General features: G+C 60.0%; 49 protein-coding genes, 1 tRNA gene and 1 pseudogene. 17 read left to right on the top strand and 34 right to left on the bottom strand.

Annotation, left to right across the window (positions count from 1 at the left end; all coding sequences use genetic code 11):
- Positions 1-717: 717 nt before the first annotated feature.
- Positions 718-1,005, top strand: a complete 288-nt coding sequence (locus VF285_RS12315; protein ID WP_346952922.1) for a helix-turn-helix transcriptional regulator — start codon at positions 718-720, stop codon at positions 1,003-1,005.
- Positions 1,006-1,039: 34 nt separating this feature from the next.
- On the opposite strand, the pseudogene VF285_RS12310 reads toward VF285_RS12315, so the two are convergent.
- Together VF285_RS12310 and guaA are read right to left on the bottom strand one after the other, a co-directional pair.
- Positions 1,040-2,252 (bottom strand): annotated as a pseudogene (locus VF285_RS12310) (tyrosine-type recombinase/integrase).
- 351 nt (positions 2,253-2,603) lie between these two features.
- Positions 2,604-4,190 (bottom strand): glutamine-hydrolyzing GMP synthase, encoded by a 1,587-nt coding sequence (gene guaA / locus VF285_RS12305; protein ID WP_346952928.1) that lies wholly within the window; start codon positions 4,188-4,190, stop codon positions 2,604-2,606.
- A 133-nt stretch (positions 4,191-4,323) separates the two neighbouring features.
- Between guaA and VF285_RS12300 the strand changes: the two genes are divergently transcribed.
- Both VF285_RS12300 and VF285_RS12295 read left to right on the top strand, forming a co-directional pair.
- Positions 4,324-5,502 (top strand): YbfB/YjiJ family MFS transporter, encoded by a 1,179-nt coding sequence (locus VF285_RS12300; protein ID WP_346952921.1) that lies wholly within the window; start codon positions 4,324-4,326, stop codon positions 5,500-5,502.
- Positions 5,499-6,218, top strand: a complete 720-nt coding sequence (locus VF285_RS12295) for an alpha/beta fold hydrolase (protein WP_346952920.1) — start codon at positions 5,499-5,501, stop codon at positions 6,216-6,218. Before VF285_RS12300 ends, VF285_RS12295 begins: the two co-directional genes overlap by 4 nt.
- Before the next feature lie 6 nt (positions 6,219-6,224).
- Here VF285_RS12295 and guaB read toward each other — a convergent pair whose 3' ends face one another.
- The 13 genes from guaB to VF285_RS12230 all read right to left on the bottom strand — a co-directional run bounded on the left by guaB (position 6,225) and on the right by VF285_RS12230 (position 25,126).
- Entirely contained in the window at positions 6,225-7,685 is a 1,461-nt protein-coding gene (guaB, locus tag VF285_RS12290) for an IMP dehydrogenase (protein ID WP_346952919.1), read from the bottom strand.
- Between the two features lie 131 nt (positions 7,686-7,816).
- Positions 7,817-11,872 carry a phosphoribosylformylglycinamidine synthase gene (purL, locus tag VF285_RS12285; RefSeq protein WP_346952918.1) on the bottom strand — a complete coding sequence of 1,352 codons (4,056 nt, stop codon included), beginning with the start codon at positions 11,870-11,872 and terminating at the stop codon, positions 7,817-7,819.
- Positions 11,873-12,028: 156 nt separating this feature from the next.
- Positions 12,029-12,580, bottom strand: a complete 552-nt coding sequence (greB, locus tag VF285_RS12280; RefSeq protein WP_346952917.1) for a transcription elongation factor GreB — start codon at positions 12,578-12,580, stop codon at positions 12,029-12,031.
- A gap of 47 nt (positions 12,581-12,627) precedes the next feature.
- Positions 12,628-13,479: a PHP domain-containing protein gene (locus VF285_RS12275; protein WP_346952916.1), complete on the bottom strand. Its 852-nt coding sequence runs from the start codon at positions 13,477-13,479 to the stop codon at positions 12,628-12,630.
- A 20-nt stretch (positions 13,480-13,499) separates the two neighbouring features.
- Positions 13,500-14,456: an alpha/beta hydrolase gene (locus VF285_RS12270; RefSeq protein ID WP_346952915.1), complete on the bottom strand. Its 957-nt coding sequence runs from the start codon at positions 14,454-14,456 to the stop codon at positions 13,500-13,502.
- 58 nt (positions 14,457-14,514) lie between these two features.
- Positions 14,515-15,933: a dihydrolipoyl dehydrogenase gene (gene lpdA / locus VF285_RS12265; RefSeq protein ID WP_346952914.1), complete on the bottom strand. Its 1,419-nt coding sequence runs from the start codon at positions 15,931-15,933 to the stop codon at positions 14,515-14,517.
- A gap of 2 nt (positions 15,934-15,935) precedes the next feature.
- Positions 15,936-17,300 carry a dihydrolipoamide acetyltransferase family protein gene (locus VF285_RS12260; RefSeq protein WP_346952927.1) on the bottom strand — a complete coding sequence of 455 codons (1,365 nt, stop codon included), beginning with the start codon at positions 17,298-17,300 and terminating at the stop codon, positions 15,936-15,938.
- Positions 17,300-18,343, bottom strand: coding sequence for an alpha-ketoacid dehydrogenase subunit beta (locus tag VF285_RS12255; protein ID WP_414648143.1), 1,044 nt, complete (start codon positions 18,341-18,343; stop codon positions 17,300-17,302). The genes VF285_RS12260 and VF285_RS12255 overlap by 1 nt, the downstream gene beginning before the upstream one ends.
- Positions 18,340-19,572 carry a 3-methyl-2-oxobutanoate dehydrogenase (2-methylpropanoyl-transferring) subunit alpha gene (locus VF285_RS12250; protein WP_346952912.1) on the bottom strand — a complete coding sequence of 411 codons (1,233 nt, stop codon included), beginning with the start codon at positions 19,570-19,572 and terminating at the stop codon, positions 18,340-18,342. Before VF285_RS12250 ends, VF285_RS12255 begins: the two co-directional genes overlap by 4 nt.
- A gap of 116 nt (positions 19,573-19,688) precedes the next feature.
- On the bottom strand, positions 19,689-22,214 hold the full coding sequence (locus tag VF285_RS12245) for a DNA internalization-related competence protein ComEC/Rec2 (protein ID WP_346952911.1): 2,526 nt from the start codon (positions 22,212-22,214) through the stop codon (positions 19,689-19,691).
- 116 nt (positions 22,215-22,330) lie between these two features.
- Positions 22,331-23,158 (bottom strand): TatD family hydrolase, encoded by an 828-nt coding sequence (locus tag VF285_RS12240; protein WP_346952910.1) that lies wholly within the window; start codon positions 23,156-23,158, stop codon positions 22,331-22,333.
- Between the two features lie 11 nt (positions 23,159-23,169).
- On the bottom strand, positions 23,170-23,862 hold the full coding sequence (locus VF285_RS12235) for an ABC transporter ATP-binding protein (protein ID WP_346952909.1): 693 nt from the start codon (positions 23,860-23,862) through the stop codon (positions 23,170-23,172).
- Entirely contained in the window at positions 23,855-25,126 is a 1,272-nt protein-coding gene (locus VF285_RS12230; protein WP_346952908.1) for a lipoprotein-releasing ABC transporter permease subunit, read from the bottom strand. Before VF285_RS12230 ends, VF285_RS12235 begins: the two co-directional genes overlap by 8 nt.
- A gap of 41 nt (positions 25,127-25,167) precedes the next feature.
- On the opposite strand from VF285_RS12230, the gene VF285_RS12225 reads away from it, so the two are divergent.
- Together VF285_RS12225 and recJ are read left to right on the top strand one after the other, a co-directional pair.
- Complete coding sequence (locus VF285_RS12225; protein WP_346952907.1) at positions 25,168-26,079, top strand: hypothetical protein; 912 nt, start codon at positions 25,168-25,170, stop codon at positions 26,077-26,079.
- Positions 26,064-27,818, top strand: a complete 1,755-nt coding sequence (recJ, locus tag VF285_RS12220; protein ID WP_414648142.1) for a single-stranded-DNA-specific exonuclease RecJ — start codon at positions 26,064-26,066, stop codon at positions 27,816-27,818. The genes VF285_RS12225 and recJ overlap by 16 nt, the downstream gene beginning before the upstream one ends.
- On the opposite strand, the gene VF285_RS12215 is transcribed toward recJ, so the two are convergent.
- A complete protein-coding gene (locus VF285_RS12215) occupies positions 27,736-28,650 on the bottom strand; it encodes a DMT family transporter (RefSeq protein WP_346952905.1) in 915 nt (304 codons plus the stop codon). The genes recJ and VF285_RS12215 overlap by 83 nt on opposite strands.
- Before the next feature lie 402 nt (positions 28,651-29,052).
- Here VF285_RS12215 and infA point away from each other — a divergent pair, with 402 nt between their 5' ends.
- Entirely contained in the window at positions 29,053-29,316 is a 264-nt protein-coding gene (infA, locus tag VF285_RS12210; protein WP_346952904.1) for a translation initiation factor IF-1, read from the top strand.
- Between the two features lie 7 nt (positions 29,317-29,323).
- Here the strand turns inward: infA and VF285_RS12205 are convergent, their stop codons facing one another.
- The 4 genes from VF285_RS12205 to VF285_RS12190 form a co-directional block, all read right to left on the bottom strand.
- Positions 29,324-30,121, bottom strand: coding sequence for a transporter substrate-binding domain-containing protein (locus VF285_RS12205; RefSeq protein ID WP_346952903.1), 798 nt, complete (start codon positions 30,119-30,121; stop codon positions 29,324-29,326).
- A 40-nt stretch (positions 30,122-30,161) separates the two neighbouring features.
- Positions 30,162-30,890 (bottom strand): ABC transporter permease, encoded by a 729-nt coding sequence (locus VF285_RS12200; protein WP_414648145.1) that lies wholly within the window; start codon positions 30,888-30,890, stop codon positions 30,162-30,164.
- Between the two features lie 156 nt (positions 30,891-31,046).
- The gene (locus VF285_RS12195; protein WP_346952901.1) at positions 31,047-32,042 is read right to left on the bottom strand and encodes an ABC transporter substrate-binding protein; all 996 of its coding nucleotides are present in this window, start codon (positions 32,040-32,042) and stop codon (positions 31,047-31,049) included.
- The gene (locus VF285_RS12190; RefSeq protein WP_346952900.1) at positions 32,039-32,815 is read right to left on the bottom strand and encodes an ABC transporter ATP-binding protein; all 777 of its coding nucleotides are present in this window, start codon (positions 32,813-32,815) and stop codon (positions 32,039-32,041) included. The genes VF285_RS12195 and VF285_RS12190 overlap by 4 nt, the downstream gene beginning before the upstream one ends.
- Positions 32,816-33,149: 334 nt before the next feature.
- Here VF285_RS12190 and VF285_RS12185 point away from each other — a divergent pair, with 334 nt between their 5' ends.
- From VF285_RS12185 to lysS, 3 genes are all read left to right on the top strand, one after another.
- Positions 33,150-35,099, top strand: coding sequence for a chloride channel protein (locus VF285_RS12185; protein ID WP_346952899.1), 1,950 nt, complete (start codon positions 33,150-33,152; stop codon positions 35,097-35,099).
- A 95-nt stretch (positions 35,100-35,194) separates the two neighbouring features.
- A protein-coding gene (gene prfB / locus VF285_RS12180; RefSeq protein WP_346952898.1) for a peptide chain release factor 2 occupies positions 35,195-36,299 on the top strand; the annotation gives its coding sequence in 2 pieces (ribosomal slippage) (positions 35,195-35,275 and positions 35,277-36,299; 1,104 coding nt in all).
- A gap of 26 nt (positions 36,300-36,325) precedes the next feature.
- Positions 36,326-37,843, top strand: coding sequence for a lysine--tRNA ligase (lysS, locus tag VF285_RS12175; protein ID WP_346952897.1), 1,518 nt, complete (start codon positions 36,326-36,328; stop codon positions 37,841-37,843).
- Positions 37,844-37,958: 115 nt separating this feature from the next.
- Here the strand turns inward: lysS and iscA are convergent, their stop codons facing one another.
- The 6 genes from iscA to uvrB all read right to left on the bottom strand — a co-directional run bounded on the left by iscA (position 37,959) and on the right by uvrB (position 43,296).
- Positions 37,959-38,282: an iron-sulfur cluster assembly protein IscA gene (gene iscA, locus VF285_RS12170; RefSeq protein WP_346952896.1), complete on the bottom strand. Its 324-nt coding sequence runs from the start codon at positions 38,280-38,282 to the stop codon at positions 37,959-37,961.
- 4 nt (positions 38,283-38,286) lie between these two features.
- Complete coding sequence (locus VF285_RS12165) at positions 38,287-38,694, bottom strand: iron-sulfur cluster assembly scaffold protein (protein WP_346952895.1); 408 nt, start codon at positions 38,692-38,694, stop codon at positions 38,287-38,289.
- Positions 38,694-39,902, bottom strand: coding sequence for an IscS subfamily cysteine desulfurase (locus tag VF285_RS12160; RefSeq protein ID WP_346952894.1), 1,209 nt, complete (start codon positions 39,900-39,902; stop codon positions 38,694-38,696). The genes VF285_RS12165 and VF285_RS12160 overlap by 1 nt, the downstream gene beginning before the upstream one ends.
- Positions 39,903-39,911: 9 nt before the next feature.
- A complete protein-coding gene (gene iscR / locus VF285_RS12155; protein WP_346952893.1) occupies positions 39,912-40,433 on the bottom strand; it encodes a Fe-S cluster assembly transcriptional regulator IscR in 522 nt (173 codons plus the stop codon).
- Positions 40,434-40,691: 258 nt separating this feature from the next.
- The gene (locus VF285_RS12150; protein WP_346952926.1) at positions 40,692-41,183 is read right to left on the bottom strand and encodes a low molecular weight protein-tyrosine-phosphatase; all 492 of its coding nucleotides are present in this window, start codon (positions 41,181-41,183) and stop codon (positions 40,692-40,694) included.
- Positions 41,184-41,271: 88 nt separating this feature from the next.
- Positions 41,272-43,296 (bottom strand): excinuclease ABC subunit UvrB, encoded by a 2,025-nt coding sequence (gene uvrB, locus VF285_RS12145; RefSeq protein WP_346952892.1) that lies wholly within the window; start codon positions 43,294-43,296, stop codon positions 41,272-41,274.
- 114 nt (positions 43,297-43,410) lie between these two features.
- On the opposite strand from uvrB, the gene VF285_RS12140 reads away from it, so the two are divergent.
- Both VF285_RS12140 and lexA read left to right on the top strand, forming a co-directional pair.
- Positions 43,411-44,616 carry an amino acid aminotransferase gene (locus VF285_RS12140; RefSeq protein ID WP_346952891.1) on the top strand — a complete coding sequence of 402 codons (1,206 nt, stop codon included), beginning with the start codon at positions 43,411-43,413 and terminating at the stop codon, positions 44,614-44,616.
- A 127-nt stretch (positions 44,617-44,743) separates the two neighbouring features.
- The gene (gene lexA, locus VF285_RS12135) at positions 44,744-45,421 is read left to right on the top strand and encodes a transcriptional repressor LexA (protein WP_346952925.1); all 678 of its coding nucleotides are present in this window, start codon (positions 44,744-44,746) and stop codon (positions 45,419-45,421) included.
- A gap of 114 nt (positions 45,422-45,535) precedes the next feature.
- On the opposite strand, the gene lon is transcribed toward lexA, so the two are convergent.
- The 4 genes from lon to tig all read right to left on the bottom strand — a co-directional run bounded on the left by lon (position 45,536) and on the right by tig (position 51,425).
- Entirely contained in the window at positions 45,536-48,004 is a 2,469-nt protein-coding gene (gene lon / locus VF285_RS12130; protein ID WP_346952890.1) for an endopeptidase La, read from the bottom strand.
- Positions 48,005-48,147: 143 nt separating this feature from the next.
- Complete coding sequence (gene clpX, locus VF285_RS12125) at positions 48,148-49,443, bottom strand: ATP-dependent Clp protease ATP-binding subunit ClpX (protein ID WP_346952889.1); 1,296 nt, start codon at positions 49,441-49,443, stop codon at positions 48,148-48,150.
- A 10-nt stretch (positions 49,444-49,453) separates the two neighbouring features.
- On the bottom strand, positions 49,454-50,113 hold the full coding sequence (gene clpP, locus VF285_RS12120) for an ATP-dependent Clp endopeptidase proteolytic subunit ClpP (protein WP_346952888.1): 660 nt from the start codon (positions 50,111-50,113) through the stop codon (positions 49,454-49,456).
- Between the two features lies 1 nt (position 50,114).
- A complete protein-coding gene (tig, locus tag VF285_RS12115) occupies positions 50,115-51,425 on the bottom strand; it encodes a trigger factor (protein WP_346952887.1) in 1,311 nt (436 codons plus the stop codon).
- Positions 51,426-51,662: 237 nt separating this feature from the next.
- Here tig and VF285_RS12110 point away from each other — a divergent pair.
- Both VF285_RS12110 and VF285_RS12105 read left to right on the top strand, forming a co-directional pair.
- Positions 51,663-51,747, top strand: a tRNA-Leu gene (locus VF285_RS12110).
- 122 nt (positions 51,748-51,869) lie between these two features.
- Positions 51,870-51,974, top strand: coding sequence for a type IV secretion system DNA-binding domain-containing protein (locus VF285_RS12105; RefSeq protein ID WP_414648141.1), 105 nt, complete (start codon positions 51,870-51,872; stop codon positions 51,972-51,974).
- Positions 51,975-51,997: 23 nt separating this feature from the next.
- Here the strand turns inward: VF285_RS12105 and VF285_RS12100 are convergent, their stop codons facing one another.
- The 3 genes from VF285_RS12100 to VF285_RS12090 all read right to left on the bottom strand — a co-directional run bounded on the left by VF285_RS12100 (position 51,998) and on the right by VF285_RS12090 (position 53,378).
- Positions 51,998-52,222 (bottom strand): hypothetical protein, encoded by a 225-nt coding sequence (locus VF285_RS12100; RefSeq protein ID WP_346952886.1) that lies wholly within the window; start codon positions 52,220-52,222, stop codon positions 51,998-52,000.
- Between the two features lie 17 nt (positions 52,223-52,239).
- Positions 52,240-53,028: an NADP-dependent oxidoreductase gene (locus VF285_RS12095; protein WP_346952885.1), complete on the bottom strand. Its 789-nt coding sequence runs from the start codon at positions 53,026-53,028 to the stop codon at positions 52,240-52,242.
- A 110-nt stretch (positions 53,029-53,138) separates the two neighbouring features.
- Entirely contained in the window at positions 53,139-53,378 is a 240-nt protein-coding gene (locus tag VF285_RS12090) for a hypothetical protein (RefSeq protein ID WP_346952884.1), read from the bottom strand.
- An 82-nt stretch (positions 53,379-53,460) separates the two neighbouring features.
- Between VF285_RS12090 and VF285_RS12085 the strand changes: the two genes are divergently transcribed.
- Positions 53,461-53,598, top strand: a complete 138-nt coding sequence (locus VF285_RS12085) for a hypothetical protein (RefSeq protein WP_346952883.1) — start codon at positions 53,461-53,463, stop codon at positions 53,596-53,598.
- Between the two features lie 371 nt (positions 53,599-53,969).
- On the opposite strand, the gene VF285_RS12080 is transcribed toward VF285_RS12085, so the two are convergent.
- A complete protein-coding gene (locus VF285_RS12080) occupies positions 53,970-54,881 on the bottom strand; it encodes a LysR family transcriptional regulator (RefSeq protein WP_346952923.1) in 912 nt (303 codons plus the stop codon).
- A 107-nt stretch (positions 54,882-54,988) separates the two neighbouring features.
- Here VF285_RS12080 and VF285_RS12075 point away from each other — a divergent pair, with 107 nt between their 5' ends.
- The 3 genes from VF285_RS12075 to VF285_RS12065 all read left to right on the top strand — a co-directional run.
- The gene (locus VF285_RS12075; protein WP_346952882.1) at positions 54,989-56,098 is read left to right on the top strand and encodes a tartrate dehydrogenase; all 1,110 of its coding nucleotides are present in this window, start codon (positions 54,989-54,991) and stop codon (positions 56,096-56,098) included.
- A 51-nt stretch (positions 56,099-56,149) separates the two neighbouring features.
- A complete protein-coding gene (locus VF285_RS12070) occupies positions 56,150-57,478 on the top strand; it encodes an MFS transporter (RefSeq protein WP_346952881.1) in 1,329 nt (442 codons plus the stop codon).
- A 7-nt stretch (positions 57,479-57,485) separates the two neighbouring features.
- Positions 57,486-57,671, top strand: a 186-nt coding sequence (locus tag VF285_RS12065; protein ID WP_346952880.1) for a DUF4147 domain-containing protein, incomplete at its 3' end; no start/stop codon positions are given.

The following is a 57,671-nucleotide window of genomic DNA, read 5'->3' as shown; positions in this document are numbered from 1 at the left end:
ATCATGTGGATTTTATAAGATAAATTACTCATATAGGCATCATCGGATATGAAACCTTTGTGTCGGCTTCCGGCCTCTGAGCCTGGCTTTAGGCCACAAAATTGCAACCAAAAATCAGGCTACAACGCACAATACTGAAACAAAGCTGAATCATTATGCAGGGACTATCCCCTAGTGCAGTGTCAGACTGTCCACCCCGGGCCTCGCGTTCCACGCAGTCACAAGCAAAAACAAATTTTCAGGCTACAGCGGGCATCCTCCAGAAGGAATCAGCTAATCTTAATGATTCCCCAGTAAAGCTTGAAATTGCTTGTAAAAACAACCAACTAATTTCCTATTGACAATGAATATCATGTTGGTAATATGAGCTGGTCTGCTCACACCGGACCCGCTCTTTAACAAAAAACAAGCGATGAATACTGTGCCCTGCCCGATTACGCGGCATGCGATTGCGCAGCAACCTGTAACGCATCGGGGTTGGAGCAAAACCGGTGAAATCCGCTTCATGCCGTCGGCCCCTCGCGTGGGGTATCCAACGACAGCGTGCAGCGGGGACTCCCCCCTTCGCAGGAAGCGCCTGGTTCGCCGCAATGGCGTCCAACATCGAGGATGGCGACGTAATCCAAGAACAGAATCCCTGACCTGCTGGCATGCCAGCAGGTCACTTCCGTATTCGGGCACATCATGTTGAATATGCCCGCAGAAAGAGGTAATCGCATGAACGAACCAAGCCGGTCGGAAACCGACCTTTTCCCCCACCCTGCCCCCGCCGCCAACATCGTCGCCATCACCCGCAAGGAACTTCTCAGCAAGGTTCCGCTGTCTGATCGCACCATCTTCGATATGGAAAAGCGCGGCGAATTCCCGCAGCGCTTCTGCCTGTCCAACCGCGTCGTCGCCTGGGACCTGGCCGAGGTCAACGCCTGGCTGGAATCCCGCAAAAGCACGCGCAACCACCAGATGGACGCGGCCTTGTCGGCACCCCTGCATCGCACGGGCACCTAGTCCAGCCAGGCCGTGCAAGATCCGGCCGGTGCGCCTATGCACCCGCCGGATTCTGCGTCCAGCCATCGATCATATTGGCCCAGTCTTGCAGCATCTCGCGCCGTCCTTCGGCGTACTCAGCTTTGTTGTAGACGCTACGCACACCGCGCTGCTCGTGGGCCAGGCATTTTTCGATCCAGTCGGAGTTATACCCAGCCTCGTTCAGCAGTGTGCTGGCCGTGCGCCGGAAATCATGGGGCGAAAACTGCGGCAGATCCTGGCCGTCGGCCTGTGCCGATGTCCACACCAGTTTGGTCACCTGGTTCAAGGTGGCCTTGCTCATGCACACATCCGGGTCATAGCGGCCTGGCAGCACCCAGCGAGACCCGCCCGCGCAGACTTTCATGGCCATCAGGATGTCCAGCGTCTGGCTGCTCAGATAGACATTATGCGGGTTGCGCCGTTTCATGCGCTCCGCCGGGATGGTCCACAGGGCATCCGTAAAGTTGATTTCACCCCAGGTGGCCTCGATCAGTTCGGATTTGCGCACCATAGTCAGCAACAGCAGCTTGACCGCCAGACGGATCACCGGCGTGGTCGCCACCCGATTCAGATACTGGTACAGCAGCCGGATTTCATCCGGCCCCAGGGATCGCTCTCGCGCCTTGAACCGCGCGATCGATGACGGCGGCACACCATCGGCCGGGTTGCTGCCTTTATAGCCTCTGGCTGATGCCCAGCGAAACACCAGCATGACGATTTCCCGTGCCAGCACGGCCGTCGCGGGCGCGCCCCGCTGCAGGATCGCATCCGCGCGACTGCGTACATCTTCTTCGGTGATCTCGTGCAGCAGCCGATTGGCAAAGTATGGCTTCAGGTCGCGCTCGTACAGCGACTTTCGCATGTCGCGGGTGGATTCAGCCATGTCGTGCCCCCGCAGCCAGTCCTGCGCCCAGGCCCCAAACCGTTTTTCACCCCGCAGCTTGTCTTTGCTGCGGGCTTTTTCCTGGGCAGGCGATACGCCAGCCGCAATTTTCTGCTTAGCCTCGCGCAGCAGGTTCCGGGCCTCGGCCAGGGTGACACCACCCACGCCATAGCGGCCTAAGGTCAGCGTTTCGCTGGGTCATTACACGGCCGTTCAGCCGGTAGTTGTAGCGAAAGGAAATCGCACCGGTCACGCTCACCGCCACATACAGCCCGTCGCGATCCGCCACCTTGTACTGTTTATCACGCGGCATGAAATTGCGGAGCATGGTATCCGTGAGCATGTCTTTCCTTTTTTGAATCAATGGCTTGCTGTAGGTATAGCGATCTTTGGATGGTATTGAAGCGCAGCACCAATACCATCTTTTGACCGCGCCATTGATTCATAAAAAAATGATTTAAATCAGATAGATAATGGATTCCAATACCATCTGAACATCAATCATCAATAGATGGTACCGGGTGCCGCGCCACCATAACGCAGCGTCGATACCCTCAAAAATACCATCCGGAAAACATGCTTGGGCCTGCCAGCACTTGCCAGCCAAAACCAGAAAAAGAAATGGAGAGCCGCTAAAACAGGGGCTCTCCATCGTTCTGATGCCAGCTATCGCATCAGCCTGCTAGGCGGGAAATCATTCCCACTCAATCGTAGCAGGCGGTTTACTCGACACGTCATACGTCACGCGATTGATCCCCCTCACCTCATTGATGATCCGCGACGACACTTTCTTGAGCAGCGAATACGGCAGTTCAGCCCAATCGGCAGTCATGAAGTCAGTTGTTTGTACCGCTCGCAACGCCACGACATAATCGTAGGTGCGGCCGTCGCCCATGACCCCCACAGACTTCACCGGCAAAAACACAGCGAACGCCTGCGACGTCAGGTCATACCAGGATTTGCCGGACTCGGCATCTACGGTGTTGCGCAGCTCCTGAATGAAGATATCGTCAGCACGGCGCAGCAGGTCTGCGTATTCTTGCTTGACTTCGCCCAGGATGCGCACGCCCAGGCCGGGACCCGGAAATGGATGGCGAAACACCATGGCAGGTGGCAACCCCAGGGCCAGGCCCAGCTTGCGGACTTCGTCCTTGAAGAGCTCCCGCAGGGGCTCCAACAGCTTCAGATTCAGGGTGTCTGGCAACCCACCCACGTTGTGGTGCGATTTGATGGCCACCGCCTTGCCGGTCTTGGAGGCAGCAGACTCGATCACGTCCGGGTAGATGGTGCCTTGTGCCAGCCAACGGGCCGATTTGAGCTTTGCAGACTCGGCTTGAAAGACTTCGACGAACTCGCGTCCAATGATCTTGCGTTTGGACTCTGGGTCCGAGACGCCGGCGAGTTTTCCCATGAACTGGGCACTGGCATCCACATGGATGACGCGAATGCCCAGGTTGGATGACATGGTCTCCATGACTTGCCGTGCTTCGTTCAAGCGCAGCAGCCCATGGTCGACAAATACGCAGGTGAGCCGGTCGCCGATGGCCTTATGGATAAGTGCCGCCGCTACGGATGAATCCACCCCACCTGACAAGCCCAGGATGACTTCATCTGAACCCACTTGCGCACGAATGCGGGCTACAGCTTCGCTGACGTAGTCGGGCATGTTCCAGTCGCGCTCGCAGCCACAGATGTCGGTCACGAAGCGCTGCAAAATGGCTTCACCCTGCACGGTATGAGTGACTTCCGGGTGGAATTGCAAGGCATAGAAGCCCCGCGCTTCATCGGCCATGCCGGCGAATTCGCAGGTAGGGGTCGACGCCATGCGCTTGAAGCCCGGCGGCAACGCCGTGACACGGTCTCCATGGCTCATCCAGACTTTGAGCATGCCGTATCCTTCAGACGTCTCAAAATCTTGAAGTCCGGCCAGCAAGCGCGTATGGCCGTGGGCGCGCACTTCGGCATACCCGAATTCGCGATGGTCTGAAAACTCGACTTTTCCACCCAGTTGCAAGGCCATGGATTGCATGCCATAACAGATGCCCAGCACGGGGACACCGGCCGTAAAGACGGCAGGCGGCACTTTGGGGGATTCGTCTGCATATGCAGAAGCATGGCTACCCGACAAAATGATGCCTTTCAAGCCCTGTTGTGCCTGGATGAAGGCATCATCCACGTCGCCGGGTTGAATCTCGCAGTACACCCCCGCGTCGCGCACGCGACGGGCAATGAGCTGAGTAACCTGGGAGCCGTAATCCAGGATGAGGATGCACTGATGCATGATGGGTCGAAGACTGGGGGAAATGGTCAAGGCGTAATGGTAACTCATGGGGCCGCCCAAAATGCGCACCTTCCTGCGTTGGCGGCCCGGCTGCAGCGCAGTAAAGTAGGGATCTCAAAAAAGCCGCCATTGCATGACTCTTACTCGTCCCCTGATCCCGCTCCCCCTTGCCGGCCTGCTGGCGCTGGCCGTCGCCATGGGCATCGGCCGTTTCGCGTTCACGCCCGTGCTGCCCATGATGCAGGCTGACCAAGGCCTCACGCTGGCGCAGGGGGGATGGCTCGCCAGCGCCAATTATCTTGGGTACCTGCTGGGAGCGCTCATCGTGACTCACCTGAGCTGGCCGCCGGCAGCGCTCCTGCGGCGAGGCCTCTGGCTGGTGGTGGTGGCGACAGTTGCCATGGGCCTGGACGACCATTGGCTGGGCTGGCTCGTCTGGAGGCTGCTGGCGGGAATCGCGAGCGCGCTGGTACTGATTGGCACAGCTGCATTGTGCATTGCTCGTCTCAATGCGCGAGGGCAGTCGGAAAAAAGCGGCATAGTGTTTGCGGGCGTGGGGTGCGGCATCGCATTCGCCGGAATCGCCTGCATGGGAATGGCGTTGATCGGCACTCCTTCCCCTCAGGCCTGGCTCTGGCTGGGGCTGGCGGCATTTCTGGGGCTGGTGGGCGCCACTACGCTCTGGAGCCCCTCCAAGGACGAGGTTGCCGCTGCGCCTGTGAACCCTCAATCACCGCCCTCGGATACTGGTTCACTGGACGAAGCTGCGACCGCTCCCCTGCACTGGGGGCTGATCTGGTGCTATGGCGTGTATGGATTCGGGTATATCTTGCCGGCGACTTTCTTGCCAGCCCAGGCGCGGCTGTTGGTGCCGGATCCACTGCTCTTCAGCCTGGCGTGGCCTGTCTTCGGCGTCACTGGTGCGCTCTCGACCCTGCTCGCCAGCCGGCTGGCGCGACACTACAGCCGTCCGCAGCTGTGGGCAGGCGCTCAGGTGATCATGGCGGTCGGGGTCTTCCTGCCCGTCGTCTGGCACTCTCTGGGGGCCATCCTGATCGCAGCGTGCTGCGTGGGTGGTACTTTCATGGTCATCACCATGGTGGGCCTGCAAGAGGCCCAGCATCGCGTGGGCATCGCCGGAGCCAAGCGGCAGATGGCCGCGATGACAGCCTCCTTCGCGCTTGGCCAGCTCATCGGCCCCTTGTTTTTCAGCTTGACACATATCTGGCTCGGCGCCCCATTGGGATTCGCGCTGATTCTGGGCGCCCTCGGCTTGCTGGCCGGCGCGCTCCCCATTCTGAGACTGCGATGACTCACACTCCCTGTACTTACGTCCTCGTCCACGGCGCCTGGCATGGCGGCTGGTGCTGGTCGCGTGTCGCCGAGCGTCTGCGCTCTGCGGGCCATCGGGTGTTCGCGCCCACATTGACGGGCTTGGGCGAGCGCAGCCACTTGCTGTCATCCAGCATCAATCTGGACACCTTCATCCAGGACATCCACAACGTGCTGATCTGGGAAGACCTGCACGACGTCGTGCTGGTAGGCCACAGCTTTGGCGGCCTGGTGATTTCCGGTGTCGCCGATCAGTTGGCCAACCGCATCCAGCGACTGGTTTATCTGGATGCATTCCTGCTGCCGCCCGGAATTTCGACCTTTGATTCTTTGCCGCCTGAAACCGTCGCCAAGATCGAGCAACGTGCTACTGCAACGGGCGGGATCCTGCCACCTCGCCCCACCACGCTGGGGCTCGAGGCCGAAGAAGATATCCGTTTTGTGCAAGACCGGCTCACTCCGCACCCGATCGGCAGCTACCGCCAGGCCTTGTCGCTGGAACACTATCTGGGCAACGGCCTGCCAATCACGCACATCCGCTGCACGCAACCGGCCTTCCCGGCCGTTGCAGCCGGACAGGCATGGGCAAAGGGTATGTATAAGTCGAAATGGCGTTGGGCAGAGCTGCCTTGCAGCCACGACGCAATGGTGGTGGCGCCCGACCTGGTGGCTCAGGCGTTGATCACCAACGCCTGAGGCCTGTCAATCCGCCCGGTAGTTGGGCGCTTCTTTGGTGATCTGCACGTCGTGCACGTGTGATTCGCGCACACCCGCCGCCGTGATCTCGACGAATTCAGCCTTGTCGTGCAGATCCCGAATCGTGGCGCAGCCACAATACCCCATGGAAGCCCGAATGCCGCCAATGAGCTGGAAGATGATGGCAATCACGCTGCCCTTGTATGGCACGCGTGCCTCGATTCCCTCAGGCACCAGCTTGTCGACGTTGTTGTTCGGGTCCTGAAAATAGCGATCTGCAGAGCCTGCTGCCATGGCGCCCAGGCTACCCATGCCACGATACGACTTGTACGAACGCCCCTGAAACAGCACGACTTCGCCGGGCGCTTCTTCGGTGCCGGCAAACATGCTGCCCATCATGCAGGTGGACGCCCCAGCGGCCAACGCCTTGGACACGTCGCCAGAATAGCGAATACCGCCATCGGCGATGAACGGTACGCCCGTGCCCTTGAGCGCATCGGCGACGTCGGAAATGGCAGTCATTTGCGGTACGCCGACCCCCGCTACAATGCGCGTCGTGCAAATGGAGCCCGGCCCAATCCCGACCTTGACTGCGTCTGCACCAGCCTCGACCAGAGCACGCGCTGCGGCCGCAGTGGCGATGTTGCCGCCGATCACCTGAATGTGCGGGTAATGCTTCTTGACCCAGCTCACGCGGTCGATAACACCCTGAGAATGTCCGTGCGCCGTGTCGACGACGATGACGTCCACACCTGCTGCCGCCAATTTCTCGACGCGCTCTTCGGTGCCTTCACCCACGCCGACCGCCGCACCCACGCGCAATTGGCCCTGTGCATCTTTGGAAGCCAAGGGGTGCTCGGTGTTCTTGACGATGTCCTTGACGGTAGCCAGGCCGCGAAGCTGGAACTTGTCATTGACGATCAGCACGCGTTCGAGACGATGTTGATGCATCAGGGCTTGGGCTTCTTCGAGCGTGGCACCCTCGTGCAAAGTGATCAGGCGCTCTTGCGGCGTCATGATCTCGCGCAAGGAGTCGTCGAGACGACTTTCAAAGCGTAGATCGCGGTTGGTGACGATCCCGACCAGCTTGCCAGCCTCGACCACGGGCAGGCCCGAGATGCCGTGCTGACGCTGCAGTGCAATGGCGTCACGCACCTTCATGGTGGGCGTCACCGTGACAGGATCGATGACGATGCCAAACTCGTGGCGTTTGACGCGGGCTACTTCACGAGCCTGCTCGTCAGCCGTCAGATTTTTGTGAATGATGCCAATGCCGCCTTCCTGTGCCATGGCGATCGCCAGGCGCGATTCGGTCACGGTATCCATGGCTGCAGACACCAGCGGAATATTCAGCTGGATGCCGCGAGTCAGCTGCGTGGTGAGCTGCGCATCGCGCGGAAGAATTTTGGAATAAGCGGGAACCAGCAAGACGTCGTCGAACGTCAGCGCTTTTTTGATGAGCCGCATAAACGGTTGTGCTCCGGGCAAAACAAGATTATACGGTGGTGGTTACCCTAATACCAAGCCCGTCACGCTAGACAGCCTGCACAGAGAGGTCGGTACGGTACAGCCTGTGCCGCACCGCACCCGAACTTCTGCTAGCCCAGCCAGACGCGCGCATTGCGGAACATGCGCATCCAGGGCGTGTAGCCACCATGCGTGCCCTCGCCTGCCCCCGAATCTGCGGTACCCCAGCGCTCGGGATGCCATGACATGGCCACGTTGCGGGTGACCCGTTCCGGGTGAGGCATCATGGCTGTGAATCGCCCATCGGCCGTAGTCACCGCAGTCAGGCCTTCAGGGCTGCCGTTGGGATTGGCAGGGTACGCCTCAGTGCGCTGCCCTTGATTGTCGACGAACGCCATGGCCGCCTGCACGCGCTCCGCATCACCTTGCCGGCTGAAATTGGCGAAGCCTTCGCCATGCGCCACGGCAATGGGTACCCTGGCCCCCGCCATGCCGGCCAACAGGATGGAAGGCGAATCGAGCACCTCGACCAGTGACAAGCGGGACTCGTATTGTTCAGACTGGTTACGCGTGAAGCGCGGCCAATGCTGGGCCCCCGGAATCATGTCGGCGAGCGCTGCCATCATCTGGCAGCCGTTGCACACCCCCAGGGCAAATACGTCAGATCGCGCAAAAAAAGCTGAAAATTGATCGGACAGTTGGCTGTTGAAGCGAATCGTGCGTGCCCAGCCCTCACCAGCGCCCAGGACGTCGCCGTAACTGAATCCCCCTACAGCAACCAGGCCTTGCACGCCCTGCAGCTGCGTGCGTCCGGACAGCAGGTCTGTCATGTGCACGTCAACGGCTTCGAAACCCGCGACATCGAAGGCCCAGGCCATCTCCACCTGGCTATTGCAGCCCTGCTCACGCAGGATGGCGATTTGGGGGCGCTTGCCGCTGGCAATGAAGGGCGCTGCCACGTCTTCCTGAGGATCAAACGCCACTTGCGCTGAAAGCCCAGGGTCATCGGCTGCCTGCCACAGCGCATGTTCGGCTTCGGCACACTCGGGGCGATCGCGACGCACACGAATGCGGCGCGTCGTTTCGCTCCACACTTGCCCCAGTTCGGCAATCGCGCGATGGTAAATGATGGAACCATCCACAAACACCTGAAATTCTTTCTGTGTGTTGAGCATGCCCACCACGTGCGAACATGTGGACAGCCCAGCCTGGCGCAATACATGCAGCACTTCGTCTCGCCGTGCACGCGGAACTTGCAGCAGCCAACCAGCTTCTTCGTTGAAAAGCGCCGACAGACTGCGCTCGCGGTGCTGAATGGCCACCTGATCCATATGGATCTTATAGTCGCCCGCATCAGCGGTGTGGGGATCAAAGGTGAGCATGTCCAGATTCAGAGACACCCCTACTCGACCTGCGAAAGCCATCTCGGCAGCTGCCGCCAGTAGTCCACCATCCGAACGATCATGGCAAGCGAGAATCCAGCCGCGAGTAGCCAGGTCACGCACGGCCAGAAAAGCGGTCTGCAGCAGCGTGGCATCGTGCATGTCGGGGGTCTCGGTGCCTATGGAACCAAAAACCTGCCCCAAAACAGAGCCGCCCAGGCGATGATGCCCTTCTCCCAGATCGATGAGCAGCAACACGGTATCGCCCGCATCCGAGCGCAGTTGCGGCGTCAGCGTCTCGCGTACGTCGGCCACTGGGGCAAACGCCGTCACGACCAGCGACACCGGCGAAACCACCTGTTGCTCGCCTTCTGTGTCTTGCCAAGCCGTACGCATCGACAATGAATCCTTGCCGACCGGAATCGACAGCCCTAGAGATTCGCACCAGTCGCCGACAGCCGACACGGTATCGAAGAGCGCGGCATCCTGCCCCGGCGCGCCGCAAGCCGCCATCCAGTTGGCAGAAAGCTTGATGTCTTCCAGGCGGGTCACCCCCGCGCTCGCCAGATTGGTGAGAGCCTCAGTGACGGCCATACGCCCCGAAGCGGCAGGATTCAGAATGGCGATAGGCGAGCGCTCGCCAATCGCCATGGCCTCGCCGGCCACCCCCTCGTAATCCCGCAGAGTCACGGCACAATCAGAGACCGGAACTTGCCAGGGGCCCACCATTTGATCGCGGGCCGTCAGACCACCTACCGTACGGTCGCCCAAGGTGATCAAAAATGATTTGTTGGCCACCGTAGGGTGACGCAAGACGCGATCGATGGCCTCGGGTAATTCGATACTCAGAAGGTCGATGGCCTGCCCTTGAACGGCCAAGTGGCTGGCCTGCCGCTGCATGCGTGGCGGCTTCCCAAGGATGACCTCCAGCGGCACATCGACGGGCCGTAGCGCCGAAAGTTCCGAGTCATCTGCTGACGCTTCCGGAGTATCCAGGCCGGGTAGTCCCTCCCCCATGGTCACGCGCAGATGTCGTTCTTCGGTTGCCACGCCTACCACGGCATACGGGCAACGTTCCCGGTCTGCAATCGCAGCGAAACGCGGCAGATCAGTCGGCAAGATGGCCAGCACGTAACGTTCCTGGGACTCATTGCTCCAGATTTCAGCCGGCGACATTCCGGACGTTTCAAGAGGGACACGCTGCAGTTCAAAGTCGGCCCCACGCCCGGCATCATTGACCAATTCGGGGAAGGCATTGGACAAACCGCCCGCGCCCACGTCGTGGATAGCCAAAATCGGGTTGGTCTCACCCTGTTGCCAGCACCGATCGATGACCTCCTGGGCCCGCCGCTGCATCTCAGGATTGCCGCGCTGCACGGAGTCGAAATCAAGCTCGGCCTGATTGGCGCCGGCCCCCAGGCTGGAGGCCGCGCCACCGCCCATACCGATCCGCATGCCGGGCCCGCCCAGCTGCACCAGCAAGGCTCCGGGCGGCAAAGGGTCCTTGTGCGTCAGCCGAGCATCGATTTGTCCCAGGCCACCCGCCAGCATGATGGGCTTGTGATAGCCCCAGCGCACGCCGTCGATCGTCTGCTCGAAGCTGCGAAAATACCCCAGCAGATTGGGGCGACCAAATTCGTTGTTGAACGCTGCAGCCCCCACGGGACCGTCGATCATGATGTCCAATGGTGTGGCAATGCGATCCGGGCTGCTGAAAGCTTCTTCCCAAGGCTCTGGGGCATCCTCCACCCGCAGGTGAGAGACGGTGAACCCCGCCAGACCAGCTTTGGGCTTGGAGCCCCGCCCTGTGGCACCTTCGTCGCGAATTTCTCCTCCTGAGCCGGTCGCCGCCCCCGGAAACGGCGCAATGGCCGTGGGGTGGTTGTGCGTCTCGACCTTCATGAGCGTGTGCATGAGCTGCCGGTCATGATGGTAGATTGCTGCACCGCCCGCCGCATGGAAGACATCGGCAGGGCCGCCCTCCATGACCGCTGCGTTGTCCGAGTAGGCCACCACAGTGCCTTCCGGCTGAGCCGCGTGCGTGGCCCGTATCATGTCGAACAAGGTGTGTGCCTGCGCCGCGCCGTCCACCGTCCAATGCGCGTTGAAAATCTTGTGACGACAGTGTTCGCTGTTGGCCTGCGCAAACATCATGAGCTCTACGTCAGTGGGATCACGCCCCAGGTCCCCGTAGGCGCGCAGCAGGTAGTCGATTTCATCCGCCGACAAGGCCAGGCCCAGGCGCTCGTTGCAGGCCTGCAGGGCCGAGCGTCCTTGCGTACTCACCGGAACCGCCTGCACAGGCTGACCGCGTAGCGTCGCAAACAAGGACTGGCCATCGAAATCGGCTGCTGCCACGGTTTGCGTCATGCGATCGTGAACCAGAGCAGACACGGCGGCCAGCTGTGCTCCATCCAGGGCTCGCGTACCCAGAAGCTTTCGCTCCGGAACCACGGTGTACCGGACAGCGCGTTCGATGCGAACGACCGAAGACAGGCCGCAATGACGAGCAATATCGGTGGCCTTGCTGGCCCAGGGAGAGACGGTGCCGGGTCGAGGAATCACCAGGAAAGAAGCCGCATGCCGGTCAGACGAAATCTGCAGCTGGGGCTCCCCATCGTCCAGCAATGCCAGCAGCTTCTCATGTTCTGCGGGTGAAAGCGGGGCCTGGGTGCCCACGAAATAGCAGCTTGCAGCCTGCAGATCGGACACCGGCACCTGCTGTTGCACCAAGGTGTGCAGCAGACGTTCACGGCGGAAATCGGACAGTGCAGAAGAACCGGGGATGAGCAGGACAGTGGTCACGGCGAGGCAAGCCTGGAAGAAGCGGTTTGAAAGCTGACTATTTTAGCCGTGAACCCACCTGCGAAACGGCCAATGCCCGTAGAGCCAGTATGCCGTTTGCGAACAACTGCGTCTCAAACCATTGCCCATGCACCGGTGATGCTCAACCAAGAGAGCTCAACTCGGGTAGCTGACTTCGAGAATATCCAGTTCTTCGATACCGGCAGGAGTGCGCAGGCTTACCGTATCGCCTTCGTGAGCCTTGATCAACGCCCGGGCCACCGGTGAGATCCAGCTGATACGCCCCGATAACGGCTCGGCCTCATCAACCCCGACGATGGTGACTTTGAATTCTTCGCCTTGGCTATCGCAATAGCGGACGGTTGCGCCGAAAAACACCTGGTCGCGATTGGGTTGCAGCGCCGGGTCTACCACCTCGGCGCTTGCCAGCCGGCGAGTGATGAAACGCATGCGCCGATCGATTTCTCGGAGGCGCTTCTTGCCGTAGATGTAGTCACCGTTTTCTGAACGATCACCATTGGAGGCGGCCCAGGACACCACGGAGACGACCTCCGGACGTTCCACATTCATGAGGTGCATGAGTTCATCGTTCATCGCCCGATACCCTTGCACCGTCATGTAGTTCTTGGTTCCCGACGGCAGCGCCTTGGCCGGTTCCAGGTCCTCGTCGTCATCCTCGTCCGACTCTTTGACGAAAGCCTTGTTCATTGCATGCTCCACGACTCCGCTCAGCAAGGCGAAGCAAAATTTGAAGGTCAGTGCCCGGGCTCGACAATCCAGTCACGCCAGACAGGCACCAGATCATACGGGAGGTCGGGCAGCAGGCCCAGGTCGACTCGCCCCATGCCGGGGGCGTGAAAATCCGAACCGCGGGAGGCCTCGAACCCGTATTCGCGCGCCACCCGTGCGTACTGCCGGTATTGATCCGGCGTATGGCTGCCGGTCACGACCTCGATGGCCTGTCCGCCCAAGGCCTTGAAATCGGAAAAGAGCGCCTTGCGCCGTGCAGGCTTATAAGGGTAACGGCCCGGATGCGCGATCACCGCCTTGCCACCTGCCGAGAGAATCCAGCCCACAGCCTCTTCGAGCGTCGCCCCTTGCATGGGCACGCACGCACGCTTGCCATCGCCAAGATAGCGTTCGAATGCCTGCTGGAACGTGTCGCAGACCCCTTGCTGAATCAGGTAGCGCGCAAAATGCACGCGACCGATCAGGTGTGGGTTGCCAGCCAGACTGAGCGCCCCGTCGAAGGCCCCCTCGACGCCGCAGTCCTGCAAGCGATCGCCCATTTGTCGTGCGCGCTCGAACCGTGTCTGCCGAATTTGTGCAAGCCCGACTTGCAGGGTCGTATCAGCCGGATTGAAGTTCAAGCCCACGATATGGACGGTGACCCCGGAATACAAGACCGAGATTTCAACCCCCGGGATGAAGCCTAGATCGAGCTCCCGAGCGGCCTCGGCAGCTTCTTGCAACCCCGAGAGCGCATCGTGGTCGCTCAGTGCCCACCAATCCACGCCCCGGGCCTTGGCCCGTTCTGCCACCGCGGCAGGACGAAGGCTTCCATCGGACTGCGTCGAGTGGCTATGCAAATCCACGTTCAGGACCATGACAAACCACCCACACGCCGTCAGGCAGACAAGAGAAAATCACGCACGGCAGCAATCTGATCAGCGCTTCTCAGCGTGGGGGCATGGCCCACGCCGGCAAACTGCAACCCTCGGGCACGCGGATTGCGCGCCAGCATCTGTTCCAGGGTAGCAGCCGACAGAATGTCGGATTGCTGCCCTCGCAGAATCAAGGCTGACACCGGCAAGTGATCCCACGCCTGCCACAACATCTGCTCGGCGGCCACCAAGGTCTCGGGAGTCTGTGCTCCAAAGGGCTGTGCCATTCTCAGGTCGTAGTGCTTGATCCACTGACCATTTTGCTCGTGAACGGCAAAGCGCGTCAGGTCTTCCCATGTGGCGGCGTCATGGGGGCCGAACCCCATGGATCTCGAGTGAACGTAATCGACGGCCTCTTGAAAACTGCCAAAGCGCCTGTCTTCACCGACATACGTGGCAATGCGTGCCAGGCCGTCGGCATCCAGCGCCGGGCCAATGTCGTTGAACACCATGCGGCCCAAAGGAACGTCTGGCGCGCTGCCCAACCCCCAGGCACCCCGCGCGGGCCGTGTCGCCGGGGACGCGATCAGGGCACCTGCAAGCGCCAGACCAATCAACCCACCCATGGAGGTACCCACCCAGTTCAGTGTCGCAGGCCGAAGACGGGCGATGAGCGTGACCATGTCGGCCACATACTGTGGAACCACATAGCCTGCCGGGTCGGCGAGCCAATCAGACCGGCCTCGTCCGACCACATCGGGGCAGACGACCCGAAAATCCCTCTGCAGGACGCGCGCAAGCTGGTCGAAGTCGCGGCCGGTGCGCGTCAAGCCATGCACGCACAGGAGGACTTTGTCATTGTCGGGATCACCCCATTCCCAGTACGCCATGCGATGAAAACCCGCGAGGCTGGCGCAGGCGACGTAATCCAGGCGGGGCAGCGCCTCGGGCGACGCAGACCGAAAGGCAGCAGCAGACATGGCACACCTTGGCAGAAGATCTCGATCTACCGATTGTAGCCGCCTGTAGCCGCCGCCTTCAGATGTGGATCGCTTCGCCCAGTGCTCGCAGTGCCGCTTCTTGGACAGCTTCACCCAAGGTGGGGTGGGCGTGGATCGTGTGACCTACGTCTTCGAGGCAAGCGGACATTTCCAGCGATTGTCCAAAGGCTGCCGCAAGTTCGGACACCCCTCGGCCGACAGCCTGCCATCCTACGATAAGGTGTGAGTCACGCCGAGCGACTACCCTGACGAAGCCGTCGGTGGACTCCAGCGTCATGGCACGGCCATTGGCCGCCAAGGGGAAAACGCCTTCGAGGACCTCGACCCCCGACGCTCCTGCCTGTGCAGGGCTCAAGCCTGCCGTCACCACCTCGGGATCGGTGAAGCACACCGCCGGAATGGCTTGGGGCAGGAAGCGCCGGGTTTGCCCTGCGACTTGCTCGGCCACGCATTCACCCTGCGCCATGGCGCGATGCGCCAGCATGGGCTCACCCGTCAAGTCCCCAATCGCCCACACGCCGTTCATGGACGTGCGGCAACGGTCATCTACCTGCACCGCCAACCCGTTCATGTCCAGTACCAGAGAGCTCAAGCCGAAGCCCCGACTGCGTGGTTTGCGCCCTACGGCCACCAGAATCTGTTCGGCAGCCAGCACTTTTTCGTCGGCTTTGGGCGGCTGAATCCGAATGCCCTGCCCGCCTTCTGACAGCCCCAGCACGTGAGTCTGCAAATGCAACCCCACCCCAAGCGATTTCAAGGACGCCAGCACTGGACGGGTAAGATCAGCATCGTAAGCGGGCAAGATGCGGTCACGTGCTTCGACCACGTCGACCTTCACCCCCAGCTTGCGATACACGGTCCCGAGTTCGAGACCGATATACCCTGCCCCCACAATTGCAAGAGATTTGGGAAGCCGTGCCGGCGACAGCGCCTCGGTGGAGGAAATCACCTTGCCGCCAAAAGGCATGAACGGCAGAGCCACAGGCTCAGACCCTGTGGCAAGCAGCAAGTGTTCGCATCGAATCCGTTGCGGCGCCCCTGCTCGGCCTTTGGCCCCTACGGGACTGACATCCACCGTCTTGCCGTCGACGATGCGGGCCCAGCCTTGCACGACCGTGACCTGATGACGCTTGAGCAAGGTGGCTACACCGCCTGTCAGGCGTCGCACGATAGCGTCTTTCCAGGACAATGTCTGAGCCAGGTCAAGCTCCGGCGCTTGAGCCCGAATGCCCAAGGGCGAATCGCCGGCAGCGTATTTTTGAAGAGCGTGAAATTGCTCCGCTACGTGGATCATCGCCTTGGAAGGGATGCAGCCAATGTTCAGGCAAGTTCCCCCCAAGGCCTCCCCTTCGACCAGGACCGTGGGCACTCCCAGCTGGGCCGCACGGATGGCCGCCACATACCCTCCGGGGCCGCCACCAATGATCAACAACGTGGTATTCAATGGGCTGGCCATGCTTACTCCACAAACAAGAGTGCCGGGCATTCCAGATACCGGCGAATGCATTGGATGAATTCGGCGGCATCCATACCGTCGACCACGCGGTGATCGAAGGAAGAAGACAGGTTCATGAGCTTGCGCGCCACGACCCGGCCCTCTTGGAAGACGGGCCGCTCGACCACACGGTTGATCCCCACGATGGCCACCTCGGGCCAGTTGATGACCGGCGTGGAGACAATGCCGCCCAGCGGCCCCAGGCTCGTCACCGTGATCGTGGAACCCGTGAGTTCGTCGCGAGCTGCCTTGCCTTCACGCGCTGCTTCGGCCAACCTTGCAACCTCGGCCGCGCACGACCAGAGGTCCAGCGTTTCGGCGTGATGCACCACTGGCACCATGAGCCCGCCTGGTGTCTGCGCCGCAACCCCCAAATGCACGGCGCCATATTGAGTCACGACGCCAGCATCGTCGTCGAAACGCGCATTGATCTGCGGAAATTCGCGTAGCGCCAATACAATGGCACGAATCAGCAGCGGCAGCAGCGTCAACTTGCCGCGCCGCTCGCTGAAGCGAGCATTCAAGCGGGCTCGCAATGATTCGAGCTCGGTGACATCGACCTCTTCGACGTAGGTAAAGTGCGGAATGCGACGCTTGGATTCCTGCATCTTCTGCGCGATCTTGCGTCGCAAGCCGATGACAGGCACTTCGGTTTCTTCATCGTGCGCGTCATAGAGCGACGCGGTAGTCCTGTGCACGGTCTCATTGCGGCCACGGGCCAGCCAGGCATCGAGGTCGCCGTGCGTGATCCGGCCGGCGGGTCCGCTGCCAGGGACGAACTGCAAGGTGACACCCAGATCCCAGGCACGACGCCGTACCGCAGGAGAAGCCAGCGGACGCTGCCCTTCGAGGCGTGCGGGAACGTGTGCAGGCACAGGAGCTTGTAGCGGGCCCCTGGCTGAACGTGGGGAGGCAGAAACCACGGGTTTTTGGACGACGGCGCCCGCGGCAAGGGTCGACGCAGGTACGGCAACAGTCGGTTCCTTGGGAGCCGGCGCTTCTTCGTGGGGAACTTGCGCCTGCATGGACGTCGAGACCGCCACACGCGATGCTGGAACCGCCGTCATGTGCTCTTCGTTGCCATCACCGTCGACCTCGATCCGTATAAGCTCGGAGCCCACGGCCATTACGTCGCCGGCTTCGCCCCCAAGGGACACGACCTTGCCGTGCACAGGGGACGGCACCTGAACCGTCGCCTTATCGGTCATCACGTCGGCGAGCACTTGATCTTCTACAACAGTGTCACCTGCCTGAACATGCCATTCGGCCAACTCGACTTCTGCAATGCCTTCACCGATATCCGGCATTTTGATGATGTGAATACCCATCATGCCTCCCGAAATGCGCGCTTGAATGCTTCGGCCACCCGTTTGGGACCGGGGAAATAGGCCCATTCATGCGAATGGGGATAGGGCGTATCCCATCCGGTAATGCGCTCGATCGGCGCCTCGAGGTAGTAGAAGCAATGTTCCTGGACCAGTGCAGCCAGCTCGGCCCCAAACCCGCTGGTGCGGGTGGCTTCGTGGAGAACCACGCAGCGACCCGTCTTGCGCACGGAGTTCAGGATGGTGTCCAGGTCCAGCGGCCACAGGCTGCGCAGGTCGATGATGTCGGCGTCGATGGCGGCCTCTCGTGCGGCAACTTCGGCGACGTAGACCATGGTGCCATACGTAAGTACGGTGAGGTCTTTGCCTTCGCGATACAGCTTGGCCGAATCCAGCGGCACACTGTAATAACCCTCGGGGACGTTGCCCAGCGGATGCTTGGACCACGGCACCACCGGCTGATCGTGATGGCCGTCGAAAGGCCCGTTGTACAGACGTTTGGGCTCCAGAAAAATGACGGGGTCATCGCATTCGATGGCGCTGATCAGCAGGCCTTTTGCATCGTATGGATTTGACGGCATGATGGTGCGCAGACCTGCACAATGCGTGAAGAGCGCTTCCGGGCTCTGGCTGTGCGTCTGTCCCCCGAAGATCCCTCCCCCGCAAGGCATGCGGATGGTCAAGGGCGCGGTAAATCCTCCCGCCGACCGATAGCGCAGGCGCGCTGCCTCTGAATAAATTTGATCGGCGGCCGGGTAGAAATAATCGGCGAACTGGATTTCGACTACCGGGCGCAGACCATACGCACCCATCCCGATTGCGGCCGCCACGATGCCGCTTTCGGAAATGGGGGTGTCGAACACGCGCGATTCACCGTACTTGGTCTGCAGGCCCTCGGTACACCGGAACACGCCGCCGAAATATCCCACGTCTTCGCCGAAAATGACGACATTGTCGTCACGCTCGAGCATGATGTCCATGGCTGATCGCAGCGCCTGGATCATGGTCATGGGGTGTGTCTTGAGTTCTTTTTCTGCCATGGTCATACCCCCAGTTCTTGACGCTGATGCCGCAAATGCACGGGCATTTCTTTGAACACGTCTTCGAACATGGTCGCCACACTGCTGGTGCGCCCTGTCGCCAGCGTGCCATGCGCCTCGGCTTTTTTCTGGGCAGCCACGATTTCGGCCTCGCAGGCTTTCTGTACCTGATGATGCTCGTCGTCGGACCAGATGCCACGCCGTATCATGTATTGCTTCAGGCGAGTGACCGGATCGCCTAAGGGAAACCGCGACCAGTCATCAGCCGGCCGATATTTGGAAGGATCGTCGGAGGTGGAATGCGGCCCTCCCCGGTAGCTCACCCATTCGATGAGGGTGGGGCCAAAGTTGTTGCGGGCGCGCTCGGCGGCCCATCGAGACACGGCATATACCGTCAGGAAATCATTGCCGTCGGCGCGCAAGGACGCAACTCCCGAACCAATCCCCCGCGCAGCCAGCGTAATGCCTTCACCGCCGGCAACCCCTTGAAAGGTGGAGATAGCCCACTGATTGTTGATGACATTCAGGATGACCGGCGCCCGGTAGACGTGGGCAAAAAGCAGCGCCGTCTGGTAATCGGATTCAGCCGTGGCGCCATCGCCCACCCACGCGGCCGAAATACGCGTGTCACCCTTGATGGCCGAAGCCATGGCCCACCCTACCGCTTGAGGCATTTGCGTGCCGAGGTTCCCGGACAGGGTGAAAAAATCTTTTTCGGGTACTGAATACAGGACGGGAAGCTGCCGACCTTTGAGCGGATCTTTGTCGTTCGAAAAGATCTGGCACATCATGTCGAACAGCGGGTAATCGCGCACCACCAGCAGACCCTGCTGGCGATACGACGGGAAGTGCATGTCGCCCGGCTGCATCGCGAGCGACTGTCCGATGCAAATTGCTTCTTCGCCCAGGCACTGCATATAAAAAGATGTTTTTTTCTGACGCTGCGCAATGACCATGCGCGCATCGAGAATGCGCGTCTTGATCATGGCCTGCATGCCCTTGCGCAGGATTTCGTCAGTGGGCAGTGCGTCGGCCCACGGGCCAACGGCATTGCTTTCGTCGTCGAGCACACGAATCAGGCCCAAGGCCAGGTCTCGAGTATCGTAAGGCGAGATATCAATGGGGGGTTTTCGGGCCTCGCCTGCCGGCTGCAGGCGCAGATAGGAAAAATCGGTTTCCTGTCCAGGACGTCCCGAGGGTTCAGGGACGTAGAACTTCAGTGGTGTCTGTGTCATGGTCGAAAAAATCTCGTGGATCTTTTACACACCCCATAGGGGGAACAGCTTTCGTCTTGTGGACGGCTGCCGCATCATCGCCGATCCCGCCAGGTGGCGCAAGATCGCGTTAACCACTACGGGCGCCGTCCATGCCAATACCGGCGTGACGACTCAAGAACACTGTACATCGTCAGCCCCTTCGCGCGCGACTGGGCATTTACCCCGCCTTGCCAATCCGTACGCCAGATAGCCGCCCCCGCCCGCTCCCAGCGGCTCAGCACCGCCTCATTGGGATGGCCATGACGATTCCAGCGGCCCACCTGCATGATCACATGGCGGGCCGCAACGGCATTCACGAAGGCTGCCGACGAGGAGGTGCGTGAGCCATGATGAGCGGCCACGACCACATCGACCGGCGTCAGTCCTCGCTCCACGAGCCGCGCTTCAGCGGCGGCTTCAATATCGCCGGTCAGCAGCACGCTGTGGTGGGCTCCCCTCACGCGCAGCACACAGCTCGCATTGTTGGCCTGCCGAGAAGGGCGGACGGCCTGAACATCCAGTGGCCACAGAAACTCGAAACTGACCCCATCGATCCGCCAGTGGCTACCCGCCACGCAAGGGCTCATGGCCAGCGCAGAAGGGGTGTCGGGAGCCTCGAGTTGGCGCGACTCCCGAGCCGACCAGTGCACAAGATCGAATGAACTGAAAGTCTGTTCCACCTGCGCTCCGGCCAGGACACTACGCACGCCCCCGGCATGATCCAGATCCGCATGCGACACGACCAGGGCGTCGAGGCGCTGCAGGCCCAGGGCTCGCAACGCCGGGACGATGGTACGAGCTCCCTCGTCGGAGTCGCGCGCATGGCGGGCCCCCGCATCGAACAACACGGCATGCCGCGATGTACGGACCAGCAAGGCGCTGCCCTGCCCGACATCCAGCGCGTACAGATCCCATTCTCCTTCTGCAGGGGTCGCAGGACGCCAGAATGCCATGGGCAACAGGGCGAGCCAGGCCCATGCGCGGTAACGCAGGCAGGTACGTGCTGGCCCTGAGTGTTGCCCCCCCCGCCTCGGCCAGAGAGCGACTCCTGCGCCCACGCACGCCAGCAAGTACAGCCACGCCGGCCCTGCAGGAACCGAAATCGTGGGCAAGCTGGCAAGCCATTCGGTAGGCTGCATCATCCATGTCAAGGCCGTATGGGCGACCGTGGCCAGCCCCGTCGCCACGGCGTGCAATCCAGGAACCAAGGCAGCAGCGGCCAGCAGCAGAGAAATGGGGGTGACTACCATTTCGATCACGGGAATACCGTAGGCATTGGCAAAGGGAGAAACCAGAGAAATCTCGTGAAAGAGCCACGCCAGGGCAGGTGCAAGCGCCCAGGTCACGCCCCATTGCAAGCGTGCCGCCAGCTTCAGGCCGTGCAAAATGCGCGTGAATCGTCCCACCGCTGCGGCGGGCTCCGTTGCCGTCGGGCGTATCGCAGAACCGTCAATGCCCACCGCAAGCAGGACTGCCACTGCCATGAACGAAAGCCAGAAACCGCTTGCCAGGACAGCCCACGGGTCGAGGGCGAGCACCACGACCGCTGCCAACGACAACACCCGCGAGCCAGTCAGCCGCAGCTGCAGCGCCTGCGCTCCCGCAACGACCGCCAGCATCATGAAGGTTCGCTGAGCAGGGACTTCCCAACCGGCCAGCAGGCAGTACAACCAGGCCACCACGAGTGCTGCACAGGCGGCAGCTCTACGCACGGGCCAACGCTCCACCAGGGAGCGCCCTTTCCAGCGCAATCGGCGCCACGCTGCTGCCATGCACAAGGCCCCCAGGCCGGCAAGCATGGTGATGTGAGAGCCGGAGATCGAAACCAGATGCGTGAGCCCCGAGCGGTTGAAGACCTGCCAATCGGCGTCATCGACTCCATCCTGATCGCCAATGGCGAGCGCTCGCAGGACGGCACCATAACGCAGTCCCTCAAGATAAGGGGCCATGGCCACACGCACCTCGTGACGAGCGCGCTCGGCCACGATAGACAGGCTGTGCCACGGCTGTATTTCCAGAAGTTCGGGTTGGCCGCGCACCGTCGCCTGCGCTCGAATCCCGGCGGCAAAGACGTGACGTTCGTAATCGAATGCATGCAAATTTTGAGCGGCCTGAACCGGACGCAGCACCAGCGCCATGCGCCAGACCTGGCCCGCATGCAGCGTCGGGAACGGCGGATTCGCTGCTCTGGCTTCGCTGTAGGGGCTGCGCCACCCCGAAGCAGGCCAGCTGACTCGAATGACATCAGGAACTCCCGAAGGATGAGCCTGCAAAACGCGCGCAACGAAACTCACTCGATCGGGTTGTAGCTTGGGCAGGCTCTCGATGCGCAGGACGACACGCGAGACGCGATCGACGTTGCCATCATCGAGCCCCTGTGCCAGTCGGTGCTGCGCGCACAGCACCGTCACGGCGAAGCCCGCGCAGGCTGCCATTGGAAGTCCCAATAACCATTGCCAGGCGACGTGCGGCCGTATCCTGGCACACCAGGAGCCTAGGGCACCGCATGCCACGACCACCAGCAGGCCCAAGCCCACCACCCATGGCGATGGCAACGACCGCAGATGATGGGCGGCCACGACGCCCAGAACGCCTGAGACCACCAGGCCCCGTCCGAGCATGGCTCCCCCTCAAACTCGAAAATTCAGGGTTCAAGGTAGCCCACGGTGGCAACCTGTGCGGCACAATCGGCCGATTTCAACCATCCGGAAATTCCCGCAACGGGGTCGTTGGCGACTCAGCTTGCCAAAGCCCGCGCCAGCCTGGGAAGTACCCGGAAGGCATTGTCTGAACACTGCTGTGCGACAGCTTCAGGCGGCACCTGGCGCAGCTGCGCCAGCGTACGCGCCACGCCGGCCACTTCGGCAGGCTCATTGCGCGCTGCACTCTTTTCCCCATTGGGCAGGCGTCCCAGCCAGGCGGGCGGGATATCGGGAGCGTCCGTCTCCAGCACCAACGCCGAAGCCGGCAAGGAACTGGCCAGGCGACGAATCTGCAGCGCACGGGCGAAGGTCATTGCCCCTCCTATGCCCAGCACGAAACCCAGCGAGAGAAACTGCTGTGCCTGCTGAAAACTGCCATTGAATGCATGAGCAATACCATGCACTCGAGGATGACGACGCAACTGCTTGAGCAGCTCATCCTGAGAGCGGCGCACGTGCAGCAGCACGGGCAAATCGTGGCGTTGTGCAAGCTCCAACTGCCGCCGATAGAAATAGGCCTGACGTTCGCGCAGTGCAGGCGTGTTGGCCGAGGGGACGAAATGGTCCAGACCAATTTCACCAATTGCCACCAGCTTGGGATCGTCGCGCCCCTGCGTCAGCAGCGTATCCAGTTCGTCCAGGTCGGATTCTTGCGCAGTGCCCGCGCAGAGTGGATGAATGCCTAGCGCATACGCAAGGCCCGGCGCAGAGTGGGCCAAAGTCCGGACGCTATGGAAATTTGCCCGGCAGATGGCGGGAATCACAATCCCCGTGACGCCCGCGGCAACGGCGCGAGCCACCACCGCGTCTCGATCATGGTCAAACTCGCTGGCATCCAAATGACAGTGAGTGTCCACGAGCATGGATCAGCTCCCTAAGAAAGCCGCCCTGCCAGCATGTGCAACTGCCGGTGGGCCAGGGCAGCCAGCGCCGGATCATGCGTGACAACGATGAACGCCGTCCCCAGAGTCTGATTGACCTTGGCAAGGAGCTCGAACATGATATTGGCCGTACTGCGATCCAGATTGCCGGTGGGCTCATCCGCCAGTACGCAGGCCGGTTGCGTGACCAGTGCCCGCGCCAACGCGACGCGTTGGCGTTCCCCTCCCGACAGTTGACCCGGGAAGTGGCTGGCGCGCGCACTGAGACCTACCTGGTCGAGTAGTGCAGCAGCCTGTTCACGCGCCTGGGGACGTGTCATCCTGCGAACAATCAGCGGCATGGCGACGTTGTCCAATGCCGAGAACTCGGGGAGCAGGTGATGAAACTGGTACACGAACCCCAATGCCCGATTGCGCAGGTGGCTACGCTTGCGCTCACCCAAGTTTTCTGTCGCCTCGCCGGCCACCCACAAGCGTCCACCATCGGGCTGGTCCAGCAAGCCGAGCACATGCAACAAGGTGCTTTTGCCCGATCCGGAGGCGCCCACGACGGCAACCATCTCGTGGGCTTGTACCGACAGGCTCACATCACGCAGGACTTCGACGCGTCCCGCACCCTCATCATAGGTCTTGACCAGATGGTCGGCCCGCAGGACGACATTGTTTTCGGGGATGTTCTCAGTCATGGCGCAACACTTGGGCGGGCTGCAGGCGCGACGCGCGCCAGCTTGGGTAGAGCGTTGCCAACAGGGACAGCACCAGTGAGGTCACGCCGATCGTGACGATGTCACCTACCTGGGGATTGGAAGGCAGCTCACTGATGAAATAGATCTGTTGCGGCAAGAAATGGACTCCAAACAGATGCTCGATCCACGGGACGATGACATCGACGTTATAGGCGGCAAGTGTGCCAAAAAACACGCCTGCTGCAGTGCCGACAACTCCAATGAGCGCACCCTGGACGAGAAAAATGCGGGCCACCTCGGCCGGTGTCGCCCCCAATGTGCGCAAAATGGCGATGTCCGACTGCTTGTCCTTGACTGCCATCACCAACGATGAAAGCAGGTTGAACGCAGCCACGGCTACGATCAGGGCCAGGATCAGGAACATCATGCGTTTTTCGGTTTGCACGGCTGCAAACCAGGTTCGATTGCTCTGCGTCCAGTCGCTCGCCTGCACTCCCTGAGGCATCAGGGCAAGCAGGTCGCGCGCCACCTGCGGGGCGCGCTGCATGTCGGCAATTCTCAGCCGTACGCCGCTGACGCCGCTATCGCGGAAGACCTTGGCGGCGTCCTCATCATCCACGAACACGAGCGATGCGTCGTATTCGTAGTAGCCAGTGGAGAAAATGCCCGTGATCGTGAATTGCCGCATCCTGGGAGCAAACCCTGCCGGCGAAATCGAACCCTGGGGCGCCAGAAGCAAGACGGTATCCCCCAGTTTGAGCCCCATGGAGAGCGCAATCTGGCTGCCAATGATCATGTGATACGACCCTGGCGTCAGGCTGGCCAGCTTGCCCGACTGCATTTGGCCTTTTATGTCGGAAACATGTGGCTCCAGTGCGGGGTCGATGCCCCGAACCTGGACCCCCGTCAAGCCCTGGCCTCGTGCCAGCATCCCTTGTGCTGCGACGAACGGGGCGGCGCCCCGTACTTCTTTGTCCCGACGCGCCGCATCAGCCAACTGGTGCCAATGGGCAAGCACCTCCAGGTGATCCATGCCGGGGACATAGAGTTCGATATGAGGAAGGACCGAGAGCATCCGGTCGCGCACTTGCGTCTGGAAGCCGTTCATCACCGACAGCACGATGATCAAGGCCGCGACACCCAGTGCAATTCCCGCCATGGAGCTTGCCGCCACGAAGGACACGAAACGGTCCCCTCTCCGCCCACCGCGCCCCGTTCGTGCAAGCCCTGCGTATCGGGCGCCTATCCACCATTCATATGCCATGAAAACTCGTTGCCCTTTCCGATTGACTCTACAATCCCGCCATGCACATCGTACTTCCGGGCGCTCTGCCCGATCCCGAGGTAGCGGCCGACCTGGCACCACACCTCACCCAACACGCCCCGACCTTGGCCCAGTGGTTCCTTTACGGAGCCGTCCAGGAAACAGCCAGCGCCGCGGCGCAGACGTGGTGCACCCCGGTTGAGCACTGGATGCTGGGCGCACGCGGCTTCACCCCCTCACAAGCGGAGCATATTAGCGCAGGTCTGGGACCACTGCGTGCCCAGGCCAGTGACGACGACCCGGTCTGGTTGGCCGAACTCATTCACATGTCGCCGTCACGCGACGGCGCAGCGCTACTGACAGCCGATACTCTGAACATCACCACTGAACACTCGGAGGCGCTGCTGGCCAGTGCGCAGGAATTCGCACAGGATGCGGATCTGCACTTCAGTCTCGAAAGCCCCACTACGTGGCGAGTACACGGAGCAGCCCTCCAGGGGCTCGCGTGCGCCAGCCCGGCGCTGGTCGCGGTGTCGTCCGTCAATGACTGGTGGCCTCAAGAAGCAGCGGCCCGCCCCTGGCGGCGCTTGATCAACACACTGCAAATGGCGTGGTACGAGCACCCGGTCAACCAGACGCGAGCGCAGGAAGGGCTTGCCCCGATCAACAGCCTGTGGCTCTACGGGGGCGCACGGCCAAGCCAGCTGCAACACCCCCTGCCCCAGGACCTGCAACTCGAGCCCGCGTTGTCGTCCTACGCAACGCGTCAGGACTGGGGGGGCTGGCTGCAGGCACTGGCCGCCCTCGAACAAGAGTGTTTCGCGCCACTGGCAAAAAACCCACCCACTTTGATACTGACTGGCCGAGACCGATTCCTGTCCGTGACAGTACCCGCCCGCTGGTGGCAGCGGCTCAAAGCCAGAGACTGGAGACGCTGGTGGTGCAACCGCTGATCCGGCCCCGTGCACGCGAACCGCTCGCGGCAGAAGCGCTCATCGCCTCCGGGGTTCATCCCCTGCTTGCGCGGCTGTGGGCCGCACGCGGCCTGAAACAAACCAGCGATACGAGCTGGGGGGCTCTGATTCCACCCACTTCGATGAGCCACATCGAAGAAGCGGCCGCTTTGCTCGCAGACGCAATTACCCGCCGGCTGCGCTTGCTGATCGTCGCCGACTACGACTGCGATGGCGCGACTGCGTGTGCCGTCGCAGTCCGAGGTCTGCGCGACATGGGCGCAACCGTTGATTTTCTGGTGCCGAATCGGTTCGAAACTGGGTATGGGTTGTCTCCTGCCGTCGTTGAACTGGCACTGCGCCACCCGTCCGGGCGGCCCGATCTGCTGATCACCGTCGATAACGGGATTGCCAGTGTTGCTGGGGTCGCTGCGGCCAACGCCGCCGGCATGGGCGTGCTGGTGACCGATCACCATTTGCCCGGAACCGATCTCCCCCAGGCGCTTGCCATCGTCAACCCCAACCAGAAAGGATGCACATTTCCGTCAAAAAACCTTGCGGGAGTCGGCGTGATCTTCTATGTGCTGCTCGCACTGCGAGCACAGCTACGCTCGCGGGGTGCATATGCGACCACACCAGAGCCCAGGCTCGATCGCTACGTGGATCTCGTAGCGTTGGGGACCGTGGCGGATGTGGTCCGGCTCGACGCCAATAACCGTGTATTGGTATCGCAAGGGCTCAAGCGCATCCGGCAAGGCCGAATGCAGGCGGGTGTCGCCGCACTCTTCAAGATTTCCGGGCGCGACCCTGGCTGTGCGAGCACGGCAGATCTGGGCTTTGCACTGGGTCCGCGCATCAACGCAGCCGGCCGCATGGCGGACATGAGCCTGGGCATCCACTGCCTGCTGGAAGACAACCTCGAAAAGGCCCTGGCCCTGGCGCAGGCGCTGGATGCCATCAACCGTGAACGACGCGACCGCGAAGCCAGCATGCGGGACGAGGCGCTTGCCCACCTGGATGCAGTGCAGCAGGCATTTTCGGCCAGTGTATGCGTGTGGCAGCCTGGCTGGCACCCTGGTGTCATCGGGCTCGTGGCCTCGCGTCTGAAGGAAACGTACTGGCGCCCCGCAATTGCCTTTGCGCCGGACGCTGACGGCACTCTGCGCGGGTCTGGACGGTCAATTCCGGACGTACACTTGCGCGATGTTCTCGATCTGGTCAGCAAGCGTCTGCCGGGGGCCATCCTGCAATTCGGTGGGCACGCGATGGCGGCAGGCCTGACCCTTCGGGCCAGCGCCTTCGACGATTTTTCGACTCAGTTCGACGCGGCGGTGCGTACCTTGAGTGGCCGCGAATCGTTCGAACCCATGCTCGACACAGACGGCTCGCTGGAGGCCCCTCTGGTCACAACCGAAATAGCCACGATGCTGGGGCAACAAATCTGGGGAGCGGGTTTCCCACCGCCTCTGTTTCAGGACTCATTCCGCGTCATTCATCAGCGGCTGCTGAAAGACCGCCATCTGAAGCTTTTTCTGGAACGCGACGGCCTGCGCATCGATGCCATCTGGTTCAATCACCCCGAGCCTGTCGCCGAGCAAATCGAAGCCGTCTACCATCTCGAAAGCAACACGTGGGGAGGGCGCACCACCGTGCAGCTCATGATCGAGCACGCGCAGGCCACGCGGCCAGCAGCAGACCTGCCAACGCCAACGCAAATGCCAGCGCGTGCTGCAAGCTGAAGGATTCACCCAAAAATGCAACCCCGGTACATGCGGACCCAACAGGAAGCATGACCGTAAAAACGCCGGCCCGCGAGGCGGGGACTCGGCGCAACCCCGTCATCCAGAGCCACATGGTCCACACGCTCGCTGACATGGCATAAAACACCAACAACAGCCAGCTGGATACGGAAACTGCTGCAAAATCGAAGTCACGTGCAATCCAGACGCCTGCCGGCAGCATCAGCACGAATCCCCACAGATTCACGAGTGCGCAGATCCGCTTGGACGACAGTACGGCCGTGAGCTGCTTGCCAATCACAACGTAGCAGCCCTCGCAAAGCACCGTCGCGCCCAGCAGCAGATAACCCAGCCAATTTCCGCTCGCGCCCGGCGAGGCGGGCCCGGCCAGCGCCAGCAAGGCAATCCCCAAGACCCCCAGCACGATGGCGACGATGACGCGAGGGCGAATGGATTCGTGAAGCAAGGCCCAGCTCAGAACAGCCACCATGGCAGGAATGGCTGACAGAATGACGCCAGCCGCCACAGCACCGCTGCGACTCACACCCAGAACCATGAAAATCGTAAAGAGAAAACTGCCGATGAAGGCGCTCAGGAACAAAAGGCCTCGAATGCGCCAGGACAGCACTGCCTCGCTCTTGGGCTTGCGCAGCCAGCGTAGTGTGGCCACGCCTGCAATGCCAAAGCGCAGCCATCCGAGCAAGAACACTGGAAGTGCGGCGTTGAGCGGTTTGCTCAGGGCCACGTAGGTTCCCACCCCGAACATGGCCACGGCCAGGTACCCGTATGACAACCACAGCGGTGGGTCGCTGGCACGCCAGGCGCGACTCACGAAACAAGACCTTGCCGCAGGGAGCCACGCCCGCCTCGAGCCTGTGCGCCATTACCCGAAATCACTCTGCTGCTCCCGTCGCCAAGCGTTCTTCTGTCAGAAGTGCATTTTAAATCTAAACGGAAACCATTATTGACATAATGTCATTCATCCAATATCATGAAGAGCTTGATGGTCAGCGGTTTTCAGCATTGATCTTCTTAGGTTCCCTCTCAGTTGATTTTTGATTTGCACCTCTGTGGCAAATTGATCATCCTGGGCACCAGATCAGTCACTGTGGGCTAACACCCACTGCCCTGGGGGTCACCCCACCTGAATTTCGATCAATTTCAGCCTCCGTTGCGCAAGGATCGCGCAATCGGTACGCGCCCGCTGACGTAGCTGGATAAACGGAGCACACTCATGGCTAAAGAAGAACTACTTGAAATGCACGGATCTGTCACAGAAGTGCTGCCTGATTCGCGCTTTCGCGTGACCCTCGACAATGGGCACCCAGTCATTGCCTATACGGGCGGAAAAATGCGCAAACACCATATCCGCATCCTGGCGGGCGATCAGGTCACGCTCGAAATGTCGCCATACGATCTGACCAAGGGCCGGATTACCTTTCGCCATCTCAATCGTCCTGCAGGCGGGACGACCAGTCCTACGTATCGCCGGCGCTGACGCGCATTCAGTGGCAGTCGGGAACAGCCTGGTCCAGATACACCTCGAAGGCAATGTCCCGCGCCTGCTGCTTTGCCAGGGCCTGCACTCTCGCAGGCCCTGTAGCTTGAATGACGAGCGCTTTTTCGCGAGCCGGCACACGGGTGCTCATCAGCACGACGAGATCATCATGCCGATACGGCCCAAGAGAGGCTGAAAATTTGTGCCACTCAGGGAATTTGAGCAGATTGCGCAGAAAGCTTTCATCCTGCACGGTGGCATCACACTGCCCTGTGCGCAACGCCAGAAGCGCATCGGTAGCAGAAGGATAGACCCGCTCCACTGCACCAAACCTGAGAGCCAGCTCGCCTTCGTAGCGACCGTCCACCGCAAGACAGACACCTCTCCCCTTCAGATCTGACCAGGCATGGATGGTCGTATCAGTTCGCATGATGGCCATGGGGCTTGCCGACCAGTTCAGAGTTGTACGGCTCAAGCCACTTGGCAATGATTGCGTCGCCGGGAGCACTCCCAGCCAGACGCCTTCCACCCCCGCCATCACACGACTGACCGCCGCAGACGCGGGGACTTGTTCCAACGGGTACCCAGAAGCGCTCGCCTGCATCAACAACGTTTCGATGCGTGCCGGAGTGCGCACCTTGGCACCCGCCACAGGAGCGACCGGAACCTGCTCGAGCCCCACTGCCAGACCCGTAGAGAGAGACACTATCTGAGCATGAGCCGATGCGAGGAGTGCCAGGCAGACGGCCAGGCCCCAGCCCCAACGCCACCCGTATCCCATTGCCGCATCCATCGGTCGGTTCATTCCGGCCCCTCCCCCGCCACAGGGTCACACGTACTCAGGGTCACACGTATTGATAGCGCAAGACCCTGCGCTTGATGTTTTCGAGCAAGACCTGATCGATCAAGGTTGCCAGGATGGCAATCGTGAGGATGTCTGCCATGACTCCTGTCATGTCGGCAGTCTCGCCGGCATAGGCTAATGAACGACCCAGCCCCTGGCCAAATCCAATGAGCATTTCAGCCGAGATCAGCGCACGCCAGGCATTGCCAAAGGCCAGCTGCGCGCCAGTGATCAGCTCGGGCATCACCGCGGGCAGATAGACGCGACGAATCATCTCCCAAGGGTTCGCGCCCATGACCCGTGCCGCCGACACGTGTGTTTGCAGCACGCTTTCTGTGGCGTTCATGACGGACAAAGCAGCCGGGAAGAACGCCGCCAGTGCAACCACGACGATCATGGGTACATTGCCAAACCCCATCAGTATCAGGAAAAGCGGCACCCATGCAATCGACGGAATCGATTGCAGCACGATGATTGCCGACTTGAGGACTTCGCGGAAAAACAGCAGCAAGCCTCCGGCAAGGCCGAAGCTGATGCCAAACAGCAGCGCAAATCCGTAACCCACGCCAAGGCGCCCCATGCTGCCCGCCAGGACGGAGCGAAACTGCGTCGTATGGATATCGTGCCAGATACGCGCAAGAACCTTGGGGACCCCGGGAAGAAGGAAATCGGGCAGGCTCAAGGCCGCCAGTTGCCAGAACAGCAGGATGGCAAGAATCGCCACCAACATGGCCAGCTTACGTGTGGCGGGAGAAAGTCTTTGTTTTTTACTCATGGTTCCCAACAAAACACCACCGGGTCAGCATCCCGTTTGGCCGACAAATACGCACATCAACCAAAAGAAACACCGACCCGGCCTGCTACGTGATCTTCACGCCGAAACAGTTCAGAGGTGACGGGCGTGCTGCCAATCGAGATCGACAATCTTGTTGACGTCGAAGGGCTTGCCGTCTTGTGTCTTGAGTGAACCCTGTGCCTGCATGATATTGGCAACTTCCTGCATGCGGGAAACGTCCTTGGGGGTCAGCGCGGCGCTGTAGGTCTGTGTCTTGATCGCATCCGCGATGATCTTGTCGCGCGGAACGTCGCCATGCTTGAGCGTCTTGAGCGTGGGTTCGGCAATGAAGTAACCCGAAATCAGCTTGGCGGCGTCATTAGGGTGCTGCTGCAACAGTTCAATAGCCTGCTGCTGGGCATCCAGAGACTTCCAGACCAGGTCTTTCTTGGCCTTGAGCGTGGCGGCCGAGGTGATGGTCACCATGCAAGGGAATGGCCAGACTTCGCCGATCTCGTAGATCTGTTTGACGGGTGCGATCTCCTGGACGATGCTTGCTTGTGGCTCAAACAAAAAGGCAGCATCGACCCGTTTGCCTACCAGCGACTGCACGGCTACCTGGGGGCTCACGCCCATGATGGTCAGATCGTCAGGCTTCAGGCCGGCGTCTTTGAGCACTACGCCCTTCAGAACCACATCGGCCGTGCTGCCCTCCTTCTGCGAGGCAAGGGTATGCCCTTTCAGATCGGACACCTTGTTGATGCCCGCGTCGTCGCGCACCACCAGCGCGTGGAACCCACGCTGGGCGCCACTGACGACCTTGAGATCCGCACCGCGAGAAGACCACGAGGCCGCGTTGGTAAAACCTAACACGCCCGTGTCAAGCTGCCCGCCAACGATGGCCTTGATGAGGTCCGTTCCCGATTTGAATTCGACCAGTTGAACATCCAGCCCCTGCTTTTCGTAGAACTTGCCTTCGTAGGCAGCGATAGCCTGCGCGTCATCCATGACCCGGATATAGCCCACCTTGAAGGGTTCAGCAGCCATGGCTTGGGTCGCCAAAGTGAGCGAGGCCAGAACGGGGACCAGAAAATGCTTCAGTTTCATGCTGCAAGTTCCTCGGCGAGAGATAGAGAGGGATGGGTGTCTTCAGTGACAATCCCGAGCAATTCAAGGATTTCTCGGCGAGTAGCAGAAAAATCAGACAAATCGTGGGTTTTGCCAGAAGCGGACAAACGGAATTCTTTCAGGACACGGGACGGACGGGCGCTGAACACCAAAATGCGATCAGCCAAGAAGAGCGCCTCGTCCACGTCGTGAGTCACCAGCAGCACCGTAGGGCGCGTTTCCTGAATCAGGTCGCGCAAGGCGTCTTGCAGCGTCATGCGCGTCAGCGCGTCCAGGGCACCGAAAGGTTCGTCCAGCAGAAGCACCTCCGGGTGTGTGACGAAGGCGCGCGCCAACGCACAACGCTGCCGCATGCCCCCCGAGACCTGATGCGGAAAGTAGTCTTCGAAGCCCTTGAGTTGAACCTTTTCGAGCCAAGCCACCGCCTGACTGCGTGCCTTGGACCGACTTATCTTCTGCAGCTCCAGCGCCATGGCCACGTTTTGCGACAGTGTCAGCCACGGATACAGGGCGTTTTCCTGAAACATGAGCATCCGGCTGGGATCAGGGCGGCTGACCGGCTTGCCATCCGCCAGAACCTGCCCTTTGCTGGGATGCTCAAGGCCAGCCGCAATATGCAGCAAGGTCGATTTTCCGCAGCCTGACGGCCCGACCAGCGCCACCAGTTCTCCGGCCTGCACGTCTCGCTGAAAATCCGCGACGACGGGCAAGTTGCCAAATTGCTTTTCAACATGCTGGAAAGATAAATTCATAGGCTGCGGCGCGCGGTGGCGAAGCCTCCAGAAATCAAAGGGACATGAGGCAATGTAACAAGAGCGCTTCATGATCAACAACGACATATTTTCGATTTTTATATTTCCAGTAGAAATAAAGAATGGCCCAAAACTTGCAAGTACCTGACTGCGCAGCCCGTTATCAAGGGTCCAAATCACTATAATGTGCGGCGGTGCCGCGCAACTTCCGTTGACTCCATCCGGCCGGGTCCAGACAAGAACATTTTGTGATCTGACTGCCACACTGTGTAACAGTAGATCTTTCACCTCTTCCGGACAGGCACGGCCTGCTCCCGGATCCTAGGATTCTTGAATGGCGAAACGCATTTCCTCCCGCCCGACACCCTCGGTCATCGAGTCGGGAAGCCCAGGTGCTGTCCCTATTGCGCCCGCACTGGACGCGACGCTGGACGAAGCGCGCGTCACCCGCAAATCGACTCTGCTCAATCACAGAACCCTCTGGATCGGGTTGCTGGCCGTCATCCTCGGCATCGCGGCGGCAGAGATCGCGCAGCTTTTGATGTTCATGATCAATATCATCACGGACATTACCTTTTATGGGCGCATCAGCGACGTGACGGAGACGACCCATGTCGGCTCATTCGTGCTGTCCCCAGCCAACAACCAGCTCGGGCTGTGGGTGATCCTGATGCCGGCCATCGGTGGTCTGATTGCCGGCGTCATGGCACGCTGGGGGTCTCGCGCCATCCAAGGGCACGGCATTCCCGAGGCCATGGAGCAAATCCTCCAGCATGACTCGAATATCCCGGCCCGCGTCACCTGGCTCAAACCGGTGTCGTCGGCCTTCGCCATCGGCACTGGCGGCCCTTTTGGCGCGGAAGGCCCCATCATTTCAACCGGTGGCGCGCTGGGCTCCGTGCTCGGGCAGCTGCTCTCGGTCACGGCGACCGAGCGCAAGACGCTCCTGGCGGCTGGCGCGGCGGCCGGCATGGCGGCCGTGTTCGGCGCCCCCCTGTCCTCTCTGGCGATGGCAGTCGAGTTGCTGCTTTTCGAGCTGCGCCCGCGTTCGCTGATTCCGGTCGCGCTGGCAGCCGTCGCGGCCACAGGGGTGCGCTATGCGACTTACGGTGCCGGTGCGGTCTTCTCCATGCCGGCAGTTCTCGAACCGGGTGGTTCGGCCCTTGTCAGCTACATCATCTTGGGAGCGATCGTCGGCGTACTCAGCGTCTGGGTCACCAAGGCGGTTTATGCCATCGAAGACGGATTTGCCAAGCTGCCCGTCCACTGGATGTGGTGGCCGGCTATCGGCGGGATCTTTGCAGGGGTGATCGGGTGGCTGGCACCGCGTACCATGGGCGTGGGCTACGATAATATCGACGCCATCGTGTCGGGCGATTTTGGCGTCCAGATGCTCATCACCATGTGCGTGCTGAAATTTGCCGCCTGGGCGATTGCCCTCGGCAGCGGCACATCAGGCGGCACATTGGCGCCGTTGTTCATCATCGGGGGCTCGTTCGGCGCCTTGCTCGGAATCGGCACGGAACATATCCTGCCCGTTCTTGGAATAGACCCACGGATCGCTGCGCTGGTGGGGATGGCGGCCATTTTCGCCGGATCGTCGCGCGCTTTGTTGACGGCCATTCTGTTTGCCTTTGAAACCACACGCCAGGCCCCTGTGCTTCTGCCCCTGCTGGGTGGCTGCACCGCGGCCTATATGGTGTCGGCGCTCATCATGCGCAACACCATCATGACAGAAAAGATCGTCCGCCGAGGCGTACTCGTGCCGCTGGAATACAGCGCCGACTTTCTGCAACGGATCACGGTTGGCCAAATCTACACGCGTGACGTGATATCACTCAAGGCGGGTGACACGCTTGGACAGGTTCGCCAATGGCTGGCAGAAGGCGGGCCGGATACGCGCCACCACGGCTACCCGGTGATGGACTCCAGCGGCGCGGTGACAGGTGTACTCACCATCCGGGAGCTCCTGAACCCGACCACAGATACCGCCACCCAGATCGGCGAGATGGTGCAACGGTCTCCGGTCGTGGTGGCCGAGGACTACCCGCTGCGCGAAGCGTCCGACATGATGGTGAACGCAGGCGTGGGGCGCCTGGTGGTCATGAGCCGCACACGGCCTCCGAAGCTGCTGGGCATGCTCACGCGCAGCGACATCATCAATGCCAACGTTTACCGCCTGGACGAGAACAGGGATGCGCGCCGCCAGCTTCGCGTCGACTTGCGCCGCCCCCTGCGGCCCTTGCGGCCCATCCGGCGGCGCAGGGCCCATCGCATGCGTTGAACGCATGCGGGATAAAATACGCGCATCACGCAATGAATCGCACACTCGAGAGGCACGGCCGCGTCGAGTTCACCTGAAACCTACCTTGGAACACCATGGAAGCCGAACACCAGAATCACATCCACGCCTGCATCGAAGACTACTTCGACCGTCAGGCCGCTCTTCGGAGGTATCTTTGACTACGATGTCAAAGCCGAACGCCTGCTCGTCGTCAACGCCGAACTCGAAAACCCCGATATCTGGAATGACCCCAAACACGCTCAAGACCTTGGGCGTGAAAAAAAGTCGCTCGAAAACGTTGTCCACACCCTCAGCGATCTGGAGCAAGGTCTAAACGACGCACGCGATCTCTTCGAACTGGCTCGTGCCGACGAAGACGACGCCACGCTTGCTTCCATCGAACACGACTGCGCCGATTTGGGTGAGCGCCTCGAAGCACTCGAGTTCCGCCGCATGTTCTCGAACCCGGCCGATCCGCTGAACTGCTTCATGGATATCCAGTCGGGTGCCGGCGGGACCGAAGCACAAGACTGGGCCTCAATGCTCTTGCGCCAATATCTGCATTACGGCGAACGCAAGGAATTCAAGACTGAAGTGCTTGAAGTCTCCGAAGGCGAGGTCGCCGGCATCAAGTCGGCCACGATCAAGTTCGAAGGCGAATACGCCTATGGCTTGCTGCGCACGGAAACCGGCGTTCACCGACTGGTGCGCAAAAGTCCGTTCGACTCCTCCAACGGGCGGCACACCTCGTTTGCCAGTGTATTCGTCTATCCCGAAATCGACGATTCGTTCGAGATCGAGATCAACCCGGCAGATCTGCGCATCGACACCTACCGCGCAAGCGGCGCGGGCGGCCAGCACATCAACAAGACTGATTCAGCCGTGCGGATTACGCACCAGCCCACGGGAATCGTCGTGCAGTGTCAGAACGACCGATCGCAGCACCGCAACCGCGCCGAGGCCATGCAAATGCTGAAATCGCGCTTGTACGAACTCGAAATGCGCAAGCGCATGGCCGAACAGCAAAAGCTCGAGGACTCCAAGAGCGACGTGGGCTGGGGACATCAGATCCGCTCCTATGTGCTCGACCAGAGCCGCATCAAGGACCTGCGCACCGGGGTCGAAATCTCCAATACCCAAAAAGTCCTCGACGGTGACCTCGACGCCTTCATCACTGCAAGCCTGAAGCAGACCGATTGACCGCCTTGTCCCCTGAATCCAACGACATGACTGACCAAAACGAAACCCAAGCCACGGACGAAAACCGCCTGATCGCAGAACGACGCAGCAAACTGGCCGCCTTGCGTACCTCCGGACCGGCATACCCCAACGACTTCCACCCGGACACCCACGCCGCAACGCTGCACCAGGACTGCGAAGGGATGGACGACGAGACGCTACTGGCCGGCCATCGCCAAGCGCGGGTGGCAGGCCGCATGATGCTCAAGCGAGTCATGGGCAAAGCCAGTTTTGCCACGTTGCAGGACACCACGGGTCGCATCCAGCTCTACCTGGACCGCAGCATCCTGGGCGACGACACCTATGCCGCCTTCAAATCCTGGGACATTGGCGACATTCTTGGGGCCGAAGGGGAGGTCTTTCGCACCCACAAGGGCGAGCTCTCGCTGCGTGTCCAGTCACTGCGCCTGCTTTCGAAATCCCTGCGTCCGCTGCCCGACAAATTTCACGGGATGGCCGACCAGGAACTGCGATACCGGCGACGTTATGTCGATCTGATCATGTCAGACGACACGCGGCGTACATTTCTTGCGCGCAGCCAGATCGTCGCCGCGATACGGCAAATCATGTCAGATGCCAATTTTCTCGAAGTGGAAACGCCCATGCTGCACCCGATTCCTGGAGGTGCCTCGGCCAAACCGTTCATCACGCATCACAACGCGCTGGACATGGACATGTATCTGCGCATCGCTCCCGAGCTTTATCTGAAGCGCCTGATCGTCGGCGGCTTCGAGCGGGTGTTCGAAATCAACCGCAACTTTCGCAATGAAGGCGTCAGCCCGCGGCACAATCCAGAATTCACCATGATGGAGTTCTATGCAGCCTACACGGACTACCGCTGGCTCATGGACTACACCGAGGCGCTCATCCGCGATACGGCACTCAACGTATGCGGCACCACAGACTTGACGTATCAAGGAAAGCCTCTGGATCTAAGCCGAGCCTTCGATCGCCTCACCATCACGCAGGCCATCCGCAAATACGCGCCGTCCTATGCCGACGAGCAACTCGAAGACGCCGGGTACCTGCGCACCGAGCTGCGCCGCCTGGGTGCCGAGGTGGATGGCCCGGTTCTGGCGCACGCAGGCCTGGGAGCGCTGCAGCTGGCTCTTTTCGAAGAAACAACAGAAACCCAGCTTTGGCACCCTACTTACATCATCGACTACCCGGTAGAAGTGTCACCGCTGGCGCGAGCGTCTGACAAGCAAGCCGGAATTACCGAGCGCTTCGAGCTGTTTGCGTGCGGACGCGAAATCGCCAATGGGTTCTCTGAACTCAACGACCCCGAAGACCAGGCAGCTCGTTTCCAGGCGCAGGTAGCAGCCAAGGATGCGGGCGACGAAGAAGCCATGTATTACGATGCCGATTACGTCCGCGCCCTGGAATACGGCATGCCCCCCACAGGCGGTTGCGGGATCGGGATCGACCGTCTCGTCATGATGTTGACAGACAGCCCCAATATTCGTGACGTCATTCTTTTTCCGCACATGCGGCGCGAAGATTGACGCGTACTGAATACAAAAACCCGGCATCATGTGATGACCGGGTTTTTTAACGCCGAAAGAGGACGGCTGAAACGATGGCGCGGTGCCCTGAAGACACTGCGCTACGCAAAGGGTTTCAGACCGTGAACGAATCTCCGCATCCACACGCCGCCTTTTCGTTGGGGTTGTTGAAGCGGAAGCCTTCGTTGAGCCCTTCGCGCGCATAGTCCAGCTCAGTGCCCTGCAGATACTGCAGATTTTCAGGCGCTACGTAGAGCCGCGCACCGAACTGCTCGAAAATTTGATCGCTGGGCTGCGGATCATCGACGTACTCGAGCAAATACGACAGACCGGAACACCCCGAGGGCTTCACGCCCAGGCGCAGGCCCACGCCCTTGCCTCGGCTTTCGAGATGCTGCTGAATGTGCTCGGCAGCCTGCTGTGTCAATGTGATTCCCATAACGCTACTCACTGATGTGATGTGGTTGAAGATGCTTCTCGGTATAGTTTGCCACAGCAGCCCGCAGGGCATCTTCGGCCAGCAGGGCTGAATGCATCTTGACGGCTGGCAAAGCCAGGGCCGACACGATATCGTGGCTGTGAATGGCCTGCGTGTCTTCAAGGAGGCACCCCTGCAACCGCTGGGTCAGCCATGACCCAATGGCGATAGTCGACACGCTGCCAAACGCCTTGAACCGCGCTGCTACGATGGTGCCTGCCTGCACGCGAAACTGCAATTTGATCACCTCGCCCAGGGCGGGAGAGCCCACCAGGGCCGAGCCAACCTCGTCATCGGTTGCGTCCAAAGACCCCACATTGTGCGGATGCCGGTAATGTTCCAGCGCCAGTGCCCCATAAGTCGACCCGGCCATCAGCAGGACTCCATCCAGGCACCCAAAGTGCCCTCCTCACGCATTTCCCACAGAGGCGAAATCTCGCGAAGGCGTTGAATCTGGGTGCGCAAGGCTTGAATGGTGAGGTCTACATCGGCCTCTGTGGTGAAGCGGCCAATACTCATGCGCAACGAACTATGCGCCAGTATGTCGCTGCGCCCCAGGGCGCGAAGCACATATGAAGGTTCCAGGCTCGCCGACGTACACGCGGAGCCGCTGGAAACCGCGATTTCGGGCACTGACATGAGCAGCGCCTCGCCCTCGACATGCGCCACACTGATATTGAGGGTATGCGCGACCCGCTGGACCAGGTCGCCGTTGAGGTAGACGTCAGGCAGATCTTTCAGGCCATCCCAGAGGCGGTCGCGCAATCCCCGGATACGAGGAAGCTCAGTGGCCATCAGTTCGCCAGCCAGCGCATAAGCGGCCCCCATACCAACAATCTGGTGGGTTGGCAGGGTCCCCGAGCGCAGACCCCTTTCGTGCCCACCGCCATGCATCTGGGCCTCGAGGCGTACACGGGGCTTGCGTCTGACATACAGTGCACCAATGCCCTTGGGCCCATACGTCTTGTGTGCCGATAGCGACATCAGATCAATACCCAGCGCCTCAACGTCAATGGCAACTTTGCCGGTTGCCTGCGCGGCATCGGTGTGAAACAAAACGCCATGCTCGTGACACAAAGCGGCCAATTTTGCGATATCTTGAATGACGCCGATTTCGTTGTTGACCAGCATGACCGATACCAGAATGGTGTCGGGGCGGAACGCAGCCGCCAGCGCATCGCAAGAAACCAGACCCCCTGCGTCCACGTCCAGGTACGTGACCTCGAACCCGTGACGTTCGAGTGCATGGCAGGTATCCAGCACAGCCTTGTGCTCGGTACGGACCGTGATGATGTGACGCCCTCGGCCAGCGTGGAATTCGGCCACACCCTTGATGGCAAGGTTGTCGGATTCAGTCGCACCGGAGGTCCAGGCGATTTCACGCGGATCTGCGTGGATCAAGGCAGCCACTTGAGCCCGAGCTCGTTCCACAGCTTCGCTTGCGTCCCATCCCCAGGAGTGGCTGGTGGACGCTGCGTTGCCAAAGCGCTCAGACAGCCAAGGCACCATGGCCTGCACTACCCTCTGGTCTACAGGCGTGGTCGCCGAATAATCCAGATAAACGGGCGGGTGCAGCGACATGACGACTCCTTATGCTGAAACGGGCTCCCGAACGGAATCAGCCCGATTCGAAACAGCCGGTTTGTGGGGCTTCAGACCCTGACGCAACTGGCCCGATTCTTGCCATTCGCGCAGGCGTTGCTGATCGACCAGGTCTTGAAGCGACACCGAATCCAGGTACTCTACCATTTTACGACTCAGGGTTGCCCAAAGGTCGTGCGTCATGCAGCGCCCTGTGTGGCCATTGCGACCAATCGCGCAGTTTTCTTTACCACCGCAACTGGTGGCGTCCAGCGGCTCGTCAACCGCAAAAATGATGCTGGAAACCGAGATGTCACGCGCATGACGCGCCAGTGTGTAACCACCCCCAGGGCCTCGTACACTGTCGACCAGCTCGGAACGCCGCAGCTTGCCAAAGAGCTGTTCGAGATAAGACAGTGAAATATTCTGGCGCTCACTGATGGCGGCCAGGGTCACAGGCCCGCTATGCGCCCGCAAAGCCAAATCAATCATTGCAGTGACCGCAAAACGCCCTTTGGTCGTCAAACGCATGGTAAGCCTCACCTTTTCAAACCCGTCATGGGTATGTCTGATACCCGACTAAACGAGTCAAGTATATCAACGTACCCGACTGAATTACTCAACTTTTGGGCACTGTCACGACTGAAACTTGATGAAAATCAAGGCCAGGGTCAATCAGGTGGAATGCGCGTCAGCCAGGAGGTCCTGAAGGGAACTTGAATGGCGTCTCTGGAGCCTGCAGCAGAACGGCGCCCTGAGGGCGCCGCTGCATAGCCACGTGAGATGTCTTCAGGCCGCTTGATACTGCAGCACGCGCTTGCGCACGAGCTCAAGCACACCTTGGCAAGAATCTTCGATGTAGTCCAGAACCTTGTTGAAGCCTTCAGGCCCGCCATAATAGGGGTCCGGCACCGTGGCTTCTTCGAATTCGTTTGAGAAGCGCATGAGCAACATGAGCTTGTGCTGGTAGATCTTGGGGCATTGCTGCTGCAAGGCGGAAAGATTTTCCCAGTCCATTGCCAGGATGAGATCGGCATCGCGGAAATCATTGGCGGTGATCTGGCGTGCCACATGGCCCGACAAATCGTAGCCGCGCTTGCGTGCTGCCGCTTGCGCACGTGCATCAGGCGCCTCGCCCACATGAAAGTGATGAGTGGCGACGGAATCGACACAAATGGCGTCGGTGAGGTTGGCGTCATCAACCAGATGCTGGAATACGCCTTGAGCGGTGGGAGACCGGCAGATGTTACCGGTACAGACGAAAAGGACCTTATGCATGATAGGTGAAAGTGTGCGGGAAAACCCCGAAATTGGCAAGCCCTTTCCGGCGAAAATCGGAAAAAAACGTGCAGTGTCAGAAGTTTGCGTCTCAGCTGAAAAGCGCCCTGTCCTTCAAGGAATGCAGGGCATCACGGACAGCTGCCGCCTGCTCGAACTCAAGATTGCGGGCGTGTTCATTCATCTTCTGCTCCAGGCGCCGAATTTCACGCGCCAATACCTTCTCGTCCTGCAACGCGGTCACGTCGTAGACTGGCTCAACCTCGGTCGACATCGCTGGCGCCACCGAAACCCCGTCGATCAGGTCACGCACTGCCTTGTTCACGCTGCGCGCCGTGATTCCGTGCTCCTCGTTGAAGGCCTGCTGCTTTTCGCGGCGCCGCTGGGTCTCGTCCATGGCCCGGCGCATCGAATCCGTGACTCGGTCGGCGTACAGGATGGCGCGTCCATGAAGGTTGCGCGCAGCACGCCCCATCGTCTGGATGAGGCTGCGTTCAGAGCGAAGGAACCCCTCTTTGTCGGCGTCGAGGATGGCCACCAGCGAGACTTCGGGAATGTCCAGTCCTTCGCGCAGCAGGTTGATGCCCACCAGCACGTCAAACGCCCCCAACCGCAGATCGCGAATGATTTCCACCCGCTCTACGGTGTCGATGTCGGAGTGCAGATACCGGACCTTGAGGCCACTTTCCTGAAGGTATTCTGTCAGGTCTTCGGCCATCCGCTTGGTCAGCGTCGTGACCAGCACTCGTTCGTGGCGCGCGATGATCTTCTTGGCCTCGCCAAGAAGATCATCCACCTGGGTGGTCGCCGGACGCAATTCGACTGCAGGATCGACCAGCCCTGTGGGTCGAACGACCTGCTCCACCACCTGGTCGGAGTGCTCCGCCTCGTAGGCGCCCGGCGTCGCGGATACGAAGACGCACTGCGGCATCCGCGCTTCGAATTCCTCCAGCCTCAACGGCCGGTTATCGAGCGCCGAGGGCAGGCGAAATCCAAACTGCACCAGAGTCTCCTTGCGTGACCGGTCACCGCGGTACATGCCTCCCAGCTGGCCGATCGTCACGTGGCTTTCGTCGATGAACATCAACGCCTTGGCCGGCAGATAGTCGATGAGGGTGGGAGGAGGATCTCCAGGGGCTGCGCCGGACAAGTGACGAGAGTAATTTTCGATGCCTTTGCAGAAACCAAGTTCCTGCAGCATTTCAAGATCAAACCGGGTCCGCTGCTCCAGGCGCTGCGCCTCGACCAGCTTGCCGCCGGCGTTCAGTTCTTCAAGCCTGTCCCGCAACTCGCTTTTGATGGTTTCGATGGCTCTCAGCACGGTCTCGCGCGGGGTGACATAGTGCGAACTGGGAAACACCGTAAAGCGCACCAGGCTCTGGACCAGCTTGCCCGTCAGCGGATCGAACAAATCCAGGGATTCAACTTCGTCGTCGAACAAGGTGATACGCAAGGCCTGCTCGGCGTGCTCCGCCGGAAACACGTCGATGATCTCGCCCCGAGCACGAAAGGTTCCGCGTCCGAACTCCATGTCGTTACGTTCGTACTGCATGGACACCAGTCGGGCCAGGATTTCCTGACGACCCATGTGATCCCCTGTGCGCAGCGTCAGCACCATGGCGTGATAATCGCCCGGATTACCAATGCCGTAGATGCACGACACCGTGCCTACGATGATGGTATCTGGCCGCTCGAGCAAGCTTTTGGTTGCAGAAAGCCGCATCTGCTCGATGTGCTCGTTGATGGACGAATCCTTTTCAATGAACAGATCTCGGGCCGGGACATAGGCCTCAGGCTGATAGTAGTCGTAATACGAGACGAAATACTCGACCGCATTGCGCGGAAAGAATTCACGCATCTCCGCGTAGAGCTGTGCAGCCAGGGTCTTGTTGGGTGCAAGCACGATCGCCGGGCGCCCAAGCCGCGCGATCACATTGGCCATGGTGTAGGTCTTGCCTGATCCTGTCACTCCCAGCAACGTCTGGCACATGAGACCGTCTTCCAGCCCGTCCTGCAAGGCTGAAATTGCAGCCGGCTGGTCCCCTGCCGGCGGGTACGGTTCATAGAGCTGAAACGGGCTGCCTTCAAACTGAACGAATCTCGGGATGGAATCCATGGTGGAATCCTTCATATCGCGTACTCGCTAGACACCCTTCGGGTAAACCCCTTATTATCCCATCGTAGGTTCGTTGAACCAAGACCCATACCTTCTCTGCCTCATAACACTTCCATGTCCTCCATCTTCGCCTCCGTCGAACTCGCGCCACGCGACCCCATTCTTGGCCTGAACGAACAATTCAAGGCCGATCAACGAGCCACCAAAGTCAATCTCGGCGTGGGGGTTTACTACGACGACAAAGGCCGCATTCCTCTGCTGAAGTCCGTACGTCAGGCCGAGACCAAGCTGTTCGAACAGGCGGCACCTCGCAGCTACCTGCCTATCGACGGCATTCCGGGGTACAACACCGGCGCGCGGATACTCCTGCTGGGTGAAGACTCGCCCCTGATCGCCGATCATCGATCGGTCACGGTGCAGGCACTGGGCGGCACGGGGGCCTTGAAAATTGGAGCCGATTTCCTGAAGCGGATTCTGCCTCAAGCTCAGGTCGCCATCAGCAACCCCAGCTGGGCAAACCACGAAGCACTGTTCTCAGCTGCTGGCTTTCCTATCGTGCGGTACGACTACTACGATGCCGCGAGCCACGGCCTGAACTTCGATGCCATGATGGCCTCGCTGCGCGTCCTGCCCGCCGGCACGATCGTGGTACTGCATGCCTGCTGCCACAATCCCACCGGCGTGGACCCCAGCAACGAGCAATGGAAAGAAATTGCACAGCTGCTGCAGTCCCGTCAGCTGGTGCCATTTCTGGACATCGCCTACCAGGGGTTTGGTGCCGGGCTTGAAGAAGACGCAAAAGTTGTGCAGCTCTTTGCGCAACTGGGCATGACCATATTCATCAGTTCGTCATTCTCGAAGTCGTTCTCGCTCTATGGCGAGCGGGTGGGTGCGCTGACCCTCATCACAGGTGACGACGACGAAAGCACCCGTGTGTTGAGCCAACTCAAGCGCGTCATCCGCACCAACTACTCCAACCCACCCACCCACGGAGGCGCCATCGTCTCTGCAGTGCTGAACACCCCCGAACTGAAGGCACTTTGGGCGAATGAACTCGCTGAAATGCGCGATCGCATCCGCACCATGCGACACCAGTTGGTCGCAAAGCTCCACGAGCACGGGGTGAATCAAGACTTCAGCTTCGTCGAGGCCCAACGCGGCATGTTTTCGTACTCAGGGCTCACCAAACAGCATGTGGAGCGCCTACGTGACGACTTTGGCATCTACGCGGTAGGCAGTGGCCGCATCTGCGTTGCCGCACTCAACAGCGGCAACATCGATTACGTCGCGCAATCCATTGCCCAGGTCCTCAAGCACTGACACCCCTGCAGCGCACTGAACGCGCAACCGGTCGACGCTGACGAAAGCCCCGCTCCACGGGGCTTTCCTTGCTTTATGCGTGCACATCAAGGACAATACAAGCTGGTTTTATATCCAGTCCTTTGCCATGGCACTCAAGCTCACTGCCCGTCAGTCTCAGATCCTGACCCTCATTCGCCAGGCCATTACGCACACCGGGCGCCCTCCCACCCGTGCCGAAATCGCGCACGAACTCGGCTTTCGCTCTACCAACGCGGCCGAAGACCATCTCCGCGCGCTTGAACGCAAAGGATACGTCCACCTGTCGGCAGGCACCTCGCGCGGCATTCAGCTCGTGCAGGCAAGCCCCGCCGACACGGCCCACCCGGTGACCGAGCCTGCCAGCCTGCCCTTCCGCCTGCTGGCGTCAGCCCGGGAACTCCTTGTCCCCATCATTGGTCACGTAGCGGCTGGGCACCCTATTTTGGCGGCTGAACACATCGAACGCGAAGTCCCCGTTGCGGCACAGCTTTTCACCGCGCAGCCAGACTACCTTCTGCGTGTCCGTGGCAGCAGCATGTGCAACGCAGGCATTCTCGATGGCGATCTGCTGGCCGTACGAAGCACCCGCGAAGCGCATCACGGGCAAATCGTAGTCGCGCGGCTGGGTGACGACGTCACCGTCAAGCGCCTCGAACAGCAGGGGTCACATCTCCGGCTACTGCCCGAAAACCCGGACTTCACTCCCATCGTCATTGGGCCAGGCGACGACTTCGCCATCGAAGGCCTGGCCGTCGGGCTCATCCGCACCACGCCACTTCACTAACATCCCGTCTGGTCCATCCCCAGAACGAGGCATCGCACTGCAAACCAAATACAGAATCGGCCAGCCTGAAATCCGGGCTGGCCGATTCTGTATGCTATGGAACCGTAGTAGTGCTTAGTGCTTGAGGGCCCCCCCACTGGCAGGGACAGGCTTGGCGGCGGCAGCGGCGGCGGCATCCGCAGCCAACTTTGCCACTTCTTCGTCTGACAGCGGCACGGGCATGCGTTCCAACGCCACCTCGAGCACACGATCGATCCAGCGTACCGGAATGATCTCCAGGTGATTTTTCACGTTGTCGGGGATCTCAGCCAGGTCCTTGACGTTCTCTTCGGGAATCATCACCGTCTTGATGCCTCCGCGATGAGCAGCCAGCAGCTTTTCCTTCAGGCCCCCGATTTCGAGCACCTCGCCACGTAGCGTGATTTCTCCCGTCATGGCCACGTCGGCACGCACCGGAATACCCGTGAGTGCAGACACCAGGGCTGTCGTGATCGCAATCCCGGCCGAGGGGCCATCCTTTGGAACAGCGCCTTCAGGAAAGTGGACGTGAAGATCACGTTTCTCGAACACCTGATCCGGAATGCCCCAACGGCGAGCACGCGCACGCACAACCGTCCGCGCGGCCTCCACCGACTCTTTCATCACGTCGCCCAGCGACCCGGTGCGCAAAACCACGCCCTTGCCCGGCATGTCTGCAACCTCAATGGTGAGCAGTTCGCCCCCCACTTCCGTCCACGCAAGCCCTGTGACCAAGCCGACTTTGTCTTCTTTCTCGGCTACGCCAAAGCTGAAACGGCGGACCCCAAGGAAATCGTTCAAATTGGAGGCATTGACTTCGACTGTGCCCTTGGTTGCCGATTTTGCCCCTTTTCGACCCTTGGTTGAAGCAGCCTGGGTGAGCATCTTCTTGACGACCTTGCGGCAAATTTTCGAGATTTCCCGTTCGAGCGCCCGGACCCCCGCCTCGCGTGTGTAATACCGCACAATGTCGCGAATAGCTGCTTCGGTGATGTGAAGTTCTTCATCCTTCACGCCATTGTTCTTCATCTGCTTGGGCAGCAGGTGATCGAACGCGATATGGACCTTCTCGTCCTCGGTGTAACCCGAAAGCCGGATGACTTCCATGCGGTCCAGCAGTGCCGGCGGGATGTTCAGCGTATTGCTGGTCGCGACGAACATGACGTCAGACAGGTCGAAATCGACCTCGATATAGTGATCCTGAAACGTGTGGTTCTGTTCCGGGTCCAGCACTTCGAGCAGGGCCGAAGACGGGTCACCTCGAAAATCGGCACCCATCTTGTCGATTTCGTCCAACAAGAACAAGGGGTTGCGCACGCCCACCTTGGCCATGTTCTGCAAAATCTTGCCTGGCATGGACCCAATGTAAGTGCGTCGATGCCCACGAATTTCGGCCTCGTCGCGTACCCCACCCAGAGCCATGCGCACATACTTGCGATTGGTCGCACGCGCCATCGATTGTCCCAGCGAAGTCTTGCCGACGCCCGGAGGTCCCACCAAGCACAGAATCGGCGCCTTGAGCTTATCCACGCGCTGCTGCACGGCCAGGTATTCGATGATGCGCTCTTTCACTTTTTCGAGGCCATAGTGATCCGCGTCGAGGATCTCTTCGGCATTTTCAAGCGAATTATTCACCCGGCTCTTTTTGCGCCAGGGCAACCCTACCAAGGTGTCGATGTAGTTGCGCACCACCGTGGCTTCTGCCGACATGGGTGACATCAGCTTGAGTTTCTTGACCTCAGCATCGACTTTTTTGCGCGCTTCCTTCGGGAGATGCGCATCAGCCACCTTCCGCTCGAGCTCTTCGATATCGGCGCCTTCCTCGCCCTCGCCCAGCTCCTTCTGAATCGCCTTGACCTGCTCGTTCAGGTAGTAGTCGCGCTGGCTCTTCTCCATTTGCTTCTTGACGCGGCCGCGAATGCGCTTTTCAACCTGAAGAATGTCGATCTCGGCTTCGAGCTGCGAGAGCAACACTTCAAGACGCTTGGTCGCGCTTGCTGTATCCAGCAGCGATTGCTTCTGCTCGATCTTGAGCGGCAGATGAGCGGCGATTGTGTCAGCGAGACGTCCCGCCTCTTCGATACCTGAAAGCGTCGTCAAGATCTCTTGCGGGATCTTCTTGTTGAGTTTCACGTATTGGTCGAACTGCGCCACGACCGCGCGGCGCAGAGCCTCGGCCTCGGCCTGCTCCCCGGGCTCTTCAGCAATGCCGGACACCCGCGCCATGAAGTGCGTTTCGGCTTCCTGGACCGCGTGAACACGCGCCCGCTGCAAGCCTTCGACCAACACCTTGACGGTGCCGTCTGGCAACTTGAGCATCTGAAGAATACTGGCGGCACACCCCACGTCAAACAAATCGTCTGACGAGGGTTCGTCTTTGCCGGCCGCCTTCTGAGCCACCAGCATGACGCTGCCGCCAGCTTCCATGGCCAATTCCAGCGCCTTGATGGAGCGCGGGCGCCCGACAAACAGGGGGATCACCATATGTGGAAACACAACCACGTCGCGCAACGGCAACAATGGCAGGTCCACAGGGTCCTCGGTGAGAATCTGGCTAGCAGACATGCTTGCTTCCTTGAACTGAGTCTATGAAAAAAGGAAGCTCAGGCTTCCTTTTTGTGGTGCCTGACATCCATATGGTGCCACTGCCGGCCATTTCAAGGCCGGCAGCGCAAGGACACAGTATATCGAGTGTCTGGCGAACCCCGTCAGGCCGCAGCCGTATGGAGGGGTTTTTCTTCAGGAGGATGGCGGGCCACTCGTGGCCCCTTGATGAGCTCGGGCGTAGTCTTGCCCTCTACTGCGGCGTCATCGAGAACCACACGATTGACTTCAGGACGCGAAGGCAGCTCGTACATGGTGCCCAGCAAAGCCTGCTCCAGGATGGAGCGCAAGCCACGCGCGCCCGTCCGGCGCTTGATGGCCCGTGTCGCGATGGCCGTCAATGCCGGTTCCGTCACGTCGAGTTCCACGTCCTCCATCTCGAAGAGCTTCTGGAACTGCTTGACAACCGCATTGCGTGGCTCGGTCAGAATGCGCACCAGCATGCTTTCATCGAGCTCTTCGAGTGTTGCCACCACAGGAAGACGGCCGACGAGCTCGGGGATCAGCCCAAACTTGATGAGATCTTCGGGTTCCACCTCGGAGAATAGCTCACCCACGCCACGCTCGGACCGTGCGCGCACTGTGGCAGAAAAGCCGATTCCGGAACGCTCGCTGCGATCGCGAATGATCTTTTCGAGGCCATCGAATGCCCCGCCCACGATGAACAGAATGTTCGTCGTGTCGACCTGCACGAAATCCTGGTTCGGATGCTTGCGTCCGCCCTGCGGCGGCACTGACGCGACGGTGCCTTCGATGAGCTTGAGCAGTGCTTGTTGCACGCCCTCACCTGACACATCGCGCGTAATGGATGGGTTGTCGGATTTACGGGAAATCTTGTCGATTTCGTCGATATAGACGATGGCTCGCTGGGCTTTGTCGACCTCGTAGTTGCAGTTCTGCAGCAACTTCTGGATGATGTTCTCGACGTCTTCACCGACATAACCAGCTTCGGTCAACGTCGTGGCATCCGCCATGACAAAGGGCACGTTCAGCATGCGCGCCAAGGTCTGTGCAAGCAAAGTCTTGCCCGACCCGGTAGGCCCGATGAGCAGAATATTGCTCTTGGAGAGCTCGACGTCGCCGTCTTTGGCGTCTGCGTAACGGATACGCTTGTAGTGGTTGTACACCGCCACGGCCAGATTGCGCTTGGGTGTTTCCTGGCCTATCACGTAACCGTCCAGAAAGCCCTTGATCTCTTCAGGCGTTGGCAGCTCGTTGCGTACTGCAACCTTGGCGGCGTCCTGGGACTCTTCACGGATGATGTCGTTGCACAGGCTGATGCACTCGTCGCAAATGAACACCGAAGGGCCCGCAATCAGCTTATGAACTTCGTGCTGGCTTTTGTTGCAGAAGGAGCAGTGCAGGGTCTTCTCTTCACTGGAACCTTTTTTTTCCGTCATGGCTTTCCACTCATTGGGTATCGTCCGTACGCGAAACCAATACCTTGTCAATCAAACCGTAGGCTTGTGCATCCGACGCAGACATGAAGTTGTCTCGCTCGGTGTCTTCACTGATGCGCACAATGTCCTGCCCCGTGCGCTCGGCCAAAATACCGTTGAGCCGCTCACGCAGACTCAGGATCTCTTTTGCCTGGATCTGGATGTCAGTGGCCTGTCCGCGCGCTCCGCCCGAAGGCTGGTGAATCATGATGCGCGAGTTGGGCAAGGCATAGCGCTTACCCTTTTCCCCCGCTGCAAGCAGGAATGCGCCCATGCTGGCCGCCAGGCCAGTGCACAGCGTAGACACGGCCGGCTTCACGAACTGCATAGTGTCGTAAATGGCCATGCCCGCGTACACCGACCCGCCCGGCGAGTTGATGTAGAGCGAAATGTCTTTCTCGGGGTTCTCCGATTCCAGGAACAACAGCTGTGCCACCACCAGATTGGCGGACTGGTCGTTGACTTCTCCTACGAAGAAGATGACCCGCTCGCGCAGCAGGCGCGAATAGATGTCGTAGGACCGTTCCCCCCGTCCCGATTGCTCGATCACGATGGGCACGTAGCCCAACCCCGTGGGGGTGACCGAATCCCCACCGTACATGGAGGCGTAGAAATCGGTGAACCTGGCCATATCAGTGCGTTCCCATCAAGGCATCAAAATCAACTGACTCGTCCGTGACTTGCGCGGCACTCAGGATGTGATCCACTACGTTGTCTTCAAGCACCAGCGATTCGATTTCAGCACGGCGCTGACGATCGGCCAGGTAATAGGCAACGACCTGGGCCGGCTGTTCGTAGCTCTTGGCGAATTCTTCAATGCGCTCACGCACTTGTTCAGGCTTGGCCTTCAGCTCAGACGCCTTGATGAGCTCACCCACTACCAGGCCCAGCCGTACGCGGCGCTCGGACTCGGAACGAAAGGTATCTTCAGGGATGGGCAAGGTCTCTGCATTGGGCACACCGCGCTGCTTGAGCTCTTCACGAGCCGCTGCCGTACGGCTGGCAATTTCATTGTCAACCAGCGCCTTGGGCAAGTCGAAAGTGCAGGCACCCGCCAGTGCATCCATGACGCTGGCCTTGGTGCGGCCCTTCGCCCGTGCCTGAGCTTCACGCTCGACGTTGGCGCGGATGTCAGCCAGCAAGGCGTCTACGTTGCCTTCAGCCTGACCCAAGGATTTTGCGAAATCTGCATCCATGGCAGGAAGCTCGGGCTCGGCAACTTCTTTCACGGTGACCGTGAATTCGGCTTCTTTGCCGGCCACGGCGGCACTGCCGTAGTCGTCTGGGAACTTGAGCGGAAACACCTTGGATTCGCCTGCCTTCAGGCCAGTCGTGGCGGTTTCGAATTCGGGCAACATGCGGCCCTGGCCCAGCACGAAGAAGAAGTCCTGCGCCGTACCGCCTTCAAATGCCACACCGTCGATGGTGCCGGCAAAATCCAGCTTCACGCGGTCGCCTGACTGCGCAGCACGATCGGCCGCGGGCTTGAACACTGTGCGCTGCTGACGCAGGACGTCGACCGTCTTCTGGACTTCGGCGTCGCCCACTGTAACGGTACTGCGGGTGACTTTCAGGTCGGCCAGATTGGGGACCTGAACTTCCGGGTAGACCTCGAACGTGGCCGAGAACGCCAGCACCCCTTCATCGGTGCCTTCAGTCTTGGGTTCAAGGTTGGGGGTGCCTGCTACACGCAGGTTCGCATCGGTAATGACCTTATCGAGGCTCTTGCCAATCTGGCTATTGATGACGTCGTAGCGCACGGAAGGCCCATGGCTGCGTTCGATCACTGACAAAGGAGCCTTGCCGGGACGAAAACCATGGATCTTGGCCGTTTTGGCGACTCGCTTGAGCTGCGTCTGGACTTCTTTTTCGATATCGGCGACCGAGACGCTCAGATCGACGCGGCGCTCCAGGCCGGACAATTTTTCAACCACGGGCTGCATTCTGAACCTATTGGGATAAATGAAAGACAATAAACGGGGCATTTTACCGGAAACCAGGGTAGCCCGCCCTGGAGCCCTTACTACGAGGACATGGACGCTGCGAGAAGCTCCACCGCTTCGGTGTGCCCGATCCTCGGGCGGCGGCCTGCCGTCCACGACGCGCTGTGAAGCCGATCCAAAGGACGCTGCTTGTGCGCAGTCTGCGTACCAAACCAGCTATAATGCTCGGCTTGGCTTGCGAACGTGGCGGAATTGGTAGACGCACCAGGTTTAGGTCCTGGCGCCGCAAGGCGTGAGAGTTCAAGTCTCTCCGTTCGCACCACTGATCTTATAGCAGCTGACAGCATAACATCAATATTCAGCAAAATCAGTGGGTTACGAGACAGCCCTGGAATTGTTTGATAGCCTGACATCGGTTTTTTCAACCCGAAGGCCCTGCCGTCATTGGAAGCGGGCTTGACCAAAGGCCGAAAGAATGGACTACGCATTATCGCGGGTCTGCAGAGTACGTCCCAACTGGAACACCTGTATGGCAGAACAGCGGTGTGATGCCTACGCCATCTCGCACGGTGTCATCGGCCTGGATCAGACTGCGGTTCCGTGATTTGTGCAAGCTGGACGAGTTGCTTGCCGAAACTTTTCCCCTCGAACAGATCGATGAATGCCTGGGGCGCGTTTTCCAGTCCCTCGATGATATTTTCGCGGTAGCGCAGCCTGCCGTCTCTGATCAGTTGGCTCAATCGGGCGACGGCCTCTTCGTTGCGATCCGCGTAGTCGTACACCACAAAGCCTTGCATCAGCGCGCTTTTCTGGATCAACCGTTCGGGCGCAAACCTTCCGCTTTCAGTTGGGTGGTTGTATTGTGAAGTCTGCCCGCATATGACGATGCGGTGATCAGCGTCAGCACAGCCTGACTGATATCGCCCCCGACATTGTCGAAGTACACGTCGATTCCGTCCGGACAGGCCCTGCCAAGCGCAGCACGCAAGTCACCGACAGCGTGGTAGTCGATGACCGCGTCGAGTCCAAGCACGCCATGTAAATAGTCCGCCTTTTCGGGACTGCCTGCGATGCCCACGACACGGCAGCTTTCCAGTTTGGCCAGTTGTGCGGCCGTCATGCCGACAGCGCCCGAGGCGCCAGAAACGACCACGGTCTCGCCCGCACGCGGCTTGCCGATCTCTTTGAGCCCGAAGTACGCGCAAAACCCCGGGACGCCGACCACGCCCAGATACGTCGACAGCGGCGCGACGGTCGGATCCACTTTTTTGGTCTTTCTGCCATCAGAGACCGAATAATGCTGCCAGGGGAGGCGCTCGTAGACAAAATCTCCCACGGCGAAATCAGGATGGTGCGATAGTACGACTCGCCCGACAGAGCGGCCAGTGAGTGGCCGCCCCGCTTCGAAGCCTGGTGAATACGGCTTTGCTTCTTCCATCATGCCGCGCATGCCGGGATCTACCGAAAGGTACAGCGTTTGGATCAGCATCTCGCCGTCAGCCGGCTTTGGAATTTCAGCCGGTATCAGTTGAAAGTCTTCGCGCAGGGGTTTGACGTGCGGCCGCCTCGCGAGGGTGACCACCTGATTATGGTTGTGTGTCATATGAAATCCATCAGCCTTTCTTCATTGCTTGCGCGTCGTGTCGTCCGTGACCTCGCGCAACAAGTCGTGGTCCGCGTGCCAAAAGCCCGCTTCAGCGAAGGTGGGTAGCGTCACACCTGTCGGTCGAATGCGGTCAGAGTGCCGTGTTTGATGTTGACTACGAAAGCGGCCAACAGGTTGGTGCGTTCGGTCTGGCTGCGCATTGCACCGGATACCACGTAGGCCATGATGAAGGCCGATTTTGTGTGCCGGTAGGGCGGCAATTTTTCGCCGCGCTTGTAGTTTACCTCGACTGCCACCAGAGATTTACCGGGAGTGTTTGTAATCGCGTGGCTGAAGGCTTCGGCCACGCCATTGGCTGCAGCGTCGGCCGCGATGACGGCTACGAGACCCGCGACAGCTCAACCTGCTACGAGACTATCGCGCAGGCCCATGTGGGACTGCCTGCCGCCTGATCGACCGCTGGACCTGGGCTATGCCTACACCACCACGGCGCACAGCGCTGAGGGTCTGGCTTGCGACCAGGTGCTCTACACCGAGGCACGAAGCGCCTCCCAGTCGGCATCATGATTCAACGTTCACGTCGGACTCTTGAATTGCGACGCAACCACACGCCGGATAGCACCCAGATCTTCCGACTGACTTACATGCTGTTCCATACAAATGGCTCCTGGCTCAACTTCCTCTGACGATCATCCCATCAGCCCGATCCGGCCCCCCCAGAGGAGAAGCTCCATGAAAGGTATGCGTGTACACCAGCGATGAGTCTCAGACCACGACCGGGCAAGAACGTGATTGACTGAACACCTGGCCAGCAGAACAACCCCGTCGTCAGGTAAATGAACTAGCCCATCTTTTCAAGACGCCACACGGCTGGAGATTGAGTTCTGGAGCATGGGTTTGAGCACTGCATGATCGACTGCACCAGGTACGCCTTGTCCTCAGCCCGATTTCAGTGCATCCACCAGGAACGCAACGAAGGCGCGCACACGCGCCGACATCTGCTGACGTCTGGCATAGACCGCGTAAATATCAGCGCTCTGGGTTTCGTACTCCGGCAACACGGTCACTAATCGTCCATCGTCGAGATACTCGCGGATATCCCATTCGGCGCGCATCAAAACGCCCTGTCCGGCCAGTGCCCAGCGTACTGCCGTCTCGCCATCGTTCGTCGCCAGGTTTCCGCTGATGTGAACGGTCTCGAGTTTTTGCACGCCACCATGTCGACGGGTCAAACGCCACACGTCATAGGCGCCCTCTCCTTGGTGGATGCTGATGCAATCATGAGTCAACAGATCTCGCGGAACCGACGGAATGCCACGACGCGCAACGTAATCGGGTGAGGCGCACAACAGTCGCCGATTGGAAGACAGCCGACGGGCAATGACACGCGCATCGGGAGGCTCACCAAATAAAATGCAAACATCGAATGGGTCGTCAACCAGCGGAGGAGGCACGGCAGAGAGCTGAAGTTGAACAGACACCTGAGGGTACACATTCACGAACCGGGCAATCAAAGGCCCCACATGCTTTCGACCGAATCCCAATGTCGCGCAGACTCGCAACAGCCCTTTTGGGGTCTCTCGAGCAGCCCCAAGAAATTCGCTCAAGTGGTCAATGTCTCCAAGAATGCGGCGCGCATGTTCAAGCAGTACCTCTCCCTCGGGGGTCAGCATCATGCGACGAGTCGTGCGATCAACCAGCAACACTCCCGCCCTCTTCTCCATCATCAACAGGCGCTTACTCACCGCTGCGGTTGTGAGCCCCAGCCTTTGAGCGGCAGCAGTCAGGCTGCTGGAGCGCCCCAGTGCGACGAAAAATTTCAGGTCCACTGGTCTGATTATTTCAGGCATGATCAATTATCAACTTAAAGTTGAAATAGCATTGATTCTATGCCAGATATGCCGACTAAAAATTAATTAAAGTGGAATCACTGGAAAAACCAACTGGACCACTTAGCATGAGCACCTATCGCATAGCCACCATTCCCGGCGACGGTATCGGAAAAGAAGTAATACCAGCAGGTCAACAGGTTCTCGAAGCACTGACGGAGGCTTTCGACACACTGCACTTCGAGTTCGAATCTTTCGACTGGGGTGCCGATTACTACCGGCGGTACGGCGTGATGATGCCCGAGGATGGACTGGATTCTTTGCGCGACAAGGACGCCATCTTATTCGGCTCAGCGGGCGACCCCCGTGTGCCTGACCACATCACGCTTTGGGGCTTGCGCCTGAAGATCTGCCAAGGTTTCGATCAGTACGCCAACGTACGTCCCACGCGAATCTTGCCTGGGATCGATGCCCCTTTGAAACACTGCGAGCCCAAAGACCTGGACTGGGTAATCGTACGTGAAAACTCCGAGGGTGAATATTCCGGAGTGGGTGGACGCGTCCACCAGCATCACCCCATCGAAGTCGCAACAGACATATCGATACTCACTCGTGTCGGCGTCGAACGAATCATGCGTTTCGCGTTCAGACTGGCCCAGTCTCGTCCACGCAAACTGCTCACCATCGTCACGAAGAGTAACGCCCAACGACACGCCATGGTGATGTGGGACGAAATCGCCGGCGAAGTCGCGCGAGAATTTCCGGAGGTGCATTGGGACAAGATGCTGGTAGATGCCACCACCGCAAGAATGGTCAAGGCACCGGCATCCTTAGACACCATCGTCGCCACCAACCTGCACGCGGATATTCTGAGCGACCTGGCTGCCGCCCTTGCTGGCAGTCTGGGAATCGCACCGACAGGCAACATCGACCCCGAACGACGGTTTCCATCCATGTTCGAACCGATTCATGGGTCAGCATTCGACATCATGGGTCAAGGTATCGCCAACCCGCTGGGCACATTCTGGTCGTGCGTCATGCTGCTGGAGCATCTCGGCGAAAAGAGTGCTGCGACGCGGCTGATGCAGGCCATCGAAGCCACCACCGCAAACCCGGCTCTGCACTGTCGGGACCTAGGGGGGGCTGCAGGCACCGCAGAAGTTACAGCGGCCGTCTGCGAACTGGTTCGACATCCCAAAAACCAGATGCGCCCAACACCACAGGCAAACGCAGCCTGAGCAGGCACAGCAGCCTGCACCCCACATATAAAAAAGGAAAGGAGACACCCCATGAACACAAACGCAGAATCGCAAATATCCGAACTGCAAAGGCGTACCCTCAAGCGCGTCAGCCTACACATCGTGCCCTTGGTCATGGTGCTGTATTTCATTGCGTACCTGGACCGTATCAATCTCGGGTTCGCAGCATTGTCAATGAAGGGAGACCTGGGGCTCACCTCAAGCGTGTTCGGCTTTGGCGCAGGAATTTTCTTCTGGGGCTATTTTCTATTTGAAGTCCCGTCCAACATTGCATTAAACAAGGTGGGGGCTCGCGTGTGGATCGCCCGCATCATGCTCACCTGGGGCATTGTGGCGGCCGGAATGGCCTTCGTGCATAGTGAAACTAGCTTCTACGTCATGCGCTTCCTCTTGGGAGCAGCAGAAGCCGGCTTCTTTCCGGGAATCATCCTGTACCTGAGTTACTGGTTTCCCGCCAACCACAGGGCAGGAATCATTGCGCTCTTCATGGCGGCAGCCCCTATCTCGACTGCTATCGGATCACCTATTTCTGCCGCACTGTTGCAACTCCATGGCGCCTGGGGCTTTGCCGGATGGCAATGGCTATTCGTACTGGAAGCAGTGCCAGCAGTCATACTTGGAGTTTTCGTCTTTTTTTATCTGACGGACAAGCCCGAACAAGCCACCTGGCTGCAAGACGAAGAACGGGAGTGGCTGACTACAGTCATGAACCAGGAAGCAAGTCAAAAGGCAGCGGGTGCAAAGCACGGCATTCTGGCCGGGCTGAGCAGCCCGCGGGTTCTTGCGCTTGCCCTCGTGTACTTTGGAACCTCTGCCGGGCTTTACACACTGGGAATCTGGGCACCGCTTCTGATCAAGCAAATGGGTGCCCCGACCATGGAAGTCGGAATCCTGAACGCCATCCCGCCCATCGTATCCGTGCTTGCCATGATTCTGTGGTCACGGCATTCGGATCGGACTCGAGAGCGCTCCTGGCACGTAGTACTGGCGTGCCTAGTCGCGGCAATCGGGCTAGTGCTCGCAGCGGGCGCCAGCAGCCTGCCGGGCATCGTGATTGCGTTGGTGATCGTCAACATTGGCATCAGCAGCGCGAAGCCGCCTCTCTGGAGCATGCCGACCGCATTTCTATCCGGAGGCGCAGCCGCAGCCGGCATTGCCACCATCAACTCAATCGGCAACCTGGGTGGCTTCGCTGGTCCTGCCATGATTGGCTGGATCAAGACCCACACCGGCAGCTACTCCGGTGGGCTGTACTTCGTTGCTGGTTTGCTCGTGGTCTCTTGCATCCTGACTCTTGTGCTTGCTCATAGTGAAAAGAGTTGCCGGAGCTCGACCCCTCCCCAAGGAGCAACACATTAGCGGGGGCATGATTGTGGCTGATGTCCGCCCTCTCTATAGCAAGTCAGACCCACAACCCCGAGAATTCCTGACGCAACTCTTCCAGGCCGCCGTGCGGGCTGCCCAGCCCGAGCACTGCATTGCGCAGTTCCTGCCCCAGCCTCCCAAAGGCCGCACGATCGTGATCGGGGCCGGCAAGGCCTCGGCCGCCATG

Origin of the sequence: Castellaniella sp. (assembly GCF_036379515.1) — a bacterium.
Taxonomy (GTDB): Bacteria; Pseudomonadota; Gammaproteobacteria; order Burkholderiales; family Burkholderiaceae_B; genus Castellaniella.
The sequence above is the reverse complement of the archived record's forward strand: the minus strand, read 5'-3'. Positions and strand labels throughout refer to the sequence as shown.

What these genes read in the sequence shown, in the direction of transcription:
- iscA (WP_346952896.1), bottom strand. Translation starts at nt 38,282, where the DNA reads ATGGGAATCACATTGACACAGCAGGCTGCCGAGCACATTCAGCAGCAT.
- VF285_RS12315 (WP_346952922.1), top strand. Translation starts at nt 718, where the DNA reads ATGAACGAACCAAGCCGGTCGGAAACCGACCTTTTCCCCCACCCTGCC.
- VF285_RS12165 (WP_346952895.1), bottom strand. Translation starts at nt 38,694, where the DNA reads ATGGCCGGGTCGACTTATGGGGCACTGGCGCTGGAACATTACCGGCAT.
- VF285_RS12230 (WP_346952908.1), bottom strand. Translation starts at nt 25,126, where the DNA reads ATGGCATATGAATGGTGGATAGGCGCCCGATACGCAGGGCTTGCACGA.
- clpX (WP_346952889.1), bottom strand. Translation starts at nt 49,443, where the DNA reads ATGACGGAAAAAAAAGGTTCCAGTGAAGAGAAGACCCTGCACTGCTCC.
- VF285_RS12235 (WP_346952909.1), bottom strand. Translation starts at nt 23,862, where the DNA reads ATGACTGAGAACATCCCCGAAAACAATGTCGTCCTGCGGGCCGACCAT.
- VF285_RS12200 (WP_414648145.1), bottom strand. Translation starts at nt 30,890, where the DNA reads ATGTTGGTGGCGATTCTTGCCATCCTGCTGTTCTGGCAACTGGCGGCC.
- VF285_RS12205 (WP_346952903.1), bottom strand. Translation starts at nt 30,121, where the DNA reads ATGAACCGACCGATGGATGCGGCAATGGGATACGGGTGGCGTTGGGGC.
- guaA (WP_346952928.1), bottom strand. Translation starts at nt 4,190, where the DNA reads ATGCATCAGTGCATCCTCATCCTGGATTACGGCTCCCAGGTTACTCAG.
- VF285_RS12240 (WP_346952910.1), bottom strand. Translation starts at nt 23,158, where the DNA reads ATGCTCGTGGACACTCACTGTCATTTGGATGCCAGCGAGTTTGACCAT.
- iscR (WP_346952893.1), bottom strand. Translation starts at nt 40,433, where the DNA reads ATGCGTTTGACGACCAAAGGGCGTTTTGCGGTCACTGCAATGATTGAT.
- VF285_RS12255 (WP_414648143.1), bottom strand. Translation starts at nt 18,343, where the DNA reads ATGACCATGGCAGAAAAAGAACTCAAGACACACCCCATGACCATGATC.
- lon (WP_346952890.1), bottom strand. Translation starts at nt 48,004, where the DNA reads ATGTCTGCTAGCCAGATTCTCACCGAGGACCCTGTGGACCTGCCATTG.
- VF285_RS12100 (WP_346952886.1), bottom strand. Translation starts at nt 52,222, where the DNA reads ATGCAAGGCTTTGTGGTGTACGACTACGCGGATCGCAACGAAGAGGCC.
- VF285_RS12260 (WP_346952927.1), bottom strand. Translation starts at nt 17,300, where the DNA reads ATGGGTATTCACATCATCAAAATGCCGGATATCGGTGAAGGCATTGCA.
- VF285_RS12070 (WP_346952881.1), top strand. Translation starts at nt 56,150, where the DNA reads ATGAACACAAACGCAGAATCGCAAATATCCGAACTGCAAAGGCGTACC.
- VF285_RS12245 (WP_346952911.1), bottom strand. Translation starts at nt 22,214, where the DNA reads ATGCTCGGACGGGGCCTGGTGGTCTCAGGCGTTCTGGGCGTCGTGGCC.
- VF285_RS12295 (WP_346952920.1), top strand. Translation starts at nt 5,499, where the DNA reads ATGACTCACACTCCCTGTACTTACGTCCTCGTCCACGGCGCCTGGCAT.
- uvrB (WP_346952892.1), bottom strand. Translation starts at nt 43,296, where the DNA reads ATGGATTCCATCCCGAGATTCGTTCAGTTTGAAGGCAGCCCGTTTCAG.
- clpP (WP_346952888.1), bottom strand. Translation starts at nt 50,113, where the DNA reads ATGGCCAGGTTCACCGATTTCTACGCCTCCATGTACGGTGGGGATTCG.
- VF285_RS12195 (WP_346952901.1), bottom strand. Translation starts at nt 32,042, where the DNA reads ATGAAACTGAAGCATTTTCTGGTCCCCGTTCTGGCCTCGCTCACTTTG.
- VF285_RS12160 (WP_346952894.1), bottom strand. Translation starts at nt 39,902, where the DNA reads ATGTCGCTGCACCCGCCCGTTTATCTGGATTATTCGGCGACCACGCCT.
- tig (WP_346952887.1), bottom strand. Translation starts at nt 51,425, where the DNA reads ATGCAGCCCGTGGTTGAAAAATTGTCCGGCCTGGAGCGCCGCGTCGAT.
- VF285_RS12140 (WP_346952891.1), top strand. Translation starts at nt 43,411, where the DNA reads ATGTCCTCCATCTTCGCCTCCGTCGAACTCGCGCCACGCGACCCCATT.
- VF285_RS12095 (WP_346952885.1), bottom strand. Translation starts at nt 53,028, where the DNA reads ATGACACACAACCATAATCAGGTGGTCACCCTCGCGAGGCGGCCGCAC.
- VF285_RS12250 (WP_346952912.1), bottom strand. Translation starts at nt 19,572, where the DNA reads ATGACACAGACACCACTGAAGTTCTACGTCCCTGAACCCTCGGGACGT.
- VF285_RS12300 (WP_346952921.1), top strand. Translation starts at nt 4,324, where the DNA reads ATGACTCTTACTCGTCCCCTGATCCCGCTCCCCCTTGCCGGCCTGCTG.
- lexA (WP_346952925.1), top strand. Translation starts at nt 44,744, where the DNA reads ATGGCACTCAAGCTCACTGCCCGTCAGTCTCAGATCCTGACCCTCATT.
- VF285_RS12185 (WP_346952899.1), top strand. Translation starts at nt 33,150, where the DNA reads ATGGCGAAACGCATTTCCTCCCGCCCGACACCCTCGGTCATCGAGTCG.
- VF285_RS12190 (WP_346952900.1), bottom strand. Translation starts at nt 32,815, where the DNA reads ATGAATTTATCTTTCCAGCATGTTGAAAAGCAATTTGGCAACTTGCCC.
- infA (WP_346952904.1), top strand. Translation starts at nt 29,053, where the DNA reads ATGGCTAAAGAAGAACTACTTGAAATGCACGGATCTGTCACAGAAGTG.
- VF285_RS12080 (WP_346952923.1), bottom strand. Translation starts at nt 54,881, where the DNA reads ATGCCTGAAATAATCAGACCAGTGGACCTGAAATTTTTCGTCGCACTG.
- lpdA (WP_346952914.1), bottom strand. Translation starts at nt 15,933, where the DNA reads ATGGCCAGCCCATTGAATACCACGTTGTTGATCATTGGTGGCGGCCCC.
- guaB (WP_346952919.1), bottom strand. Translation starts at nt 7,685, where the DNA reads ATGCGGCTCATCAAAAAAGCGCTGACGTTCGACGACGTCTTGCTGGTT.
- VF285_RS12085 (WP_346952883.1), top strand. Translation starts at nt 53,461, where the DNA reads ATGTGGGACTGCCTGCCGCCTGATCGACCGCTGGACCTGGGCTATGCC.
- lysS (WP_346952897.1), top strand. Translation starts at nt 36,326, where the DNA reads ATGACTGACCAAAACGAAACCCAAGCCACGGACGAAAACCGCCTGATC.
- VF285_RS12270 (WP_346952915.1), bottom strand. Translation starts at nt 14,456, where the DNA reads ATGTCTGCTGCTGCCTTTCGGTCTGCGTCGCCCGAGGCGCTGCCCCGC.
- VF285_RS12225 (WP_346952907.1), top strand. Translation starts at nt 25,168, where the DNA reads ATGCACATCGTACTTCCGGGCGCTCTGCCCGATCCCGAGGTAGCGGCC.
- greB (WP_346952917.1), bottom strand. Translation starts at nt 12,580, where the DNA reads ATGAACAAGGCTTTCGTCAAAGAGTCGGACGAGGATGACGACGAGGAC.
- VF285_RS12075 (WP_346952882.1), top strand. Translation starts at nt 54,989, where the DNA reads ATGAGCACCTATCGCATAGCCACCATTCCCGGCGACGGTATCGGAAAA.
- VF285_RS12275 (WP_346952916.1), bottom strand. Translation starts at nt 13,479, where the DNA reads ATGGTCCTGAACGTGGATTTGCATAGCCACTCGACGCAGTCCGATGGA.